This is a genomic window from Streptomyces sp. A18 (assembly GCF_059026065.1).
In genome coordinates, this window is record NZ_JBWLKL010000002.1 from 282661 (window position 1) to 338504 (window position 55844).

Consider the following 55844-nt stretch of genomic DNA (forward strand, 5'->3'; position numbering starts at 1 on the left):
ACCGTCGTCGTACTGCCGTCGTACTGCCGTCGTACTGCCGTCGTACTGCCGTCGTGCCGCCTATGTACTGCCTACGTACGTACCGCTGCTCAGACGCCGATGTCGCTGCCGTCCTTGCGCCACACGGACACGACCGACGGGCGGACGATCTTGCCGGGACCGTCGGGCCACGCGCTCGCGGGCTTCTCGACGGACGCGCCGTCGATCTCGCCCGGGTGCTGCACGGAGACGAGCACGCGGTTGTCCTGGATGATCGGGCCGCAGGTCTCCGCGCCGTTCGGCATGGTCAGGAACTGCTTGAGCTCACCGCGCCGCTCCCCCTTGGTCGCGACTCCGAACAGGCCGTCGTGCGAGCCGAGTTGGTTGCCGTCCGTCGAGAGCCACAGGTTGCCGTGCGGGTCGAAGGCGACGTTGTCCGGGCAGGAGATCGGGCTGACCTTCTCCTTCGGGAAGCCCGCGAAGTACGTGGCCGGGTCCTCGGGGTCGCCCGCGACGAGGAAGAGCGACCAGGCGAAGGTGGTCGACTCGGCCCGGTTGCGGCGCTCGGTCAGCTCAAGGACCTGCCCGTGCTTGTTCAGGTTGCGCGGGTTGGCTTCGTCGGCACCGGCCTTGCCCGCCTTGCCGCGGTCGGAGTTGTTCGTGAGCGCGACGTAGACCTTGCCGGTGTGCGGCGACGGCTCGACGTCCTCGGGACGGTCCATCTTCGTCGCGCCGACCTTGTCACCGGCCTGGCGCGTGAAGACGTACACCTCTTCGGCGCTCATGCCGTCGACGTGCGAGACGGCGTGGCCCTTGGGGCCCGCGGTGGCGAGCGGGATCCAGACGCCGCTGCCGTCGAACTCGCCGTCGGCGGGGAGCTTTCCGGTGCCGTCGATGTCGGCGGCCGGAGAGTCGCCGGTCAGCTTGGCGACGTACAGGGTGCCCTCGTCGAGGAGCGTGAGGTTGTGCTCGTGCGCGGCCCGCGACTTCCCCTTGGCGACGCGCTTGCTGCTGACGAACTTGTAGAAGTAGTCGAACTTCTCGTCGTCGCCCATGTAGACCACCGGGCGGCCGTCGTGCGTGAGGCGCGGCTGCGCGGCCTCGTGCTTGAAGCGGCCGAGCGCGGTGCGCTTGCGCGGGGTCGATTCGGGGTCGTACGGGTCGAGCTCGACGACCCAGCCGAAGCGGTTGGCCTCGTTGGGCTCCTTGACCAGATCGAAGCGGTCGTCGAACCGCTCCCACTTGCGCTCGGACGCGGCGCCGATGACGCCGTAGCGCTTGAGGCGCGCGGCGGCGGTGGGGTCGGTGACCTTCTCCGCGTTGGCGAAGTACTGGTTGAAGTTCTCCTCGCCGTGCAGGGTCGTGCCCCACGGGGTGGTGCCACCCGCGCAGTTGTTGAGCGTGCCGAGGACCTTGGTGCCGCGCGGGTCCGCCTTCGTACGGACGTACTCGCTGCCCGCGGCGGGTCCGGTGAGCCTGAACTCGCTGGTGGTGGTGAGGCGGCGGTTGAGCTGGTGACGGCTGACGGCGGTCAGCTTCCCGCTCCTGCGCTCCTCCTCGACGACCACGACGGAGAGGCCGTGCGCGGCCCAGGCGATCTCGACCTGCTCGCGGGTGGGGTTCTCGGCGTCGTATCCCTTGAACATCAGGATCTCGTCGGTGTACTCGTGGTTGGCCACGAGGACCTGACGCCCGCGCTCGCGGTGCAGCGGCAGGAGGCTCAGGAAGTCGTTGTTGTAGCCGAACTGGCCCGCCTGTGCCTTCGCTGTCTGCTTGTCCGCGTCGAAGGCGGGGGCGCCGCGGAGGATGGGCTCGCCCCAGCGGATGACGACGTTCTGGGCGTAGCCGTCGGGGATCGTGACGGAGTCGGTGGTGTTGGGCGCGACGGGCGTGAAGCGAAGACCGCGCGCCCCCTTTTTGCTCTTGTGCGACGAAGATTTCCCGGCCACGGGGGCGGCTTGAGCCTCCGGGGCTGCGGGGCCCGCGACGACGGCGCCGCCCGCCGCGGTCGCCACGGTCACGACCGCGGCGGCGCGCATCATCGAGCGGCGGCTGAGCGCGCCGGCTATGACGTCGCCGACGTATTCGTTGTCGCTGGTGTTGGGCACCTCGTGGAAGCAGGCATCACCACACCGGAACCGGCAGGTCATGGCGGAACGGCCGCCGCTCCCCTGGTGCGAGGTGATGATCGGCAGCAGCTTGCGCACGGTTCCTCCGTTGTGTGGGCGTGTGCCACGTGTCTCTGCGTGGCTTGATTCCGCCGGAACGCTAGGCGCGGAGGTCGGCAGGGCGACGGCCTGAGAGTGAACGGGAGGTGAACCGGGAGCGCACATAGGGCAGTTGGGCTGCGGACATGCTGCGTGTGCGCGGTAAGGGTGATGGTGGAGGGGCGGTGGGGCGACCCTCACGAAGATCGCGTATTGCGACGGCTAACCTTACGTGTCCGCCCTGGCCAGGGGTTATCGGGAATCAACTCACGCGAAGGGGTGCACCCATGGGCATTCTGAGTGTCCTGCGGAATGCGTTCGGACGGTCTTCACGCAAGGGGGATCAGGCTCCGGAGCCTGAGGCGGTGTCCTCGGAGGCTCCGGTCGCCGAGGCCCCGGAGACTGCGGGGGCCCCGGAGGCCGCGGAGGCTGCCGCCTCCGCGTCGGTGCCGTCGCCCTCGTCCGAGCGGGTGCCTCCGGCGGCCGAGCCGAAGGCGACGGTCCCGGGACCGTCGTCCGAGCCTTCGCCTTCGGCGGTGGACGATCTCGTCGCCGCGGCGTTCGACCGGGACCGCGTGACGGTACCGGCACCTTCGCCGGAGCGGGATCTGGCTCCTGAGCCCGAGACCGAAGCTGCCGCCCCGGAACCCGAGGCCGAGGCCGAGCCGGTTGTCGCCGACGCCGCTGACACGGAACCGTCAGTTGTGCCCACGCCTCCCGCCGAGCGGGACGATTGCCCACCACAGGAAGCCCCCGAAGCCCCCGCAGCCCCCGCAGCCCCTGAGCCGGTCGACGAGCCCGCTGCCGTGGCCGCGCCCGAAGCCGAGCAGGACGAGGAGTCCGCCGCTGTGGGCAATCGTCCCGCTGGGCGATCGGGGTCTCCCCTGGTCGAGCGGAGCCGAGAGCTCGGGGAAGGGTGGGCACAGCCCTCGACGCCGGGTGCCGATGAAGCGCCGGAAGTACACGTGACCCCGGCGGAGCCCGAAGCTCCCGCGGCCGGAGAGGCCGAGGGCGCCCCCGCCAAGGGAAAGCCCGCCCTCTCCGCGGCCAAGGTGAAGAACCGGGCCCCGGCGCTGGCCACCGCGTACAAGGCCGCCGGCCAGGCCCTGCAGAAGCGGGAGCTCACCGGGGTCCGCGCCCCCGTGTACCTCGTACTCGACCGCTCCGGGTCCATGCGCTCGTACTACAAGGACGGCTCCGCCCAGAGCCTGGGCGAGCAGGTCCTCGCACTCGCCGCGCACACGGACCCCGAAGCCTCCGTGCACGTCGTCTTCTTCTCGACGGACATCGACGGCACCGGCACCCTCACCCTCCCCGAGCACGAGGGCCGTATCGACGAGCTGCACGCGGCGGCGGGCCGCATGGGCCGCACCAGCTACCACCGCGCGATCGAAGAGGTCGTGTCCCACTACGAGAAGTCGGACCACAAGGGGAGCCCCGCCCTCGTCGTCTTCCAGACGGACGGCCCCCCGGACGCCAAGGGCCCCGCGACCCAGGCCCTCGCGGACGCGGCCAAGCACCCGCTCTTCTTCCAGTTCGTCGCCTTCGGCGAGCACGAGGCGAAGGGCTTCGACTACCTCCGCAAGCTGAAGGCGGAGAACGCCGCCTTCTTCCACGCGGGCCCCACCCCCCGCGAGCTCACGGACACGGAGCTGTACGAGGGCCTGCTGGCTGCCTGGCGCCCCTGACGCCCCTGACGCCCCTGACGCCATGGGGTGGGCCCTCCGGGGTCCACCCCATGGGTCCACCCCATGGAATCGATGTGAATCGCTCGCTCCGGGGCCGTTAGGATTTCGACCATGGCGGCCACTGGATCCGAGAAGCAGGGGACGAGCGAAGGCGCAAAGGCGTACTACGTATCGACCCCCATTTACTACGTCAACGACGCTCCTCACCTGGGCCACGCCTACACGACCGTTGCAGGGGACGTGCTCACGCGCTGGCACCGTCAGCGCGGCGAGAAGGTGTGGTACCTCACCGGCACGGACGAGCACGGTCAGAAGATCATGCGCACTGCCGAGGCGAACAACGTCACGCCCCAGGCGTGGTGCGACAAGCTCGTGGACGAGGCCTGGCGGCCTCTCTGGGAGCACCTGAACATCGGGAACGACGACTTCATCCGCACCACGGAGAAGCGCCACACGGACCGCGTCCAGGAGTTCGTCCAGGATCTCTACGAGAAGGGCGAGATCTACAAGGGCGGCTACGAAGGCCCGTACTGCGTGGGCTGCGAGGAGTACAAGCTCCCCGGCGACCTGATCGACGGCGAGGCCGGGAGCGAGTTCGAGGGCCAGAAGCTCTGCCCGATCCACAAGAAGCCGGTGGAGCTCCTCAAGGAGGAGAACTACTTCTTCAAGCTGAGCGAGTACGGCCCCAAGCTCCTCGAGCACTACGCGGCGAACCCGGACTTCATCCAGCCCGAGTCGGCGCGCAACGAAGTCGTGAACTTCGTCAAGCAGGGCCTGCAGGACCTCTCCATCTCGCGCTCGACGTTCGACTGGGGCGTCAAGGTCCCGTGGGACGACAAGCACGTCATCTACGTCTGGGTCGACGCGCTCCTCAACTACGCCACGGCCGTCGGCTACGGCGCGGACGAGGAAAAGTTCAAGTCAACCTTCCCCGCCGACGTCCACCTGGTCGGCAAGGACATCCTGCGCTTCCACGCGGTCATCTGGCCCGCGATGCTGATGGCGCAGGGTCTGCCGCTGCCGGGCCGCATCGCGGCGAACGGCTGGCTGATGGTCGGCGGCGAGAAGATGTCGAAGTCGAACCTGACGGGCATCAAGCCGCAGGACCTCACGTCGCACTTCGGTGTGGACGCGTACCGCTGGTACTTCCTGCGTGCCATCGCCTTCGGCCAGGACGGCTCGTTCTCGTGGGAGGACTTCAGCGCCCGCTACACGAGCGAACTCGCGAACGACTACGGAAACCTCGCGTCACGCGTGGCGGCCATGGTCGGGAAGTACTTCGGCGGCGCGCTTCCCGAGGCGACGGCCGTGGGCGCGGCCGAGCAGGCGGTGCAGGAGGGTCTGGCCAAGGCGGTCGCGGCGGCCGACCTGAAGATCGGCGAGGAGCTGGACTTCCAGGCCGGCATTCTTGCGGTCTTCGCGTTCGTCAAGCAGGTCAACGGCTACATCACGGAGCAGGAGCCGTGGAAGGTGGCCAAGGACGAGTCCCCGGAGGGCCAGGCCCGCCTGGCGACGATCCTCTACACGGCGGCCGAGTCGCTGCGCGCGGTGGCCGTCCTGCTGAACTCGATCATGCCGGAGACCTCGCAGAAGCTGTGGGACTCGCTCGGCGCCGAGGCCTCGCTGGGCGCGCTCGCCGAGCAGCGGGTCCAGGACGCGGCTGCGTGGGGGCAGCTGCCGGTGGGTGCGACGGTGACGAAGGGTGCGGTGCTCTTCCCGCGCCTGGAGGAGACAAAGCAGTCATAAGCCGTCGGACCGCCGTCCCGACCGGTGCTGCACTGTCCTGAACTGTCTTGAAGGGGCTCGCGATTGAACTCGCGGGCCCCTTCTTCTTGCCCAACTTGGCTGATTCATGCGGGTCAAATAGCGATACCGATCACATTCGACCAGAACTCACGCCGTCTTCACATCTTCGTACGTACGCTTCACTGTATGACCACGACTCCCGGCACCCCCGACCGGCCGCGCCCAGCGGCCGAGGTGAACGAGGAGATACGTTCGCTCTGGCTGCGCACAGGCGGGTATCTCCGCCCCGAACAGCACAAGGAGTACGAACGCCTGGTGGCGGAGTGGGCAGAGGCCACCGCCGCGACGGCGACGCCTACGCCGGCGCTTTGAGCCGACCGGCCGCTTGAGCCCGCCCGATACCGCCTGAGCCGATCGAGCACTGCGCGTCCGTAGTCGGTCACCGCGTGAAATCTTGGACTACCGCCCGGCAGCGACCGGTTCCACCTCGTACGACCCCACGAGCCGTGCCAGCTGACGCCCCACCGCCCGCAGCGGCTCCTCGCTGCGGTTGACCTGGGCGGTCACCTCGGCGCCCTCCAGCGCACTGATCACCGTGGTCGCAAGCTCCCGGGCGTCCGGCGCGGCGAAGCCGGAGCCGAGCAGCTTCTCCTCCACGAGCCGCTCCCAACGCGCGAGCGCGGCAGCGCACACCCGCTGGATCTCCGAGTCCGTGCCCAGCGTCTCCAGGGCCGCGGCGGTGACGGGGCAACCGTCGACCCAGCCCGACTCCCGCAGCCCCACGGCGAGTTCCACCGCGCAGGCCTCGATCGCGTCGCCGGGGTCGTCGGCCGTGGTCAGCGCTTCGCGCAGCAGCACGGCGAACTCCTCGCCGCTGTGCGTGATCGCGGCCACCGCGACGGCTTCCTTGCCGCCGGGGAAGAAGTGGTAGACGGAGCCGAGGGTGGCCTCCGCCTCCTTCGCGATCTGCTTGATGCCGGTACCGACGTACCCCTGGCGCTGCAGGAGCCGGGCGGCGGCGATGACGATGCGGTCGCGGGTGCCGACGGTCGCGGGGGAGGGGGTCTGAGCCATGGCGCCAGCGTACCTCCGGGATTAATTAGAGCGCTCGTTCCAGAGTCGTGCTACGTTCTCCCCGCGCACTAGATAGAGCGATCGTTCTAGTCCGATCGGCCTGGCCCAGCCCGGCCCAATCCAGTCCAGCCCGGCCCAATCCAGCCCGGCCCAATCCAGTCCAGGAGGACCCACATGAACGCCACCCCTGCCATCCCTGCCACCTCTGCCACCCCTCCCACTCCTGTCACCCTCATCGGCCTCGGCCCCATGGGCCACGCGATGGCCACGGCCCTGCTCGACAAGGGGCACCAGGTCACCCTCTGGAACCGCACCGCGTCCCGCGCGGACGACTTGGTGGAGCGCGGCGCGATTCTCGCCGCGACGCCCGAAGAGGCCGTCGCCGCCAACGAGTTGGTGATCCTGAGCCTCACGGACTACGCCGCGATGTACGCCGTCCTCGAACCGGCGGCAGCCGCCCTCTCCGGCCGAGTGATCGTCAACCTCAGCTCGGACACCCCGAAGAAGGCCCGTGAGGCGGCGGCCTGGGTCGCCGGGCACGGCGCCGCCCACCTCACCGGCGGCGTACTCGCCCCGCCCCACGGCATCGGAAAGTCCGAGTTCTCGACGTTCTACAGCGGCCCGCGCGAGGCCTACGACAAGCACCGCCCGACGCTGGAGGTCCTGACGGGCGAGACGGACTACCGGGGCGAGGACGCGGGCGTCGCGGCGCTGATGTACCAGCTCAACATGGTCATCTTCTGGACGAGCATCTCCAGCTACTGGTACGCGGTCGCCCTCGCGAAGGCCAACGGCCTGTCGGCGACGGACATCCTCCCGTACGCCTCGGAGAACATGACCGGGATGCCGGAGTTCCTGTCCTTCTACGCGCCACGCATCGACGCGGGCAACCACGAGGGGGACGTGGATCGCCTGGCGATGGGCCTGGCCAGCATGGAACACGTGGTGGACACCCACACGGACTCGGGCGTGGACGCCGCACTGCCGTCGGCGGTGGCGGACCTGTTCCGACGCGGGATGGAGGCGGGTCACGCGGCGGACAGCTTCTCCAGCATCGTGAAGCTGCTGGAGAACCGCTGAGCGGGCGGGATTGTCAGTGCCCGCTGTCAGAATCGCGCGCATGACTGACACCGGCAGTGCTGCGACCCCCGCAAAGCCCCTTCAATACTCGCCCCGTTGGCGCGACGACACCCGGGAGGTTCCGCCGAATACCGGCGGCGAGCGGGAGGCGTTGACCAGCACTCTGGACTGGCACCGGGCGACCTTCGAGCTCAAGTGCGCGGGGCTGACGCAGGAGCAGCTCTCGGAGCGTGCCGCGCCTCCGTCCGGGTTGTCGCTGCACGGCATCGTGCGGCACCTGGCGGGCGTGGAGCGCTGGTGGTTCCGGATCCAACTGACGGGTGAGGACGTGCCGTTGCTGTACTACTCCGACGAGGACCCGGAGCAGGACTTCGACGACCTGGCCGGCGACGCGAGGGAAGCCTTCACGGTGTGGCACGCGGAGTGCGAGCGGTCCCGGCAGATCGTGGCGGCGGCGGAATCCCTGGACGTGACAGGCACGCGCAAGGCGACAGGTGAGCCGATCTCGCTGCGCAGGATCCTGATCGACATGATCGCGGAGTACGCCCGCCACAACGGGCACGCGGATCTCCTGAGGGAGCGGATCGACGGGGCCACGGGGATGTAGGCCCGGCTCCCCTGCTTCGACCAGCTGCTCGGTGCGGCGAGGGCACGAAAAGCTCCACCACCTGAATCCCGTGCCGCCGCACGAGTTCCAGGAGCGATGGATCGACCAGTTCGAGCACCCACGGCTGCGAACGCTCAGCGCACTGAAACAACAGGCGGAGGCTGCCATGACCACGAAGCCGACGTACGTCTACGTCACGTACATCGAGAGCACCCCGGCGAAGGCCTGGCACGCCCTCACCGACGCCGATCTGACGGCGGCGTACTGGGGCCACGCCAACGTCTCCGACTGGCAGCAGGGCTCGTCCTGGGAACACCGCCGCACGGACGGCTCGGGCATCGCGGACGTGGTGGGCGAGGTGGTCGAGAGCACGCCGCCCACCCACCTGGTGACGACGTGGGCGGACCCGAACGAAGCCCCCGGCTCCGCCGAGCCCTCCCAGGTCACCTTCGACATCGAGCCGTACGGCGAAATCGTCCGCCTCACGGTGACCCACGAGAACCTGGCGAGCGAGAAGGAAAGGGAGGACGTCGGGGCGGGCCGGCCGGCCGTCCTCTCCAACCTGAAGTCCCTCCTGGAGACGGGCTCCCCGCTCCCCGAGGCACCGTGGCTGGTCCCGACCGACTCGAAGTGAGCCCGACCGCTCACGAGGTACGCACGGCGAAGGGCCCGGAACGGTTTCGTTCCGGGCCCTTCGACTCGACTGCCGTCGGCGCTACTTGTCCGTCTCACCCTTGCCGGAGGCGACCGGCTTGCGCAGCGAGATGTTCAGCTCGCGCAGACGCGACTCCTCCAGCTCGGAGGGCGCGCCCATCATCAGGTCCTGCGCGTTGCCGTTCAGCGGGAACGCGATCGTCTCGCGGATGTTCGGCTCGTCCGCGAGGAGCATGACGATGCGGTCGACGCCGGGGGCGATTCCGCCGTGCGGCGGGGCGCCGAGGCGGAAGGCGCGGAGCATGCCCGCGAACTCCCGCTCCACCGTCTCCGCTTCGTAGCCCGCGATCGCGAAGGCCTTCAGCATGACCTCGGGCTCGTGGTTACGGATGGCGCCGGATGACAGCTCGATGCCGTTGCAGACGATGTCGTACTGCCAGGCCAGGATGTCGAGGGGGTCCTTCTCCTCCAGGTCCTTCATGCCGCCCTGGGGCATCGAGAAGGGGTTGTGGGAGAAGTCGATCTTGCCGGTGTCCTCGTCCTTCTCGTACATCGGGAAGTCGACGATCCAGCAGAAGCGGAAGACGCCCTCTTCGAAGTGGCCCGCACGCTTGGCCGCCTCGACGCGCACCGCGCTCATGATCTTCGAGACCTCGTCGAACTCACCCGCGCCGAAGAAGACCGCGTGGCCGGGGGCCAGGGAGAGGCGCTTCGTGAGCTCCTCCACGTTCGCCTCCGTCAGGAACTTCGCGATCGGGCCCGTCAGCGAGCCGTCCTCGGCCACGCGCACCCAGGCAAGGCCCTTCGCGCCCTGCTCGACCGCGTAGTCACCGAGGCCGTCGAAGAACTTGCGGGACTGCGACGCCGTGTCCGGCACCGGCAGTGCGCGCACGTGCTTGCCCGCGAACGCCTTGAACTCGGAGTCCGCGAAGATGTCCGTGATGTCGGTCAGCTCGAGCTTCGCGCGCAGGTCCGGCTTGTCGTTGCCGTACTTCAGCATGGACTCGCGGAACGGGATGCGCGGGAAGGGGGAGGTCACCTCGCGGCCACCCCCGTACTCCGTGAAGATCTCCGTCATGAGCTTCTCGATGGGCTGGAAGACGTCTTCCTGCTCCACGAAGCTCATCTCGACGTCGAGCTGGTAGAACTCGCCCGGCGAGCGGTCCGCGCGCGCGTCCTCGTCGCGGAAGCACGGCGCGATCTGGAAGTAGCGGTCGAAGCCCGAGATCATGAGCAGCTGCTTGAACTGCTGCGGGGCCTGCGGCAGCGCGTAGAACTTGCCCGGGTTCAGGCGGGACGGGACGACGAAGTCGCGGGCGCCCTCGGGGGACGTCGCGGCGAGGATCGGCGTCGCCATCTCGTTGAAGCCGAGGGCCACCATCTTCGAGCGGATCGACGCGATCACGGACGAGCGCAGCATGATGTTGCGGTGCATGCGCTCGCGGCGCAGGTCCAGGAAGCGGTACTCCAGCCGACGCTCTTCGTTCACGCCGTCGTCCGCGTTGATCGTGAAGGGGATCTGCTGGGCGGCGCCGAGCACCTCGACCTCGGCGGCCTCGATCTCGACCTCGCCGGTGGGCAGCTCGGGGTTCACGTTCTCCGCGCCGCGCGAGACGACCTTGCCGTCGATCCGGACGACCGTCTCCTTGGAGAGCTTGTCGAGCGTCTCGGCGGCGGCCGTGCCGGGGCGGGCCACCAGCTGCGTGATGCCGTAGTGGTCGCGCAGATCGATGAAGAGGATGCCACCCAGGTCTCGGCGATTGTGCAGCCAGCCGCTCAGCCGGACGTCGGAGCCGACGTCAGAGGCGCGGAGCTCGCCGCAGGTGTGGGACCTGTACCGATGCATCTTCGTTCATCCAGTCTTCGCGAATAGGGGAGAGAGCAGACAGTCCCCAAGGCTACCGTCCGGGCGGAGATCGCTTTCCGGATTACTTCGCGGATCACTCCCGGAGCGCTCCCGGCCACCCCCGGCGGTGGCGACTTGTCCATCGATCTTCCTAAAGTGGGTCAATGCGCTCCGACGATCCCCTGCAGCAGGCGGGGGACGAACCCCTGCCTCCCGTACGGGACGTCCTGGCCGCCATCGCCACCGGCCTGTGGCGATGGGACAACACGTCCGGCACCGTCACGCTCGACGCCGAGGCGGCCCGGCTCCTCGGACTTCCCGCACGCCCCCAGACCCTCACCGAGGCGGCCGTCCGCTCCCGCTTCCACCCCGTCGACTGGAACGAGATCGACGGCATCGTCCAGCTCGCCGTCGCCGAGGGCACCCTCGCCGAGGCCAGGCTGCGGATCATGGATGAGCAGGGCCGCCGCGTGCTGCGCATCGTGCGCAGCCGCTCGAAGCCGATCGTGGACGAGGCCACGCACTCGTACGAGCTCATCGGCACCCTGCAGGAGGTCACCGAGCCCCCGCCGGGCGCCGCCGCCCGCAGCCCGGTCACCGGCGACTGGCGGCGCTCCCGCGAGGCCTTCCTGCTCGACGCCGGGCGTGCGCTCGCCGAGGCACGGTCGACGGAGGAGGTGCTCCGGGTCGCGGGCGGGCTCTCCATGCCGGGGTTCTCGCCGGACGGGCTCGGTGTCTTCGGGGTCGAGGGCGACCGGCTCAAGGTCATCGGGCACCACGGACACCAGCCGGGGGACGACCTGCCGTTCTCGGCGATGCCCCTGGACACGGACTACCCGGCCGCCGAGGTGGTCCGCACGGGCCGCGCGGTCTATCTCTCCTCACCCGAGGAGTACCACCGCCGCTACCCCGCCACCTGGCCCCTTGCCCGCCCCTTCGAGCGGCAGTCCTGGGCGTTCCTGCCGCTGACCGTCGCGGGCCGCACGATGGGCGCGTGGCTCGCCGCCTTCGCCTACCCGGTCTCGTTCACTCCGGACGAGCGCTCCGTCCTGACGACGGTGGCCCGGATGCTGGCCCAGGCCCTGTCGCGGGCCGGGGTCGCCGAGTCGGAGCGGGAGCTGACGGAGGGTCTTCAGCGCTCGATGCTGCCGCTGCTCGGGCCGCGCATCCCGGGGATGAGCGTGGCCGCACGGTATGTGCCGACCGGCGGCGGACTCCAGGTGGGCGGCGACTGGTACGACATGATCCCGCTGCCCAACGGCCGCATCGCCTTCGTCATCGGCGACGTACAGGGGCATGACGTGCGCGCGGCCGGGCTCATGGGCCAGCTGCGGATCGCCCTGCGCGCCTACGCTTCCGAGGGCCACCGCCCGGACGCCGTGCTCTCCCGGGCGACCCGCTTCCTGTCGGGCATCACGGACGGCATCACGATCGGCTCGGACGGCGATGCCGGGGGCGATCCCGCCGACCCCCGCTTCGCCACCTGCCTCTACGTGGAGGCCGACCCGGCCACCGGCGTCCTGGAGATCGCCCGCGCGGGCCACCCGGAGCCGGCGATACGGATGAGCGACGGAACGGTCCTGCTGCGCCCCACGGCGGGCGGCCTGCCGCTCGGCATCGACCCGGACGCGGACTACCCCACGACCCGCCTCGTCCTGGAGGCCGGCGAGACGATGCTGGTCTGCACGGACGGCCTCATCGAGACCGGCGGCCACGACCTGGACAGCGGCTGGAAGCGGATCCGCAAGATCCTGGAGGAGTACGGGGGAGACGGCGACGACGGCCTGGAGGAGCTCGCCGACACCCTCGTGCAGGCCGTCCACGGGCCGTCGTCGCACCAGAACACGGGCCCGCTCGTGGACCGCCGCGAGGACGACATAGCGGTCCTGCTGCTCCGCAGGGCAGGACACCCCGCCCACCGCACGCCCGCCCGCCGCACCGTCCTGACGGTCGCACAGGCCGAGCCGGAGCGGATCGCGGGGGCGCGGCGCCATGTGCGGGAGCTGCTGCACGACTGGGCCGACCCCGACCAGATCGACTCGGCGGTCCTGATGGTCTCCGAGATGATCACGAACGTACTCGTGCACACGGACGGCGACGCCCTGCTGGTCGCCGAGGTCATCGGGGAGCCCGGCTCGCGCCGCATGCGGGCCGAGGTCTCGGACGGCAGCGACGACCTGCCGCACAAGCGCCACCCCGGTGAACTGGCTTCGTCCGGGCGGGGGTTGGTCCTGATGGAGCTGCTCGCCGACGAGTGGGGGGTGGACCCCAGGGGCGAGGGCAAGAGCATCTGGTTCGAGCTCTACGAGGGCGCCGCGGGCTCAGGCGATTCCGCACCCGAGCCCGTATCAGGGCCCGAGTAGCGCCCCCTCAGCTCCGAGATCACCCCGAAGGCCGCCGCCGTCACCGGCACGGCGAGCAGCATGCCGAGAATCCCCGCCACGGACGCGCCTGCGGTAATCGCCAGCATCACGACCGCCGGATGCATCTGCACGGTCCGCGACTGGATCACCGGCTGAAGGACGTGCCCCTCAAGAACCTGCACGGCGAGTACGACACCCAGTGCCCACAGCGCGATGACGAAGCCGCGGTCGGCGAGCGCGACGAGGACGGCGACGGCGCCGGAGATGAACGCACCCAGATACGGGATGTAGGCGCCGATGAACACGAGCGCGCCGAGGCCCCACGCCCCCGGCACCCGCAGGATCAGGAGCCCGACGGTGATGCAGATGGCGTCGATCAGCGCGATGAACGTCGTGCCGCGCATGAAGCCCTCGACGGCCTCGAAGGCGCGTCGGCCCATCGCCTCGACGGTGTCCGCGGTGCCGCGCGGGGCGAGGGAGCGCATGGAGCCCATGGCCCGGTCGGAGTCGCGCAGGAAGAAGAAGACAAGAAGGAGCGCGAGGACGGCCATGGCGATCATCTCGCCGACGACGCTGAGCCCGCTGATCACTCCGGACGCGGCGGATCCGCCGAACTTGCCCAGCAGTTCCTTGGCGTTGGACGCCATGTCGTCCAGGGAGGTCCCCGCGGCGCCGAAGTGCTCGGTGAGGTCGGTGGCGGCCTGCTTCAGGGAGGCGACGATCTGGTCGCCGGTGTCGATCAGGGCCTTGGCCACGATGTAGACGGCGCCGCCGACGACCGCGACGACGACCGCGCAGGTGAGCCCGGCGGCCAGCGACCGCTGCACCTTCATCTTCAGGAGCCAGCGGTAGACGGGCCCAAGGAGCGCCGTGCCGAGCAGGGCGAGCAGCACCGGCGTGACGGCCGTCTTGAAGGTGACGAACAGCCAGATGGCCACGGCGGCCACGCCGGCGACGAGCAGGAGGACGGCGCACCAGGCGGCGGTACGGCGTACGGGCTCGGGCAGAAGGGTGCTCACCCTCCTACCCGAGCACGGGCCGTCCGACCCCGCACGTTATGTGCGTCTACATGCCGTGCACGGCCGGGACCGTGCCGAGCAGGCCCTTCTGGAAGTCCTCGAACGCCTGCTGCAGCTCGGCCTGACTGTTCATCACGAACGGTCCGTAGTGCGCCATCGGCTCACGGATCGGCTGCCCGCCGAGCAGTACGACCTCCAGGTCGGGGGTGTGCCCGTCCTGCTTCTCGTCCGCGCGGACGGTCAGCGAGCCGCCGGCGCCGAAGACCGCCGTCTGGCCCATGTGCACCGGGCGGCGCTCGGCACCGACCGTGCCGCGCCCGGCGAGGACGTACGCGAGGCCGTTGAAGTCCTCGCGCCAGGGCAGCGTGACCTCGGCACCGGGGCGCACGGTCGCGTGGATCATCGTGATCGGCGTGTGCGTGATGCCGGGGCCGTCGTGTCCGTCGAGCTCACCTGCGATGACGCGCAGGAGCGCGCCGCCGTCGGGGGTGGTCAGGAGCTGCACCTGGCCGCCACGGATGTCCTGGTAGCGGGGGTCCATCATCTTGTCCTTGGCGGGCAGGTTCACCCACAGCTGGAGGCCGTGGAAGAGGCCGCCGGACTGGACGAGGGACTCCGGGGGCGCCTCGATGTGCAGGAGGCCGCTGCCTGCGGTCATCCACTGGGTGTCGCCGTTCTGGATGGTGCCGCCGCCACCGTTCGAGTCCTGGTGCACGAAGGTCCCGTCGATCAGGTACGTGACGGTCTCGAAGCCGCGGTGCGGGTGCCAGGGCGTGCCCTTGGGCTCCCCTGCTCCGTACTCCACCTCTCCCATCTGGTCCATCATGATGAACGGGTCGAGGTACTTGTAGTTGATCCCCGCGAACGCCCGGCGCACCGGGAAGCCCTCGCCCTCGAAACCGCTTGGCGCGGTCGTGACGGCGAGCACGGGGCGGGCCACGGCGTCGCCGGACGCGGCCACGCGGGGCAGGGTCAGCGGGTTCTCCACGGTCACAGCGGGCATGTCGTGCCTCCTTCTTCGTACGTCCACTTTAGTTGAACGTAGAACTTCTTGCCACCGGGAACGCGAGACGCCCGGAGGGAATTCCCTCCGGGCGTCGTGACCCTGTGACCCGCGGTGGCGCTAGCCGTACATCCGGCGCATGGCGAAGTCGACCATCTGCTCGACGGCCTTGGCGTCGAAGACCATGCGGTGCTCGCCCTCCATGTCGAGGACGAAGCCGTACCCGGTGGGGAGCAGGTCGATGACCTCCGCCCCGGTGATCACGAAGCACTTGGACTCCTTGCCCGCGTAACGGCGCAGCTCCTTGAGCGACGTGAACATCGGGATCACGGGCTGCTGGGTGTTGTGCAGAGCGAGGAAGCCGGGGTTGTCGCCGCGCGGGCAGTAGACCTTCGACGTGGCGAAGGCCTGCTGGAAGTCCTCGGCGGACATGGAGCCCGTGGTGAAGGCGCGCACCGCGTCCGCGAGCGACGGGGGCGACGGCTCGGGGTAGAGCGGAGGCTGCTGGGCATACCCGCCCGCCGCGCCCGGCATCTGCTGCGGCGGCTGCTGCGCCCCGGGCGGGGCGTACTGCTGTTGGGCGCCAGGGCTCTGGTCGTAGCCGTACATGTCCGCAAGAGTACTGAGCCCGCGCGAGTGCCCGCACGAGTACTGAGTCACAGATGACCTATTAGGGGTTGCTTCTTATTACCGGCGGGTAGCATCATCGTAGCTACTTGCTGGTACTGATCCCGTTGATCCCTTTTCTGCTTACGGAGCCGTCGCCATGGGGCACTACAAGTCGAATCTCCGCGACATCGAGTTCAACCTCTTCGAGGTGCTCGGACGCGACAAGCTGTACGGCACCGGCCCGTTCGCGGAGATGGACGTCGACACCGCCAAGAGCATCCTCGACGAGCTGCGCCGCCTCGCCGAGAACGAGCTGGCGGAGTCCTTCGAGGACGCCGACCGCAACCCGCCGGTCTTCGACCCGGCGACCAACACCGCTCCCGTACCCGCGTCCTTCAAGAAGAGCTACCAGGCCTTCATGGACTCCGAGTACTGGCGCCTGGGCCTGCCCGAGGAGATCGGTGGCACCACGTCGCCGCGCTCCCTGATCTGGGCGTACGCGGAACTGCTGCTCGGCGCCAACCCGGCCGTGTGGATGTACTCCTCCGGTCCGGCGTTCGCGGGCATCCTGCACGACGAGGGCAACGAGGCGCAGAAGAAGATCGCCGCGATCGCCGTCGAGAAGCAGTGGGGCTCGACGATGGTCCTGACCGAGCCGGACGCCGGTTCGGACGTGGGCGCCGGCCGCACGAAGGCCGTCAAGCAGGAGGACGGCTCGTGGCACATCGAGGGCGTGAAGCGCTTCATCACGTCCGGTGAGCACGACATGTCGGAGAACATCCTCCACTACGTCCTCGCCCGTCCCGAGGGCCACGGCCCCGGCACGAAGGGCCTCTCGCTCTTCCTCGTCCCGAAGTACGAGTTCGACTGGGAGACCGGCGAGCTGGGCGAGCGCAACGGCGTGTACGCCACGAACGTCGAGCACAAGATGGGCCTCAAGGCGTCCAACACGTGCGAGATGACGTTCGGCGACCAGCACCCCGCCAAGGGCTGGCTGATCGGCGACAAGCACGACGGCATCCGCCAGATGTTCATGATCATCGAGTTCGCCCGCATGATGGTCGGCACGAAGGCCATCGCGACGCTCTCGACGGGTTACCTGAACGCCCTGGAGTACGCCAAGGAGCGCGTGCAGGGCCCGGACCTCGCCCAGTTCATGGACAAGACGGCGCCGAAGGTCACCATCACGCACCACCCGGACGTACGCCGCTCGCTGATGACGCAGAAGGCGTACGCGGAGGGCATGCGCGCCCTGGTCCTGCACACCGCGGCCGTCCAGGACGACATCCAGATCAAGGAGGCGGCGGGCGAGGACGCGTCGGCGCTGATCGCCCTGAACGACCTCCTCCTGCCGATCGTCAAGGGCTACGGCTCGGAGAAGTCCTACGAGCAGCTGGCGCAGTCGCTCCAGACGTTCGGCGGCTCGGGGTACCTCCAGGAGTACCCGATCGAGCAGTACATCCGTGACGCGAAGATCGACACCCTCTACGAGGGCACGACGGCGATCCAGGGCCAGGACTACTTCTTCCGGAAGATCGTCCGCAACCAGGGCGCCGCGCTGAACGGCCTTGCCGAGGAGATCAAGAAGTTCCTCGCGGTGGGCACGGGCGGCGAGAGCCTGGCCGGGGCCCGCGAGGAGCTGGCCAAGGCCGCGGTCGAGCTGGAGGCCATCGTCGGCGTCATGCTGACGGACCTCGCGGCCACGGAGTCGGACGTCAAGTCCATCTACAAGGTGGGCCTCAACACGACCCGCCTCCTGATGGTCTCGGGCGACGTCGTCGTCGGCTACCTGCTGCTTCGGGGTGCGGCGGTGGCAGCCGAGAAGCTGGAGACGGCCTCCGCCAAGGACAAGGCCTTCTACGAGGGCAAGATCGCCGCGGCCAAGTTCTTCGCCGCGAACGTCCTGCCGGGCGTCGCGGCCGAGCGGAAGCTCGCCGAGGGCGTCGACCTGGACCTCATGGAACTGGACGAGGCGGCGTTCTAGCCTCCACAGCACTCCAGGGTGGCCCGCTCCCGGTTCGGGGGGCGGGCCACTGTCGTTCCTGGACCCCCGGTCGCGGGCACGTCACGTACAGAACCTCCCAGAAAAGGCCGCCCTCGCCCCGGGGGACCGCTAGCTAGGCTGGAAGCATGAGCACACCTGCCCGCTTCGACCGCGGCCACTCCGACGATCTACTGACCTTCCTGGCGGCAAGCCCCTCGCCGTACCACGCAGTGGCGAGCGCCGCGGAACGGCTGGAGAAGGCCGGTTTCCGGCAGGTCGAGGAGACCGACGCCTGGGACGGGTCGACCGGCGGGAAGTATGTGCAGCGCGGCGGCGCGATCGTCGCCTGGTTCGTCCCCGAAGGGGCGGCCGCGCACACCCCGTACCGCGTCGTCGGTGCCCACACCGACTCCCCGAACCTCCGCGTCAAGCCGAAGCCCGACGCGGGCGCGCACGGCTGGCGGCAGGTGGCGGTCGAGATCTACGGCGGGCCGCTGCTCAACTCCTGGCTCGACCGCGACCTCGGCCTCGCGGGCAGGCTCTCGCTGCGGGACGGCTCGACGCGGCTCGTGAACATCGACCGGGCGCTGCTGCGCGTCCCCCAGCTTGCGATCCACATGGACCGCGGAGTCGTCGCCGACGGCCTCAAGCTCGACAAGCAGAAGCACATGCAGCCCATCTGGGGCCTCGGCGACGACGTGCGCGAGGGCGACCTGATCCAGTTCCTGGAGGAGGAGGCCGGGCTCGCCTCCGGCGACGTCACCGGCTGGGACCTGATGACGCACCCCATCGAGGCGCCCTCCTACCTCGGCCGCGACCGCGACCTCATCGCGGGCCCCCGCATGGACAACCTGCTCTCCGTGCACGCCTGTACGGCCGCGCTCGCCGCCGTCGCCACCGCGGACGACGCGGGATCCCTCCCGTACATCCCCGTACTCGCCGCCTTCGACCATGAGGAGAACGGCTCGCAGTCCGACACGGGCGCCGACGGCCCGCTGCTCGGCAGCGTCCTCGAGCGGTCCGTGTTCGCCCGCGGCGGCACGTACGAGGACAGGGCCCGCGCCTTCGCAGGCACCATCTGCCTCTCCTCCGACACGGGCCACGCCGTGCACCCCAACTACGCGGAGCGGCACGACCCCACGCACCACCCGCGCGCCAACGGCGGCCCGATCCTCAAGGTCAACGTCAACAACCGGTACGCCACGGACGGCGCGGGACGTGCCGTGTTCGCCGCCGCCTGCGAGAAGGCCGGCGTGCCCTTCCAGAGCTTCGTCTCGAACAACGCGATGCCCTGCGGCACGACGATCGGGCCGATCACCGCGGCCCGGCACGGCATCAAGACCGTCGACATCGGCGTCGCGATCCTCTCGATGCACAGCGTGCGCGAGCTGTGCGGGGCGGACGATCCGCACCTGCTGGCCAACGCGCTGGTGGCGTTCCTCGAAGGGTGAGCTCAGCTGAACTCCGTTGGCCGAGCGCTGGTTTCCGCCTCTCCGTGTGATCGCGGTGCGCCTGGGTACCCGGCTGCACACACGACTTAGGGAGGCGGTCCACATGGGCCTGGGCGGATGCATCATTCTGATCGCCGCGGGCGCCATCCTCACGTTCGCCACCGACTGGGAGATGGAAGGCATCAATCTCACCGTCACCGGCCTGATCATGATGGCCGTGGGTGTGATCGGTGTCGCCGCGTTCACCAACGCACGCCGCAAGACGGTCGTGCCGCCGGGTGCGACCGTGGTCGAGACGGACGACGAACACCACCACGGGCACCGCTACTGACGGGCGGTACCCGCCCCACGCGTGACCGGGCCCGGCAGCCGCCTTCCATGGCTGCCGGGCCGTCACGGGGTAGTCATGACCCCATGAGACTTCTTGTACGCGACCGGCTGCTCGGCATCGGCGACGACTACTGGATCGAGGACGACCAGGGTCAGAAGGTCTTCCTCGTCGACGGCAAGGCGATGCGCCTGCGCGAGACCTTCGAGCTGAAGGACATGCAGGGCCGGGTCCTCATCGACATCCGCGCCAAGATGCTGGCGCTGCGCGACACGATGGTGATCGAGCGGGACGGCGACGCACTGGCCACGGTCAAGCGCAAACGCCTCTCGCTGCTGCGCAACCACTACCGGGTGCATCTGGTCGACGGCACCGAACTCGACGTGAGCGGCAAGATCCTGGACCGCGAGTTCGCCATCGAGTACGACGGCGAACTCCTGGCCGACATCTCCCGCCGCTGGTTCCGGGTCCGCGACACCTACGGCCTCCACATCACCCGGGACGACGCCGACGCGTCCCTGCTCCTGGCGGTAGCGGTCTGCGTGATCCGCCTGGCGGAGAAGGAACGCGGCGACGACGACTGACCCGGCCGCGCTGCTGTGGCAGGCGTTCCGCAGGGCGATGGGGGTCCCCGCTCGAGCGCAGCCGAGAGTGGGGGAGGGTGGGGGGAGGGTGGGCACAGCGCCAACGCCGCGGGGCGCCGAGGAACATGGGCCCACCATGGGCCCACCAAGCAGGGCCCTCTCAGCGCCGCGGGGTGTCCATCCCCAGCAGCCGGTCCTTCAACGCGGGGAACTGCTCACGCGTGGCCGCGACCTTCGCAAGGTCAAGGTCGACGGTGAGGACCTCCTCACCGTCCCCTGCCTCGGCCAGGACCTCGCCCCAGGGGTCGACAACAACGCTGTGCCCCGCCTGGGGCACCCCGGCGTGCGTACCGCCGGTACCACAGGCAAGGACGTACACCTGGTCCTCGACCGCCCGCGCCCGAGCGAACAGCGTCCAGTGCTCACGCCGCCGCGCGGGCCACCCCGCGGGGACGACGAACATCTCCGCGCCCGCGTCGACAAGCCCCCGGAAGAGCTCGGGGAAGCGGAGGTCGTAGCAAGTGGCGAGCCCGATCGCCGCGGAAGGCGTCCGCACGGTCACCAGCTCACGCCCCGCCCCCATCAGCACGGCCTCACCCTTGTCGAAGCCGAACCGGTGGATCTTCCGGTACGAGGCGGCGAGTTCACCCTCGGGCGAGAAGACGAGCGAGGTGTTGTAGAGACCCCCGGCCGCCTCCCCCGAAGCGTCCCCCGCAGCAGCCTGCTCCGGGATCGACCCCGCGTGCAGCCAGACCCCCGCGTCACTCGCGGCCTTGGCCATCGCCTCGCGCGTAGGCCCGTCCAGCGACTCCGCCTCGCTCGCGAACGACTCGTACGCGAAAGCGCCCGTGGTCCACAGTTCGGGAAGAACGACGAGATCCGGCCGCTCCCGCTCGGCTACCTCACGTACCAGTGAAGAGACCCGCGAGCGGCGGGAATTGACCGATTCGCCCTCGTCTACGGCGATCTGGATGAGGGAGGCGCGCACACTACCACCGTCCTGGCATTCGAGCCGTCTATGCAGGCCTACGATCGTCACACGAAAGCACTGCAGGGGTGCCTGCGGGCAGCGTACTGTGATTTTCCGGGGGAGCCCCCCGGACCCCCACAGACGCGTCCGAAGACACCCACCGCCCGCGTACGACCGTCGAGGGGTCCCGTGAGTCTCCATCCCAGCCTGCAAACCTACGCCGACGCCTGGACCCAATCCGTATCAGCCATATCCGAGCTGGTGTCGCCGCTCACCGAGGGCGAGTGGAACTGGGCCACGCCCTGCCCCGGCTGGTCGGTGCGGGATGTCGTCTCCCACGTCATAGGCCTGGACTGCGAGATGCTGGGCGACCCGCGCCCCATCCACACCCTGCCCCGCGACCTGTACCACGTACAGACCGAGGGCCAGCGGTACATGGAGATCCAGGTCGACGTCCGGCGCCACCACACCGCGCCCGAGATGACCTCCGAGCTGGAGTACACGATCATCCGCCGCTCACGGCAGCTGCGGAACGAGTCGCGCGACCCCTCCCACAAGCTCCGCGGCCCGCTCGGCACCGAGCAGACCCTCGAACTGGCCACGCGGATGCGCGCGTTCGACGTCTGGGTGCATGAGCAGGACCTGCGTACGACGCTGAGGAAGCCCGGCAACCTCGACTCCCCGGGGGCGTACGTGGCGCGCGACCTCCTGCTGCACGGACTCCCCAAGGTGGTCGCCAAGAAGGCCGGGGCACCGGCCAATTCGGCGGTCGTCTTCGATGTGAGCGGGCCCGTCGAGTTCCTACGCACGGTCCGCGTCGACGCGGAGGGGCATGCCACGGTCGACAGCGCGCCCTCGCTCGGCCCGCTCGCGACGCTGAGCCTGGACTGGGAGACGTACTTCCGCCTCGCGTGCGGCCGCGTCTCGTACGCGTCCGTGGCCGACCGGATCAAGGTCGAGGGCGACCACGGCCTGGGCGAGGCGATCCTGCGGGAGTTCGCGGTCACGCCGTAGCCCACTCCCTGAGTGGTTCCCGCCCGTGAGTGGGTCAGACGGGGACGTGCACGGCCTCGACGCGGCTGGCGACAAGGCGCTCCTTCTCCCGCCGCACCGCGCGCGTCCGTAGCCGCAGGATCTGGCTGAGGCCGATCGCCTCCAGGACGAAGACGGCGGAGAAGGCGATCCGGTAGTTGTCGCCGGTCGCGTCCAGGAGGACGCCGATGGCGAGCAGCGTCGTCATGGAGGCGACGAAGCCGCCCATGTTCACGATGCCGGACGCGGTGCCCTGCCGCTCCGGCGGATTGGCGGGGCGTGCGAAGTCGAAGCCGATCATGGACGCGGGGCCGCAGGCGCCGAGCACGACGCACAGCGCGATGAGCAGGCCCAACGGGGCGTGGTCGCCGGGGTAGTGGATCGTGAGCGCCCACATCGCGGCCGTCGCCGCGACCGTCCCGATGGCCAGGGGCGTGCGCGCCGCGTGGTGCCGGGCGACGATCTGGCCGTAGACCAGGCCCACCACCATGTTGGACAGGACGACGAGGGTGAGCAGCGCCCCGGCCGTCCCGCGCGTGAGCCCCTGCGCCTCGACGAGGAACGGCAGGCCCCACAGGAGCAGGAACACCATCGCGGGGAACTGCGTGGTGAAGTGCACCCACAGCCCGAGCCGGGTGCCGGGCTCGCGCCAGCTCATCGCTATCTGCTTGCGCACGAAGGCCGCACCGGTGTGCGCCGCCGGCTCCGGCTCGTGGCCCTCGGGGTGGTCCTTGAGGAACAGCGTCATCAGTACGAGGACGAGGACGCCGCACAGCGCGCTGCCGGCGAAGGCGGCGGTCCAGCCGACGGAGTGCAGGAGCCGGGCGATGACGAGGGTGGAGACGAGGTTGCCCGCCATGCCGACGAGACCGGCGAGCTGGGCGACCATCGGGCCCCGCCGGGCCGGGAACCAGCGGGTTCCCAGACGCAGCACGCTGATGAAGGTCAGCGCGTCACCGCAGCCGAGCAGCGCGCGCGACGCGAGCGCCATCCCGTACGAGGGTGAGAAGGCGAAGCCCAGTTGGCCGAGCGTGAAGAGGACGACTCCGATCGTCAGGACGCGCTTGGTGCCGAGCCGGTCGACCATCAGGCCGACGGGTATCTGCATGCCCGCGTACACGAGCAGCTGGAGGATCGAGAAGGTGGAGAGCGCGGACGCGTTGACGTGAAAGCGGTCGGCGGCGTCGAGTCCGGCCACCCCGAGGGAGGTCCGGAAGATGACGGCGACGAAGTAGACGGCGACACCGATACCCCACACGAGCATGGCCTTCTTGCCGCCGGGGGGATCGCCGGGGAGGGAGAGGGGGGCGGAGGAGGCGGCGCTCATCGGGACTTCCAGTAATGGGTGGCTGGGAGGCAAACATGCCGCGAAGCGGCAGAAGAAATCCCACCGACGGTGGACGGCGACCGGTCAGAGAGCAACCTCATCGCACCTCACCCCGAGCAAGATCCCGGAACCACCCGACGTGCCGGGTCACCACGGCGACCGCCCCCTCCGCGTCCCCCGCGCGCAACGCGTCAAGGATCTCCTTGTGCTCGGCAAGCGTCTTGGCGATCCGGTCGGGATGCGAGTGCATCACCGCGACCCCCATCCGCAACTGCCGGTCACGAAGCTGGTCGTACAACCGCGCAAGGATCTCGTTCCCCCCGCTCCGCACGATCTCCGCGTGGAAGCAGCGGTCGGTGACGGCCGCTTCCGCGAGGTCCCCCGCGGCGGCCTGCTCGCGCTGCTGGGCCAGCAGCTCTTCGAGGCGGGCGATCAGCGCCGCGGGCGCAGGCACCGCCTTGCGCACCGAATGCGTCTCCACCAGGAGCCTCGTCTCGACGACGTCGGCGATCTCCTGCACGGACACCGGCAGGACCAGCGCGCCCTTCTTCGGGTAGAGCCGGAGAAGCCCCTCCACCTCCAGCTTCAGGAGGGCCTCGCGCACCGGCGTGCGGGACACCCCGACGGCCTCGGCGAGCTCACCTTCGGTGAGCAGTGTGCCGCCCTCGTACCGGCGGTCGAGCACCCCCTGCTTGACGTGCGCGTACACGCGCTCGGCGGCGGGTGGCTGCTTCAGGGCTTGGGTGGGGGGCGAGGCAGGAGACGAGGCCGGGGACGAAGCGGGGGACGAGGCAGGAGACGAAGCGGGGGACGAGGCGGGTGCGGCAGGCATGCGCACAGCATAGATACAACACGTACCCATGAGGTCGTCCATTCCACGATCCGGACTTCACCCGCCGGAGAGCACATCCATCTGCCCCCCTCATACGTCTCACCATCGAGCGGCACCCTCATGTGGCCGCATTCCAGGGGCATTTGGAGCATTGAACTTGAAAACCCCCATTAAGGGCATTCGCCGCGCATCGGCCGTAATCGTCACCACCGGTGCGGTACTCGCGGGCGGAGCCCTCACGACCCCGGCCCATGCGGCCGCGCTGCCGAAGCCGTCGATCGCCGCCAAGGGCGGCTTCGTGATGAACAACGGCACAGGCAAGACGCTCTTCACCAAGTCCGCCGACACCCGCCGTTCCACCGGCTCCACCACCAAGATCATGACGGCGAAGGTGGTGCTCTCGCAGCCGAACCTGAACCTCGACTCCAAGGTCAAGATCGAGAAGGCCTACAGCGACTACATCGTCAGGAACACCGCCTCGTCCGCCCGCCTGATCGTCGGCGACAAGGTCACCGTCCGCCAGCTCCTGTACGGCCTGATGCTGCCGTCCGGCTGCGACGCGGCGTACGCGCTCGCGGACAAGTTCGGCAAGGGGTCCACGCGCTCGGCCCGCGTGAAGTCGTTCATCGGCAAGATGAACACGCAGGCCAGGAGCCTCGGCCTGACGAACACCCACTTCGACTCGTTCGACGGCATCGGCAGCGGCAGCAACTACTCCACGCCCCGCGACCTGACGAAGCTCGCCAGCAGCGCGATGAAGAGCTCCACGTTCCGTACGGTCGTGAAGACGAAGTCGACGAAGCAGAAGGTCACCACGAAGAACGGTGGCTACCGCTACATGTCGTGGTCGAACACGAACAACCTGCTCAGCAGCTACAGCGGCGCCATCGGCGTGAAGACGGGCTCGGGCCCGCAGGCCAAGTACTGCCTGGTCTTCGCCGCGACCCGCAACGGCAAGACGGTCATCGGCACGGTCCTCACCTCGACCTCGTCGGCGAACCGCACGAAGGACGCGAAGAAGCTGATGGACTACGGCTTCAAGAAGTAGCCCGACCCGCAGCACGCGTGACGCAGTCGGGCCCCGCCACGGTGTGTGGCGGGGCCCGTCTGCGGGGCCCGTCTGCGGGCCCCGTCTGCGGGCCCCGTCTGCGTACGTGGGTCGCTACGCCCAGGTGATGAGCCGCTTGGGCTGCTCCAGGATCGCCGCCACATCGGCGAGCACCTTGGAGCCGAGCTCGCCGTCGACCAGGCGGTGGTCGAAGGAGAGCGCGAGCGTCGTCACCTGGCGCGGCTTGACCTTGCCCTTGTGGACCCAGGGCTGGAGCTTGATCGTGCCGACCGCGAGGATCGCGGACTCGCCCGGGTTCAGGATCGGCGTGCCGGTGTCGACGCCGAAGACGCCGACGTTCGTGATGGTGACCGTGCCGCCCTGCATCGCGGCCGGTGACGTCTTGCCGTCGCGGGCCGTGGACACCAACTCGCCGAGCGATGCCGCCAGTTCGGGCAGCGTCTTGGCGTGCGCGTCCTTGATGTTCGGGACGACCAGGCCGCGCGGAGTGGCCGCGGCGATGCCCAGATTCACGTAGTGCTTCTGGACGATCTCCTGGTTCGCCTCGTCCCAGGCCGCGTTGACGTCGGGGTTGCGCCGGATCGCCACGAGCAGCGCCTTGGAGATGAGCAGCAGCGGGTTCACCCGCAGGCCCGCGAAGGCCTTGTCCTCCTTCAGCTCATCGACCAGCTTCATCGTCCGCGTCACGTCCACCGTCACGAACTCCGTGACGTGCGGCGCCGTGAACGCCGAGCCCACCATCGCCTGGGCGATGGCCTTGCGGACGCCCTTGACGGGGATCCGGGTCTCGCGGGCGTCCGTGCCGCCCGCCGCGGCGGCGGGCGTCTCGGCGGCCACCGGCTGCGGCGCGGACACGGGGGCGGCCGGGGCGGAGGCGGTCGGGGCGGAGGCCTTGGCCACCGCCGCGTGCACGTCCTCGCGGGTGATGATTCCGTCACGACCGGACGGGGCGATCGCCGCGAGGTCCACCCCCAGGTCCTTGGCGAGCTTGCGCACCGGCGGCTTGGCCAGCGGACGCTCACCTGCCGGGGCGGGGGCAGCCTCCGGGGCGGGGGCGGCCTCCGGGGCGGCCTCGGCAGCCGTGCCGGAGCCGTTCAGCTCGGCCTGGACCGCTGCCGCGTAGTACGTGCCGGCGGCCGCGGCCTGATCCTGTGCGGACTTGCGTGCCCGGCGCTTCGTCGAGGACTCGGCGACCCCATAGCCGACGAGCACGGGCTGACGGCCCTGGGAAGCGGCCTCCTCCACGGGGGCGGCCTCGGCAGCCGGAGCCGCGGGCTTCTCCGCCGGCGCGGCGGTCTCCGCGGGCGTCTGCACGGACGCGGCGGGCGTCTGCACGGAGGCGCTACCGCCGGACACGTCCACCGTGATGATCACCTGGCCGACATCGACCGTGGTGCCCTCGGGGAAGCGCAGTTCGCTCACGACGCCGTTGAAGGGGATGGGCAGTTCGACGGCGGCCTTGGCCGTCTCGACCTCGCACACCACCTGTCCGTCGGTGACCGTGTCACCGGGAGCGACGAACCACTTGAGGATCTCTGCCTCGGTGAGCCCCTCGCCCACGTCGGGCATCTTGAACTCGGCCAGCGCGGTGTCTGTCATCGTCGTCACGACCCTCTCCCTCAGTACGCCAGCGAGCGGTCGACAGTGTCGAGCACCCGGTCGAGGCCCGGCAGGTACTCCTCTTCCAGCCGCGCCGGCGGATACGGCGCGTGGAAGCCGCCGACCCGCAGCACGGGCGCTTCGAGGTGGTAGAAGCACCGCTCGGTGATGCGCGCCGCGATCTCCGCGCCCGTGCCGAGGAAGACCGGGGCCTCGTGGACCACGACGAGCCGCCGCGTCTTCTCGACCGAGGCCTGCACCGCGTCGAAGTCCATCGGTGACATGGAGCGCAGGTCCACGACCTCAAGGGACTTGCCCTCTTCGGCGGCGGCAGCGGCGGCCTCCAGACAGACCTTCACCATGGGGCCGTACGCGGCGAGCGTCAGGTCCGTGCCCTCGCGGGCGACCCGGGCCTTGTGCAGCGGCGCCGGAATGGCGTCCGTGTCGACCTCGCTCTTGTCCCAGTAACGCCGCTTCGGCTCGAAGAAGATCACCGGGTCGTCGCTCTGGATGGCCTGCTGCATCATCCAGTAGGCGTCCGAGGAGTTCGAGGGCGAGACGACCTTGAGCCCCGCCACGTGCGCGAACAGCGCCTCGGGCGACTCACTGTGGTGCTCGACCGCGCCGATCCCGCCGCCGTACGGAATGCGGATGACGACCGGCATCTTGATCTTGCCGAGCGCGCGGGCGTGCATCTTCGCGAGCTGCGTGACGATCTGGTCGTACGCCGGGAAGACGAAGCCGTCGAACTGGATCTCCACCACCGGGCGGTAGCCCCGCAGCGCCAGACCGATGGCCGTGCCGACGATGCCGGACTCGGCCAGCGGGGTGTCGATGACACGGTCCTCGCCGAAGTCCTTCTGCAGGCCGTCCGTCACCCGGAAGACGCCGCCGAGCTTGCCGACGTCCTCGCCCATGATGAGGACCTTGGGGTCGGTGTCGAGCGCCGTACGCAGCGATTCGTTGATCGCCTTGGCAAGGGGAAGTTTCTGTACGCCCATGGTCACTTACCGCCTTCGTCCGCGAACGACGCCTGGTACGCGGCGAACTGGGCGCGCTCCTCGTCCACCAGCGCATGCCCGTCCGCATACGCGTTCTCGAAGATCGCCATCAGATCCGGATCCGGCATCGCCCGCACCACCTCTCGCACTCGCTTTCCCAACGCTTCGCTCTCCGCCTCGAGTTCCGCGAAAAATCCCTCATCCGCGTGACCCTCGGTCTCGAGATAGGTCCGCAGGCGCAGGATCGGGTCCTTGGCCTCCCAGGCCTCGCGCTCGTCGTCGTTGCGGTACTTGGTCGGGTCGTCCGATGTGGTGTGCGCGCCCATGCGGTAGGTGAACGCCTCGATGAGCGCCGGGCCCTCGCCCGTACGCGCCCGCTCAAGGGCCCACTTGGTGACGGCGAGCACGGCGAGCACGTCGTTGCCGTCGACCCGCACGCCGGGGAAGCCGAAGCCCTGCGCGCGCTGGTAGAGCGGCACGCGGGTCTGCTTCTCGGTGGGCTCGGAGATCGCCCACTGGTTGTTCTGGCAGAAGAACACGACGGGGGCGTTGTAGACCGCGGAGAAGGTGAACGCCTCGGCGACGTCGCCCTGGCTGGACGCGCCGTCCCCGAAGTACGCGATCACGGCCGAGTCCGCGCCGTCCTTGGCCACGCCCATCGCGTAACCGGTGGCGTGCAGGGTCTGCGAGCCGATGACGATCGTGTACAGGTGGAAGTTGTTGGTGTTCGGATCCCAGCCACCGTGGTTCACGCCGCGGAACATGCCGAGCAGATTGGTCGGGTCGACCCCGCGGCACCAGGCGACGCCGTGCTCGCGGTAGGTCGGGAAGACGTAGTCGTCCTCGCGGGTCGCACGGCCCGAGCCGATCTGGGCGGCCTCCTGGCCGAGCAGCGAGGCCCACAGGCCCAGCTCGCCCTGGCGCTGCAGGGAGGTGGCCTCGGCGTCGAAGCGCCGGGTGAGGACCATGTCGCGGTACAGGGCGCGCAGGTCGTCGGCGGTGATGTCCGCGACGTACGAGTCGTACTCGGCGTTCTTGACCCGCTTGCCCTCGGGGGTCAGCAGCTGGACAAGCTGGGGTTCCGTGCTTTTCGCGCTGTCCGTGCTCTTCTTCGGCGCGGCCTTCTTGGCGCTTGCGCGCTTGCCGCCGCTGTTGCTGCTGCGGCGCGGTGTGCGCGCGGCGGTGCTCTCCACGGTCACGTGTGCTCCTCCGTCGGTCCGGCCCCCGGGATTACCGGGTAAGCCAGTGCGGCTCGCCTGATCCGTGCCCGCGCACGGGGTGGGTGCGACTCGGCCGGGAACAGGCGTGACAGGTGCCCCGGCGAGCGCCCTGCACAATGCACGTTACCCAGTGCTTCCCAATTCTGTGAAACCCCATCTGACCTGCGAATTTGCTTGGATTTCCAAGTATCTGACTGCTTGGATTTCCGAGTAAATCCAGAAAGTCGGGAACAGTTCCTGGTCACAGCACTGATCACAGCCTGGCAGGGGGCCGGAACACCGGCACGTTATCCCGGCCACCCCGCGCACGGGAAGGGTTCAGCTCGGGCACTAGGAGAGATCGTGTGTGAGACTGACTCCGTGCGCGAAGACGGAAAAATTACGGTATTTCTCCTCGACGACCATGAAGTGGTCCGCCGTGGAGTCCATGAGCTGCTCTCCGTGGAGTCCGATATCGAGGTCGTCGGCGAAGCGGGAACCGCGGCAGACGCCCTGGTCAGGATCCCTGCGACGCGGCCGGACGTGGCCGTGCTCGACGTGCGGCTCCCGGACGGCAGTGGGGTCGAGGTATGCCGCGAGATCCGTTCGCAGAACGAGGACATCAAATGCCTGATGCTCACCTCGTTCGCCGACGACGAGGCTCTCTTCGACGCGATCATGGCGGGCGCTTCCGGCTATGTCCTGAAGGCGATTCGCGGCAATGAACTGCTCTCGGCCGTACGTGACGTGGCGGCCGGGAAATCGCTGCTCGACCCCGTTGCCACGGCCCGGGTCCTGGAGCGTCTACGCGACGGAAACACCCCCAAGGGCGACGACCGTCTGTCGAACCTCACGGACCAGGAGCGCAAGATCCTCGACCTCATCGGCGAGGGCCTGACCAACCGGGTGATCGGCGAACGGCTGCACCTCGCCGAGAAGACGATCAAGAATTACGTGTCCAGCCTGCTCTCCAAGCTCGGCATGGAGCGACGCTCGCAGGCCGCCGCGTACGTGGCGCGCATGCAGGCGGAGCAGCACCACTGAGTCCAGTTCCAGTCCGTCATGTTCGGTGGCGCGTCATGTTCGGTGGCGCGACACGTTCGGTGGCGCGACACGTTCGGTGGCGCGTCACGTTCCGTGACCGATCGTGTCCTGAAACGGGACTTACGTCCCTGTCCTCTAGGGGCGGGGTCCCCTTCCGCGGCCACCCGCCGGTGCCCGAGGGTGGACGCATGCCCACCGACGTTCAGGAACCGGACGAACAGCTCGCCTTCGAACTGCTCCGCCGCACCGACTACGGCCGGGTCGCGACCAGCATGCGCGCGCTGCCCTTCCTCGCCGCGGCCCGCCACGTCGTCGTGGACGGGCGCATCCTGCTGCGGATGCACAGGGCCTACGGCTACCACCAGGCCTGCATCGGCAGCGTCGTCGCCTACGGAGCGGACAATCTCAGCGCGGAGACCGCGCACACGGGGCAGTGGACCGTGCAGTTCGTCGGCCTCTGCGAGGCGGTCGAGCCGACCAACGACGAGTTGGAACTGTTCGGCTCCGGCCCGCACTACGTGGACGGCGAGCTGTACGACCCGGTCTACATGCGCATCGAGCCACAGCTGGCCACGGTGCACACCAAGCAGACCCTGCAGCGGGAGCGGGAGCTTCAGCACATTCAGTAGACACATCCGCACATCCGCTGGAAACGACGCACGCGCGCGTGGTGCCCTTTCGGGCTCCACGCGCGCGTGCCGTTCGTTCTCCTGCTGCCTCGCTGCTCCCTGGCCCAGCTGAGGCGCTGCGCCGCGGGCGTCAGCCGCCGAGGCCGCCGTTGTCGCCGCCCTCTGCGCCGCCCGTCGTCACCGGCGTAGACGGGTCGTCCTCCGACGGCGTGGGCTCGTCCGTCGGCTCCGTGGGGTCGTCCGTCGGCTCCGTCGGATCGTCCGTCGGCTCCGTCGGGTCCTCGGTCGGCTCGCTCTCGGTGGGCGTCGGGTCGTAGTCCGTGGTGGGAGGCGCCGTCGGGGTGTAGTCGCCCTGGCCGCCGGTGCCGTCGCCGGGCATCGTGGCGTCGTCCGAGGGCTCCTCTTCCTGGCTCTTGCTCGGCTTCTTCGACTCCGACTGCTTGGTCGGCGCCTTCGTCGGGCCTTCCTTTTCCTTCTGCTTGCCGTCGCCCGCCGTCAGCGCGTACGCGACACCCACGGCGATCGCGATGACCGCGAGCACGGCGAAGATCCACATCTTGCCCCGGCCGCCCCGGCCGTTCCCGTCGCGGTGCCCACCCTCGAAGCCGCCGTCGTCGCCGCCCGGCGGACGCAGCATGGCGCCCGGGATCTGCGCGGTGCCGGAGTCGCCCGGGTGCTGCATCGCGGTGGTGCCCGCGACGCCCATCGCCGGGGTGCTGCCGCCCTGGTGCATGTTCGCGACGTCGACGGGTCCGGTGTTCCAGGTCCCGGTGTGGCTGCCCTGCTCGTGCAGCATCTGCAGGCCGTACTGGACCAGACCGCGCATCTCCTCGGCGGTCTGGAAGCGGTCGTCCGGGTCCTTGGCGAGCGAGCGCATCACCAGGCCGTCCAGCTCCGGCGGCGCCGCGTCCGAGGTCTCGGACGGCGGCACGGGGATGTCCTGGACGTGCTGGTAGACGACGGAGAGCGGCGTCTCACCGGTGAACGGGGGCCGCAGGGCGAGAAGTTCGTAGAGCAGACAGCCGGTCGCGTACAGATCGGAACGGTGGTCGACGGCCTTGCCGAGCGCCTGCTCCGGGGAGAGGTACTGGGGGGTGCCCATGACCATGCCGGTCTGGGTCATCGTCGACTGGGCGCCGTGCAGCGCACGGGCGATGCCGAAGTCCATCACCTTCACCGCGCCGGTGTGGGTGATGATCACGTTCGCGGGCTTGATGTCGCGGTGCACGATGCCGTGCTGGTGCGAGTACGCGAGCGCCTCGAGCACCCCGGAGACGATGATCAGGGCCTGCTCGGGACCCGGCGCCTCCGCGTTGAGCAGCAGATCGCGGATCGTCCGGCCCTCGACGATCTCCATGACGATGTAGGGGACGACATTCGGCCCGACGACATCCTCGCCGGAGTCGTAGACCGCCACCACCGCGTGGTGGTTGAGTCCCGCCACCGACTGGGCCTCGCGTGTGAAGCGGGCCTTGGAGACCGGGTCCTCGGCGAGGTCGGAGCGCAGCAGCTTGACGGCGACCGTACGGCCGAGACGTACGTCCTCGGCCGCGAACACCTCCGCCATACCACCGCGACCGAGTCTGCGGGTCAGCCGATATCGGCCATCCCCGACAAGTCCGCCATTACCCCACAGTTCCGGCGCATCTGACATACCGCCGCCACTCGCCTCGGGGTCGGACGGGCCCTGAGCGCGCTGCGTCTGTGCCATCAGTCCTCGCCGTCGTTTCTGGTCGTGGTGCTCGGTGGTACCGGGGGAACCCCGCCGGGCCACGCTACAGCCTTCGGGTGGCGCGGCGGTTCGAGGTGGACCGGACATCAAACCCGCCAGAGGCCCCCGCACGCAAACTTGTAACGCTTCCGAGACGCTTCTTGCGCGTACGGTCACGGAACGGGCATCGAGCTTGACGTGTCGGTGCCCTCGGGCAGACTTGGCCAGGAATAGCGGGAATCGATCACCGATCGCGGAGCCGTCCGGCACACCGCGCCGATGGGGGACGCACGACATGAGCAGCCAGGACGGCGCACAGGGACGGTATGCGGGGCGCTCGCTCGCCGGTGGCCGGTACCAGCTGCGCGATCTTCTCGGTGAAGGCGGCATGGCCTCCGTTCACCTCGCGTACGACTCCGTACTGGACCGTCAAGTCGCGATCAAGACGCTCCACAGCGAGCTCGGGCGCGAGCAGTCCTTCCGCGAGCGCTTCCGCCGCGAGGCCCAGTCGGTGGCCAAGCTCACTCACACGAACATCGTCTCGGTCTTCGACACCGGCGAGGACGAGCTCGACGGCGCGACGATGCCGTACATCGTCATGGAGTACGTCGAGGGCAAGCCGCTCGGCTCCGTGCTCGACGCGTCCGTCGCCCAGTTCGGCGCGATGCCGAGCGACCAGGCGCTGAAGATCACCGCCGATGTGCTCGCCGCGCTCGAGATCAGCCACGAGATGGGCCTGGTCCACCGCGACATCAAGCCCGGCAACGTGATGATGACGAAGCGCAACGTCGTCAAGGTGATGGACTTCGGCATCGCCCGCGCCATGCAGTCCGGCGTCACCTCCATGACGCAGACCGGCATGGTCGTCGGCACCCCCCAGTACCTCTCGCCGGAGCAGGCACTCGGCCGCGGCGTGGACGCCCGGTCCGACCTGTACTCCGTCGGCATCATGCTGTTCCAGCTGACCACCGGACGGCTGCCCTTCGAGGCGGACTCGCCGCTCGCCATCGCGTACGCGCACGTCCAGGAGGAGCCGGTCGCTCCGTCCTCGATCAACCGCTCGCTGCCGCCCGCGGTCGACGCGATCGTCGCCCGCGCGCTGAAGAAGAACCCGAACGAGCGTTTCCCGACCGCCGAGGCCATGCGCGACGAGTGCCTGCGCGTCGCCCAGTCCTTCCAGGCCGCGGCGCCGAGCATCGTCCCCGGCGCCTCGACGGCGAGCGGCGCGGGCGTCGGCTCCGCGGTCTTCCCGCCGGTCGACTCCTCGCTCCCGCAGCAGGGCGGCGTCCAGACGCCGTACCAGCCGGGTCCCTACGGTCCGCCCACGCCGGCCCCCGTCACTCCGGGGTACGGCTACCCGCAGCAGGGTGGATACCAGACCCCGGCGCCCACGAACGCGTACGCCCCGCAGGCCTCGCAGACCCCGCCGCCCTACACGCTCTCGCCGCAGCCGGCGCAGACGGCGGTCCACGGGCAGGGCGGCGGCTCGAGCTCGGGCGGCGGCAAGCGGAACATGCCGGTGATCGTCGGCTCGATCGTCGTCGCGCTGCTCGCCATCGGCGGCGTGATCGCGGCGGTCTCGCTGAGCGGCGACGACGGCGGCGGCAAGGGCGGCAAGGAAGGGAAAGAGTCGAACGCGCCGGTGGCGGGCCACCGCGGTCCGGACCGGACCCAAACGATCGAGACCGAAGAGTGCACCGAGCCCGAGACGGCGTACAACGACGAGGACAAGATCAAGGTCCCCGACTTCACGTTCAAGGACTGGCGATCCGTGCAGAAGTGCCTGCAGGCGGCGGGCTGGCAGTACGACAAGCGAACGATGGACGAGAACACCTACGGGGAGGACATGGTCATGCAGCAGTCCCCCAAGGAAGGCTCCGACGTCGACCCGGACGACGTGGACATCGAGTTCACCATCTCCACGGGCAACCCCGCCTGATCCGCTCCTGATCAGCTCCTGATCAGCCTCAGCGCCTGACGCGAAGGGCCCGGTCACCTCGTGACCGGGCCCTTCGCGTTGTCGTATTCGGCTACCGGCTTTCGGCTACCGGCTTTCGGCTACCGGCTTTCGGCTACCGGCTTTCGGCTACCGGCTTTCGGCTAGAGGTAGGGCCCTCCGGACCGCCCCGCGATACCGCCGTCCTCGTCCTCCTCGCCGCCGCCCACACCGGGCGGCAACGCGCGCCGCATCGATTCGAGCTGCGCCCGCGCCGCCATCTGCTGCGCGAAGAGGGTCGTCTGGATCCCGTGGAAGAGTCCCTCGAGCCAGCCCACGAGCTGGGCCTGCGCAATACGCAGTTCGGCGTCGCTGGGCACTCCGTCGTCGGTGAAGGGCAGGGAGAGACGCTCCAGTTCCTCAACGAGCTCGGGGGCGAGACCGTCCTCGAGCTCCTTGACCGAACTGGCGTGGATCTCCTTGAGCCGCACCCGGCTCGCCTCGTCGAGAGGAGCCGCGCGCACCTCCTCGAGCAGTTGCTTGATCATGCTGCCGATGCGCATGACCTTCGCCGGCTGTTCGACCATCTCCGTCACCGGGACCTCGCGGGAGTCATCGTCTCCGCCGCCGCCGAGCGCCATTCCGTCCTGTCCGACAACCAGGACCTGGGGGCTCTCCGGCGACCGTTCGTTCCTCGGCATCTCCATGCCGCCATTCTCTCGCACCCGTACGTCACACATCGGTGGTGCCCCCATTTGGCGCTGATCCACCGTGTACGAGGGGGCCGGTCGTGTCAGCCTCGGCGCAGCCGTACGGCGAAGAACGCGAGGCCGAGGCCGATGAGGACCAGTCCGCTGCCGAGCGGCAGGACCCGCAGGGCGGGCACGGCGGGCTCTGCGGCCGTACGCCGGGTGGTGTCGGACGCGGTGGTCGCCTTGCCGGGCGGCTTCGCGGCGGGCGGGAGCACGGGGGCCGGGGGTGTGGTGGCCGGAGCGCGCTCGAGCGGTGTGTAGGGCGGTACGGAGGCCGTGGCAGACGTGGGCGCGGGCTCGTCGCGGCCGGGACGGGCCCGGCCGTCGCCGGGGACGCTTCCGGCGCGGGTCTCGTTGGGTGAGGGTTCAACCGCGTACGAGATGCAGACGGGCGAGACGGCCAGGAGCACCGTCAGGACCAACAAGGGGCGAAGCCATGGAGTCATCGCGCTGACCCCCTCCCGCTACCGGGTCGCCAAGATCAAGAGAGATCACTGAAGCTGCATCAAGCGTCACACAGTGACACAACTCCGGCATCTCGACCATCTTGGTGACCCGGCAGGGGTCCTGCGGTGGATGGGCCCTAGCGGACGAGCAGCACCTTGCCGATGTGCGAGCTCTCCTCCAGTACGCGATGGGCGGTCGCCGCGTCACTCATCGGCACCGTCCGGTCGACGATCGGGCGTACGTGGCCCTGGGCGATCAGCGGCCACACGTGCTCGCGCACCGCCGCGACGATCGACGCCTTTTCCCCGGCGGGACGGCCGCGCAGGGAGGTCGCGGTGACGGCGGCCCGCTTGTTCAGGAGCGTGGCGATGTTCAGCTCGCCCTTGACGCCGCCCTGCATGCCGATGATCGCGAGACGGCCGCTGGTCGCGAGGGACTGCACGTTCCGGTCCAGGTACTTGGCGCCCATGTTGTCGAGGATGACGTCCGCGCCCGCGCCGTCCGTCGCCTTCTTGATCTCCTCGACGAAGTCCTGCTCGCGGTAGTTGATGAGGATGTCCGCGCCGAGTTCCCCGCAGAAGTCGAGCTTCTCCTTCGTGCCCGCCGTCACCGCCACCTTGGCGCCGACCGCCTTCGCCAGCTGGATCGCCATGGTGCCGATGCCGCTGGAACCGCCGTGCACGAGGAACGTCTCGCCGGGGCGGAGGTGGGCGATCATGAAGACGTTGGACCAGACCGTCGAGGTCACCTCGGGCAGCGCGGCCGCCGTCACGAGGTCCACGCCCTCGGGCACGGGCAGCAGTTGGCCGGCGGGGACGACGACCTGCTCGGCGTAGCCGCCGCCCGCGAGCAGCGCGCACACCTCGTCGCCGATCTCCCAGCCGGAGACTCCGGGGCCGATGTCGGTGACACGGCCCGCGCATTCGAGCCCCGGATAGGGGGACGAGCCGGGGGGCGGGTTGTAGAAGCCCTGGCGCTGGAGCAGATCGGCGCGGTTCACGGCGCTGGCCACGATGTCGACCAGCACCTCACCCTCGCCGGGTACGGGATCGGGGACCTCGGCCCATACGAGCGCTTCGGGTCCACCGGCTTCGGGGATCGTGATCGCATGCATGCGGGCGAGGCTACTCTCTGCGGATTCCCGCCGGTCGGACTACCTGCGCAGAACCGCGGTCGGCGCGGTACGTACTCCTCGTTCGGCTATGTGCGCAGACCTCCGCGCGGCGGAGTCTGCCGGGTGTCGGGTGCCATCGGTGACGTCGTCGTGGCCCGCACGATGGTGATCAGCCGGTCCATCAACTGCAGCTTCCCGACGGCTGGATCGTCGTACCCGAGCACCCGATGCCCGCGTACGACGCTGACGACCAGGTCGTCCGTCTCGCGGACGCCGAGCCCCACCTCGGCCTTTATCACCGGCCGTTCGACGAGATCGAGCCCGCTGCCCTGCTGGATCAGGTCCTCCATGACCATGCCCGCGCTCGGGCTGAGCACGGAGAGGCCGAGCAGCCGTCCCGCCGCACTGGCGCTGGTGATCACCGCGTCGGCGCCGGACTGCCGAAGGAGCGGCGCGTTCTCCTCCTCGCGCACGGCGGCCACGATCTTCGCCCCGCGGTTCATCTGGCGGGCCGTCAGTGTGACCAGGACGGCGGTGTCGTCGCGCTGGGTCGCGATGATGATCTGCCGGGCACGCTGCACCTCGGCACGGAGCAGCACATCGCTGCGCGTCGCGTCGCCGATGACGCCCGCGTAACCCTCCGCGGTGGCGGCGTCGACGACCTTCGCGCTCGGGTCGACCACCACGATCTGCTCGGGCTTCAGACCGGTCGCACACACGGTCTGGATCGCGGAGCGGCCCTTGGTGCCGAAGCCGACGACGACGGTGTGTTCACGCAAGTTGGACCTCCAGCGGTTCAGACGCCATTCCTCGCGCGTACGTTCCGTGAGCACTTCGAGGGTCGTACCGACCAGGATGATCAGGAAAAGCACGCGCAGCGGCGTGATCAGGAGAATGTTGCAGAGCCGCGCGCTGTCGCTGTACGGGACGATGTCGCCGTAGCCGGTGGTCGAGAGCGTGACGGTGGAGTAGTAGGCGGCGTCGAGGAAGTCGAGCCCGTCGTCCGAGTTGTCGTGGTAGCCGCCGCGGTCGATCCAGACGATGAAGGTCGTCAGGGCGAGCACCGCGAGCGCCATCATCAGTCGCTTGCCGACCTGCAGCAGGGGCCGTTCGACGACCCGGCGCGGCAGTTTGATCCGGTGGGTGACGAGGTGCTCGTCGGGGTTGCGGGCGATGGCGTCATGGCCGGGAAGTTTCACGTGAAACACTCCCCGGCGGCGTCCGTGGCTGCTGTGGCTCCTGCCTCCGGCAGGGCCCACGGGAGGTCGAGGACCTCCAGCTCCTGGCCTCGTCGCCCGCCACCGGGCGGGACGACCGCGAGCCCGTCGGCCACCGCGATCCCGCGCAGCATCGCCGGGCCGTTGTAGTGCAGCGGCACCGCCTGATCGGCCCGAAGGGTGACGGGGACGAGGCGGGTGTCGTGCGGGTGCCCGTGCACGTCCTCACGCAGCACAGCGGTGTACGCCGACGGGGCGGGGCGCCCCGAGAGCGTACGCAGCAGGGGCTCAGCGAGGGTCAGCAGGCCGGATACGGCGGCGAGTGGATTGCCGGGCAGGCCCACGAGGTGCTGATCGGGGCGGATGCGGGCGAGCAGCATGGGGTGCCCCGGGCGCACCGCGACGCCGTCCACGAGGAGTTCTGCGCCGATGCGGCGCAGGATGGGATGGACGTGGTCGACCGGGCCGGAAGCAGTGCCGCCGGTGGTGACGATGAGGTCGGCGGTGGAGGTCGTGACGGCCTGGTGCAACGCCTCGGCATCGTCACCGAGCCTGCGTACGGCGATGACTTCAGCGCCGAGCGAGCGCAGCCACGGCGGGAGCATGGGCCCGAGCGCGTCACGGATGAGGCCCTCGTGGGGGAGCCCCTCGGTCAGCAACTCGTCGCCCAGGATCAGCACTTCGGCCCTGGGGCGGGGGACCACGGGCAGCGCGTCGTACCCCGCGGCTGCCGCGAGGCCGAGCACCGCCGGGGTCACCAGGGCGCCGGGCGGCAGCAGTTGATCGCCGGAGCGGCACTCCTGGCCGCGCGGCCGGATGTCCTGCCCTTGCGTGACGTCACGCTGCGGGTGCAGCCGTCCCTTGTCGTCGGTGAGGCCGTGCTCGCTGCGGATGACGGCGGTCGCCTCCTGCGGGATCCGGGCCCCGGTGGCGATCCGCACGGCTTCTCCGTCGGAGAGGGGGTCCGGCGGCCCGTGCCCGGCGAGAATCCCGTCGGCCCGGACTTCCCAGGGCCCGGGCCCCGCAACGACCCAGCCGTCCATCGCGGAGGTGTCGAAGGAGGGGAGGTCGGTGAGAGCCACGAGGGGCGCCGCAAGAACGAGGCCGAGCGCCTGCCCCAGGGGGACGGTGGAGGTCGCGGCTGCGGAGGGCACGGGCCGGGGGACTCGTGCGGCGGCGGTGCGGGCCGCGGGCCAGGCAGTGATGTCGCGGGGCTTGGTGGGAGTGGCTGAGGTGATGTTGCCGCCCGGCGCAGGCGCCGCAGCCGCAGCCGCGGCGGCCGATTTGCGAGGGGCTCGCGTTGCGGCGGGTGCGGACGCAGGTTGGGGTGCGGACGGTCGCTGGGGCGCGGCGGGTGCGGACGCAGGTTGGGGCGCGGAGGGCGCGGACGAAGGTTGGGGTCTGGCGGGTGCTGGGGGCGCGGACGGTCGCTGGGGCGCGGCGGGTGCCGGGGGCGCGGACGGTCGCTGGGGCGCGGCGTCGTGCTCCTGGCCGCCCGAGGCTGCCGCCGCGCTTCCCAGGCCGGCTCCGCCGAGCCCGCCGTCACCGTCGGCGTGCCTGCCGGTCCTGCGGCCATGGTCGTCGTTCACCAGCGCGAGAGCCTCGTCGAGCTCGGCGTCCGGCGCGGGCTGCCCACTCATCCGGCATCCGGTCGCATGTCGGTCCGCGCGTCCTGTCCCGGGTCGGGACGGTCACTCGGCGGCGTCGTCCCGTCAGGCGCGGCGCCCGGCTTCCCTGCGGGGGTCGCGCCAGGCCCCGCATCGGGCCCCGCGTCGGATTCGCCCTCCTCCGCCCACCGCGTGGCCAACGCCGCCGCCTTGCGGGCGGCCTCGGCCACCGCTTCGGGCCCGCCGCCCTCCGCGGCCCGCGCCGCCGCGTACCCCACCAGGAAGGTGGTCAGCGGAGCCGCGGGCCTGGCCACGCCGTGTGCGGCGTCGCGGGCGAGGTCGAGCAGCAAGCCGGTGTCGACGTCGAGCTCGATGCCCAGTTCGTCCTTGACTGCGGAAATCCATTCATCCAACACGTGCCCATGCTCCCTGATACGTGCCCGAGCGGCCGCGATGTCGTCCCAGGTGTCGCAGTCGAAGGACGCGACGGGGTCCGCGACCCGGGTGAGTTCGAGCCGCGCGGTGAGTGACCGCAGCGGAAGTCCCGTCAGACCGTCGTGCTCGGCGGAGAGCTTCGCGATCTCACGCTTGAGCGACGCCCTGCGGTAGGCCGCGACCAGCGGCTGGTCCCTGCCGTCGGCATCGCGCAGCACCGCGCCGTCCGCGCCGCTCTCCCGCAGCGCGGCGAGCAGGCCGTGCACCGTCCGCTCTGCCAGGAACGGCAGATCGGCGGAGAGCACCACCACGTGCTCCGCCGCGGTGCACCGCAGTCCCGCGTCGAGCGCGGCGAGCGGCCCGGCACCGGCGGGTTTCTCGCGCGCCCACACCACGGGACGCGCGGTCGGCCGGGCTCCGGCGACGACCACGGTCGTCCCCGCCGCGGAACACGCGCCGAGCACCCGGTCGAGCAGCGCCCGGCCGCCCACCCGCACCCCCGGCTTGTCCGCACCGCCGAGCCGTCTGGCACCGCCTCCCGCGAGCACCACGGCGTCGAACGGAGCGTCGTAGGGCGCGTCGTACGAATCCTCGTCCTCGTACGGGCCAGCGGCCGGGCCAACCGTCCGGCCATCGGCCTTGCCAGCCGTCGGGCCATCCCTCGGGCCATCGGTAGGGGCGGCGTTCGAGGCGGCGGATACGGCGCCACCCGGAACCCTCTGCGCGGTCATCCCCCGAGTATGGGCGTACGAAGGATCAATGCCACCCCTCTGCACGGGGACTCACCTCACCGTGCCAGGACTCACACCGCTGCCCCGAGCCTCCTCACACCTCCCGCAGCAACACCGCGGGCTGCTCCACGCAGTCCGCCACGAACCGCAGGAACCCGCCCGCCGTGCCGCCGTCGCACACCCGGTGATCAAAGGTGAGCGAGAGCTGCACGACGTGCCGCACCGCCAACTCCCCCTCGTGTACCCACGGCTTGGGCACGATCCGGCCCACTCCGAGCATGGCCGCCTCGGGGTGGTTGATGATCGGCGTGGAGCCGTCGACCCCGAACACCCCGTAGTTGTTCAGCGTGAACGTGCCGCCAGTCAGCTCCCCCGGCGTCAGCTTCCCGTCCCGCGCCGACTCCGTGAGCCGGATGAGCTCGGCGTTGACCGAGCCGGTGGTCCGCGTGTTCGCGTTCCGCACCACGGGGACGACCAGGCCGCGGTCGGTCTGCGCGGCGAAGCCGAGGTGGACGTCGGCGAGCCGGACCACCTCGCGCGCCTCCATGTCCACGGTGGAGTTGAGCATCGGGTAGCGGGCCAGCGCGGCCACGCTGATGCGGGCGAACAGCGCGAGCAGCGAGATCTTCTGCCCGCCGCGCCCGTCGCCCTCCTTCACGGCGCCGTTCATCGCCGCGCGTGCCGCGAGCAGTTCGGTGGCGTCCGCGTCGACCCAGCAGGTGGCCTCCGGTATCTCTCGCCTGCTGCGGGACATCTTGTCCGCGACGAGGCCCCGGATGCCGGTCAGCGGATAGCGGACCTCGGCCCCCGTCGGCGCACCGCGCGTCTCCGCGCCCACCGCGCCGAGTACGTCCACCTCGCTCGCCGCGCCCGCGGGCGCGTGCGTGCGCGTGGCCACGTGCTCGGCCGCCCCCGTCCGCTCCGCCGCGATGGCTGTCTCCACGTCGGCCCGCGTGATCAGCCCGTCGGGCCCCCTGCCCGTCAGCCTCCGGAGGTCGACGCCGTTCTCACGGGCCAGCTTCCGGACGAGGGGCGAGATCACCGGTATCGGGCCTTCCGCGCGCGGCGCTGTGACCGACCCCGCGGGCGCTGTGCCCGACCCCGACCCCACGGCCTCGGACGTCCGCGCAGGCTGCTGCGACCGCGACGGCTTCTCCTGAGGGGCGGTCTGCGGGGCGGGTCCCGGGACAGACCGCGGGACGGGCTGCGAGGCAGGACCCGACGACCGCACCCTCCTGCGCCGCGCGGGCGCCGCCGCCGTGCCGTACCCGACCAGTACGTTGCCGGAGGACTCCTCGGCGGCAGCCGCCTGAAGGGCCCGCTCCGCAGGCTCTTCCGGAGCCGAAACCGCAGCCGCAGCCGCAGCCGCGGCCGAGTTCGAATCCGAGGGCGGGGCCCCTGCCGGAGCGCCGACGGCGACCGTCAACAACGGAGCTCCCACCGGCAGTTCCGTGCCCTCCTCACCGAAGCGGGCCGTCACCACGCCTCCGTACGGGCAGGGCACCTCCACCAGGGCCTTGGCCGTCTCCACCTCGACGACGGGCTGGTCCACGTCGACGACGTCGCCGACCTGCACGAGCCAGCGGGTGATCCCCGCCTCCGTGAGCCCCTCGCCGAGATCGGGCAGCTTGAACTCGAGCACCTGTGCCATCAGCTGTCCGCCTCCCACTGCAACCGCGCGACCGCGTCCAGGATCCGGTCCACACCCGGCAGATGATGCCGCTCGAGCATCGGCGGCGGATAGGGAATGTCGAATCCGGCGACGCGCAGGACCGGCGCCTCCAGGTGGTGGAAGCACCGCTCGGTGACGCGAGCGGCGATCTCCCCGCCGGGGCCGCCGAACCCGCTCGACTCGTGCACGACGACCGCGCGACCGGTCCGCCGAACGGAAGCGGCCACCGTCTCGTCGTCGAAGGGCACGAGGGAGCGCAGGTCGACCACCTCGAGGTCCCACCCCTCGGCGACGGCCGCCTCGGCCGCCTCCAGGCAGACGGGCACGGACGGCCCGTACGTGAGGAGCGTGGCGCTGCGCCCGGTGCGCCGCACCACCGCCTTGCCTATGGGTTCAACGGTCTGCGGCGCGTCCGGGTTCCAGTCGGACTTGGACCAGTAGAGCCGCTTCGGCTCCAGGAAGACGACCGGGTCGTCGGAGACGATGGACGCCCTCAGCAGGCCGTACGCGTCGGCGACCGTGGCGGGCGTGACGACATGGAGCCCCGGAGTCGCCATGTAGTACGCCTCGGAGGAGTCGCTGTGGTGCTCGACGCCCCCGATGCCGCCCCCATAGGGCACGCGCACCGTGATGGGCAGCGGCATCGCGCCGCGCGTGCGGTTGCGCATCCGCGCCACGTGGGAGATCAGCTGCTCGAAGGCGGGGTAGGCGAACGCGTCGAACTGCATCTCGACGACGGGCCGCAGCCCGTACATCGCCATGCCGACGGCCGTTCCCAGGATGCCCGCCTCGGCGAGCGGTGTGTCCGTACAGCGGGCCTCGCCGAACTCCTTGGTGAGTCCGTCGGTGACCCGGAAGACCCCGCCGAGCGCTCCGACGTCCTCTCCGAGGACGTGCACCGCCGGGTCGTCGGCGAGGGAGTCACGCAGCGCGCGTCCGAGCGCCTGCGCCATGGTGGCCGGTTTGGCTGCCTTCTTAGTGGCCCGTTCGGCCGCGACCGTACTCATCGCGCGTTCTCCTCGCCGTCCGCGTTCTGCGCGCCGTCGGCGTACTGCGCGCCGTCAGTGCCGACTTCGTCCGATGCCTCGAGCTCCGCCCGCAACTGGGCGGCCTGCTCGCGAAGTTGCGTGGTCTGCTCGGCGTACACATGGCCGAAGAGGTCCATGGGGTTCAGCTCGGGGTCCTTGTTCATGCGCTCACGCAGGTCGGCCGCCATGGCCTCGGCGTCGTCGCGGGCCGAGCGCTTGCGGTCCTCGTCGAGGAGGCCGCGCTCGGTCAACTCCCGCTCCAGGAGCAGGATCGGGTCGTGCGCGCGCCAGGCCTCGACGTCGGCGTCCTCGCGATAGCGCGTGGCGTCGTCGGCGTTCGTGTGGGCCTCCATGCGGTAGGTCACCGCTTCGACGAGTGTGGGGCCGCCGCCCTCGCGGGCGCGGGACACCGCGTCGCTCAGCACCTCGTGCACCGCCGCCGCGTCGTTGCCGTCCACCAGGCGGCCCGGTATTCCGTACCCGACGGCCTTGTGAGCCAGGGAAGGGGCGGCCGTTTGCTTGTCGAGCGGCACGGAGATCGCGAAGCCGTTGTTCTGCACAAGGAAGACGACGGGGGCCTGCCAGACGGCCGCGAAGTTCAGCGCCTCGTGGAAGTCGCCCTCGCTGGTGCCGCCGTCGCCGACCATGGCGAGCGCGACCACGTCGTCGCCCTTCAGGCGGGCGGCGTGCGCGAGACCCACGGCGTGCGGGAGCTGGGTCGCCAGCGGAGTGCACAGGGGCGCTATGCGGTGCTCGCGCGGGTCGTATCCGGTGTGCCAGTCGCCGCGCAACAGGGTCAGTGCCTGGACGGGGTCGAGACCGCGGGCGACCGCGGCGAGCGTGTCCCGGTAGCTGGGGAAGAGCCAGTCCCGCTCCTCGAGGGCCAGCGCGGCGGCCACCTCGCACGCTTCCTGGCCGGTGCTCGACGGGTAGACGGCGAGCCTGCCCTGCTTCGTCAGGGCCGTCGCCTGCGTGTTGTACCGCCGTCCGCGCACCAGCTGGGCGTAGAGACGGCCCAAGAGCTCCTCGTCGGCCTTGCCGGCGGCTTCCGTGCCCAGGACGCGGTACGGCTCCGCGTCGGGCAGCAGCGGCGCGGGATCGGTCCTGAGCTGCCATGTGGGCGGCGGGGTGGGCCGGTAGACGCCCGGCTGTTCCATGACCGTCATGTCGGCACCTCCATGTGGAAGCGGTCTCCTCGTGGGAGCGGCAAAGAGGCGCGACAGTGTGAGGCGCCTCACCTACCGATTGTTCGGTCGTCGGCACATTTTGGCTACAGGCACCTCCAGGCTGTGGACAAACGGTTCTCCACAGCCTGGTATGGATGCAGTACGTCCATGGTAAGGAGGCGGGGGGACATGGCATCTGAACGAATGGCCGACGGTCGCGACGGTGATCGTCCGGAAAGCCGGTCAGGCGACCGCCAGGAGAGCGTGCCCCGCCCGCTGGACCCGATCGACCGCGACATCCTGCACATCCTGCACACGGACGGTCGCGCGTCGATACGTGCCGTGGCCGAGCGGGTCCATGTGTCACGGGCCAACGCGTACGCGCGCATCAACCGGCTGATCGACGACGGCGTGATCCGCGGATTCGGCGCCCGCATCAACCACGAACGGGCAGGCCAGGGCGCATCCGCGTACATCACGCTCAAGATCGTCCAGAACACCTGGCGCACGGTCCGCGAGCACCTGCGGACCCTGCCGGGCGCCTCGCACATCGCGCTGGTCAGCGGCGACTTCGACGTACTGCTCCTGGTGCACACGCCGGACAACCGCGCGCTGCGCGAACTGGTCCTCACCCGCCTGCAGTCCATCCCCGAAGTGCTCAGCACGCGTACGTTGCTGGTCTTCGAGGAGGACGACCTGGAGGCGGAGAGCTGACCTGGCCCGGTCCGGAGAGCCGGTCCGTCAGCCGGCGCTTCGCAGACCCGCGAAGGCCATCTGGACGACGGCGTCGGCGACCTGCTCGCCCGACGAGGCGCCACGGGCGTCCGGGCGGTACCACTCCACGATGGAGTTGATCATTCCGAAGAGCAGCCGGGTGGCGAGGCGCAGCTCGACGTCCGAGCGCAGATCGCCGTCGGCGACCGCTTCCTTGAGCAGATCGGCGACCTGCTGGTCGAACTCCCTGCGCCGCTCCATGGCCCACCGCTCGGTGTCGGTGTTGCCGCGCACGCGCAGCAGCAGCGTCACATAGGGCAGTTCGGCGATGAGCACCTCGACGGTGCGGCGCGTGACGTGTTCCAGGCGCTGCACGGCGGTGCCCACGCGCGCGTGCTCCTCGGCGAGGATCCCGAAGAGCCCGTCGAGCGCGCGGCTGACCGCGCGGCGCAGCAACTCCTCCTTGCCCGATACGTGGTGGTAGATCGAGGACTTGGAGATACCGGCCGCCTTGGAGAGGTGCTCCATGGACGTGCCGTCGTAACCGCGCTCGTTGAAGATCCGTACCGCCACCGTCAGGAGGGTCTCCGGGGTGTACGTGTCACGCCTGGTGGTGGTCATCAGTGGTCCTCTCGCGCTGCCGCGCGGCGCAGCGCCTGGGACGGCGCGTAGCGGCCGGTGGGGTACTCCATGTGCAGGCGCTCCAGGGTGTCGAGGACCCACCCGGCGCCGAGCTCATCGCCCCACGCGAGCGGCCCGCGCGGGTAGTTGACGCCCAGGCGCATCGCCGTGTCGACGTCCTGTCTGTCGGCGACACCGCGCGCGACGGCGTCCTGGGCGAAGTCGACGAGCATGGCGACGGTGCGGGCCACGATCATCCCCGGGACATCGGCGACGACGCTGACCTGCTTGCCCAGCGCCTGGAAGAGGCCCACGGCTTCCTGGATCTGCTCCTCGCCCACCGTCGCGCCGGGCGCCAGGGCGATCCGGGTCGCTGACCTGTAGTCGAGCGCTAGATCGAAGTGGATCACGGGCACCTCGGCGTCGTCCGCCAGGGAACCGTCGGCAAGGAACAGCCGTGCTCCACCGGGGAGTTCGATCCATCCGGGGTAGTCGGCGTCGAGGGGGTCCTCGTACGCGACGTCGATCCCGGCGCCGCCGATCAGCTCGGCCAGGGCCTGTGCCTGGAACAGCTCCCCGTGCACCGCGACGGACGCCGGGGCCGGCACGTCCTGTGCCGTGTGCGGCTCCGCGCGCGGGGCGTCGTCCCCGTACGCGTACCAGCCCTGGCCCGACTTGCGGCCCAGGCGGCGCGATTCGACCAGTCGGCGCTGGGCGAGCGAGGGCGTGAACTTGGGGTCCTGGAAGAAGGACTCCCACACGGAGCGGGTGACGGCCTCATTGACGTCCTGGCCGATGAGATCGGTGAGTTCGAAGGGGCCCATCTTGAAGCCGCCGGATTCGCGCAGCACGGCGTCGATGGTGGCTGGGTCGGCGGCCCGCTCCTCGTGGACGCGCAGCGCCTCGGCGTAGAAGGGGCGTGCGACGCGGTTGACGATGAAGCCGGGGGTGTCCGCGCTGCGCACCGGTGTCTTGCCCCAGGCCCGCGCCGTCTCGTACGCGCGCGTGGCGGCCGTTTCGTCGCTCGCGAAGCCGCTGACGACCTCGACGAGGGGGAGGAGCGGCGCGGGGTTGAAGAAGTGCAGGCCGACGAAGCGGCCGGGCCTCCTGAGCGTGCCCGCGATGGCGGTGACGGACAGGGAGGACGTGTTGGTGGCGAGCAGACAGTCCTCGGCCACGATCCCCTCGAGCTCTTCGAAGAGGCCTTGCTTGACGGGCAGTTGTTCCACGATCGCCTCGATGACCAGTCCGCACCCGGCCAGCTCGGCGAGGCTGCCGACCGGTGTGAGCCGGTCCCCCGCGGCGGACCGGTCATCGGCCGTGAGCCTGCCCTTCTCGACGAGCCGGTCCAGGCGTGCACCGATCGCGGCGGCCGCGGTCTTCGCCTGGCCCTCCACGGCGTCGTACAGCCGCACGGGGTGGCCGGCCAGCAGGGCGACCTGGGCGATGCCCTGCCCCATGGTGCCGGTGCCGACCACGGCAACGGGGCTGCTGAGCTCGAGTGCTGTCATGTTCGCGATCCTCCCGCACGAGGTGTCCGCCGGAGGGTGCGGGGTGCCCGGCGAGAAGTTGTCCACAGGTTCGGCGGACCCCCTTGTCCCGACCGATCGTTCGGTTACTCTAGCCCTGTCCGTCTGTTCCTGCCCACCGCCCTGCCCAGCTCGCCGGCCCGACGAAGAGCCGGCTCGACGAGGAGTTGGTCCGATATGGCCGCCGAACTCACCGCGCACCAGCTGATCGAAACGCACCGGCCCACACTCGACCAGGCGCTGGAGACGATCCGCACGCGCGCGTACTGGTCGCCGCACCCCGAGCACCCCAAGGCCTATGGAGAGAACGGCAGCCTGAGCCTGCCCGAGGGCAAGACCGCCTTCGACGCCCTCCTGGGCAGCCGCTTCGACCTCGACCAACCGGGCACGGACGACTGGACGGGCGCGGAGGTCTCGCCGTACGGCCCCGAGCTGGGCATCACGTACCCCCACGCGGACATCGACACGCTGCTGCCGGCGATGCGCGCCGGAATGCGCGCCTGGCGCGAGGCGGGCGCGGAAGTGCGCGCGATGGTCTGTCTGGAGATCCTGTCGCGCATCAGCGCCCGCACGCACGAGATGGCGCACGCGGTCATGCACACCAGCGGCCAAGCCTTCATGATGGCCTTCCAGGCGGGCGGCCCGCACGCCCAGGACCGCGGCCTCGAAGCGGTGGCGTATGCGTACGTGGAACAGGCCCGCACCCCTGACGCCGCCGAGTGGTCCAAGCCCCAGGGCAAGCGCGACCCGATCGCCCTGGACAAGCGCTTCACGCCCGTGGCGCGCGGCATCGCGCTCCTGATCGGCTGCAACACCTTCCCGACGTGGAACGGCTACCCGGGCCTCTTCGCCTCCCTGGCCACCGGCAACCCCGTGCTGGTCAAGCCCCACCCGCGCGCGGTACTGCCGCTCGCCCTGACGGTGCGCATCGCGCGCGAGGCGCTCGCCGACGCGGGCTTCGACCCGAACCTGGTGTGCCTGGCCGCCGAGCGGCCTGACGAAGGCATCGCCAAGTCGCTCGCGGTCCGCCCCGAGGTCAAGATCATCGACTACACGGGTTCGACGGCCTTCGGAGACTGGCTGGAGGCCAACGCCCGCCAGGCACAGGTCTACACGGAGAAGGCCGGCGTCAACACGGTCGTCGTCGACTCGACGGACAACTACAAGGGGATGCTGTCCAACCTGGCCTTCTCCCTGTCGCTCTACAGCGGCCAGATGTGCACGACCCCGCAGAACCTCCTGATCCCCCGGGACGGCATCGCGACGGACGCCGGAGCCAAGTCGTACGACGACGTGGTGTCCGACCTCGCCGCGTCGGTGAACGGCCTGCTCGGCGACGACGCACGGGCGAACGGCATCCTCGGCGCCCTGGTCAACCCCGGTGTGAAGTCCCGCCTGGAGGCAGCGGCCGGACTCGGCGAAGTGGCCCTCCCCTCACGGGAGATCAGCAACCCCGAGTTCCCGGACGCCGTGGTCCGCACCCCGGTCATCGTCAAGCTGGACGGTGCGAAGACGGACGCCGAGGCGGTCTATCTGGACGAGTGCTTCGGCCCCGTCTCCTTCGCCGTCGCGGTCGACTCCTCCGCGGACGCCGTGGAGTTGCTGCGCCGCACGGTGCGCGACAAGGGCGCGATGACGGTCGGCGCGTACACGACGTCGGACGAGGTGTCCGGCGCCGTGGAGGAGACCTGCCTGGAGGAGTGCGCCCAGCTCTCCTTGAACCTCACGGGCGGCGTCTATGTGAACCAGACCGCGGCGTTCTCGGACTTCCACGGCTCGGGCGGCAACCCCGCGGCGAACGCCGCCCTGTGCGACGGCGCCTTCGTGGCCAACCGCTTCCGCGTGGTGGAGATCCGCAGGGACGCCTGACGCCCGGCGGCGGGTTCAGGCCTCCGTGCCCGGGGGCCTGCCCGCCGACCAGTGGAAGAGCGTCATCCCCACGCTGGTGGCCAGGTTGTAGCTGGAGACCTGGGGCCGCATCGGCAGGGACACCAAGTGGTCGGCGCGCTCCCGCAGTTGCGCGGACAGACCACTGCGCTCGGAGCCGAAGGCCAGCACGGCGTCGTCCGGCAGCTTGAGGCCGCGGATGTCCTCGCCCTCCGCGTCGAGCGCGAACACCGGCCCCGGCGGCAGCTCGGAGACGTCCATCCGCTCGACGGCCGTGGCGAAGTGCAGGCCCGCACCACCGCGTACGACCGTGGGATGCCAGGGGTCGAGCGTGCCGGTCGTGATGACGCCCGTCGCACCGAACCCGGCCGCGAGCCGGATCACCGCCCCGGCGTTGCCCAGATTGCGGGGGTCGTCGAGGACGACGACCGGAGCGCGCCTCGGCAAGCGGGCCAGCGCATCGAGGTTGGCAGCACGGGAAGGGCGTACCGCGAGGGCGGCGACCCCGGTGGGATGCAGACGCGGCACAAGGGCCCGCAGGGCGGCGTCCGGGACCGGTACCAGGAGCGCGTCGAGGGCGTCCTTCACATCGGGCGCCAGCTCGTCGGCGAGGGCGAGAACAGCGGCCCTGTCGCTGGTCAGCGCCGAGGGGAGCAGCGCCCCGAAGCGCAGAGCGTGCTTGATGGCGTGGAAGCCGTCGAGCAGCACGGAGGCGTCGGCGATCTCCCGCCAGGCACGCACGGCATCGTCCGGATCACGCCGGTGCGTCCCGCTCATCCCGCGTACGTCCCGCTCATGCCTTGTACGTCCCGTTCATGCCTTGTACGTCCCGTTCATGAAGGGAAGCCTACGCGCGCGTGCTCGGTGGATTCCCGGGCCGGTTCCACGTCCGCCCCGCGCTGCCCCGGCACCGTGCCGTCGCGCGAGAACCGCGCTCCACGCGCGCGTGCCGTCCAGCCGCCGAGGCGCCGCAGGAACGACGTCGGCAGGAACACCGCGTCGGCCGCGATCATCGCGAGCGAGAAGAACGGCAGACCGAGGACGACCGCGATCACCGCGTGCTCGAAGATCATGGCGGCCAGGAGGACGTTCTTGACCCGCCTGTTGAAGAGGGTGAAGGGGAAGGCGACCTGCACGGCGACCGTCCCGTACGTCACCAGCATCACCATGACGCCGTGCGAGGCCAGCAGGTCGGAGAGCGCGGGCCAGGGGGAGAAGTAGTCGAGACGCAGGGGGTAGTAGATGGCCGTGCCGTCCTGCCAGCGGCTGCCCTGGATCTTGTACCAGCCGGCCGTCGCGTAGATCAGACACGCCTCGACCATGATCACCAGCAGGGCCGCGTTGTGCGCGAGCTTGACGACGACATCGAGCAGCTTGCGCGCCTCACCGTCCGGTGCGCGCCGACCGACGGCCCACCACAGGCCGTGCGCCAGCCAGAGCCCCCAGAAGAACAGCAGCCAGCCGCCGCTCAGCTCCCCCATGAACGTCACCACGGACAGGCCCAGACCCAGCACCCACCAGAGCACGGGCCCGACCCGGTCGACGGGCTCCTCTGCCTTCTCCAGGTCGAACGGCGCTACACGCGCGCGTGCCGCGCGCCGGGCGTCGAGCGACCAGACCTGGCCGCAGCGCGTGAACACCAGGTAGGTGGCCATGAGGTGGATGACGTTGTCGCCGCCGTCGCCCATGAAGATGGAGCGGTTCTGCAGCGAAAGCACGCCGATCATGAAGAGCACGGACATCGTGCGGGTGCGCCAGCCGAGCATCAGCAGGGCGCTGCTCAGGACGGCGAGCGCGTAGACGGCCTCGAACCAGATGCGCCCGTCGGACCACATCAGGGCCGTGAAGGCGTCGTTCTCCGCGATGAGCTGCTGGGCCATGTCCCAGTTCCACGGACCGTCGGGCCCGTACAGCTCGAGGCGGTGGGGGAGTTCGCGGAGCAGGAAGAGCAGCCAGGTGGCCGCGAACCCGATGCGGATCACGGCGGTCTGGTAGGGGCCGATGGCGCATGCCGTGACGCGTTCGACGCCGCGCCCGAGGACGGATCCGAAGCGGTTCATCGGGCGCCCCCCTCAGAGCCCTGGGCCTTGCCCAGGGGCATGTCGTCGGGTGTCACCGACCACCACGGCAGCTGGCGGAGCACCGGTTTGGCGGACACCTTCTCGTCGCTCCACTGGGGGGCGGGCACGTTCGTGGTCCTGGAGCGGACCTGGACGCGCTCGATGGTGGCGCCGCGGCCCCCGGGCTCCTCGCGCTCGACGCGCATCATCGCGATGCGGCGGATGTAGCGCTCCGAGAGCTCGCCGCGCAGGCCGCGGGGACGATTCTGCGCGTCGTGCGCGGCGACGTAGAAGTCCCAGGCCCTGCGCAGCTCGTTCTGCTGCGTGTGGCTGGGCAGCAGATTGCCGTCGATCGCGGCGCCGTCGCGCGCGGAGAGGTCGTACCAGCCGGTGGTCCGGGTGGATCCGCTGTCCGTACGGATCTCGGCGCGCGCCTGCACGGCGATGTTCTGCTGCATCGGGTTGGGTGCGAAGAGCTTCCAGTTCTGCTCGAACTCGGGGTAGATCCAGTCGTCGACCGTCTGCCCGTGCTGCTTCGTCACGGTGTTCGCGGGGGCGACGTGCAGGAAGAGCATCCCGATGTGGACACAGGCCGTGACGGTGATGAGCGCCAGCGCGAGCGCGGCCGCGACCTGGTAGCGCGGGGAGAGAGCGGCGATGCCGGCGCGAGGCGGGGCGACAGCCGCAGCCGCGATGCCGGTGGCCGACGGGGCAGCGGCGACGCGGTCGGAAGGCGGGACGGCGACGACGCGGTCGGAGGGCGGGGCGGCCGCGCTGCGGTCGGACGGTGAGGGGGCGGCGTCGAAGGATGGGATCGGCGGCTCGTTCGCGTTGTCGTCGTTCGCGTCCATTCCGCCCCGATTCCCGATCCCGCACGGTGATGCGCCCGTCGGCCCGCACGTCACACGGCTCTCTACCGCCCGCCTCGCACCGGAACGGTACTCATGCCTGCGCGCCAGGCACAGCGTCCGTGAAGTTATCCACAGGGTTGACACCTTATGGCGCTGAGCCGCACCATTGAATTCCACGAACCGAACGATCGGTCGGTAGCTAGCTAAAGGTCGAGGGGGACCGCGATGGCGACAGCAGCCGAGCATCAGACGGCCCGGTCCGAGACGGACCAGGCAGCGGCCGACGCCGCACGCACAGCGGCGCACGAGTCGGCGTTCGACGCCGCGGTCGCGGCCGACGAGCGCATCGAGCCGCGCGACTGGATGCCCGACGCCTATCGCGCCACGCTGGTCAGGCAGATAGCGCAACACGCGCACTCCGAGATCATCGGCATGCAGCCGGAGGCCAACTGGATCACGCGCGCCCCGTCCCTGCGGCGCAAGGCGATCCTGATGGCCAAGGTCCAGGACGAGGCCGGTCACGGCCTGTATCTGTACAGCGCGGCCGAGACCCTCGGCACCAGCCGTGACGAAATGCTCGACAAGCTGCACGCGGGCCGCCAAAGGTACTCGTCGATCTTCAACTACCCCACGCTGACCTGGGCCGACGTCGGCGCGATCGGCTGGCTGGTGGACGGCGCCGCGATCACGAACCAGGTCCCGCTCTGCCGCTGTTCGTACGGCCCCTATGCCCGCGCGATGGTCCGCGTCTGCAAGGAGGAGTCGTTCCACCAGCGCCAGGGGTACGAATCGCTGCTCGCCCTCAGCCGCGGCACCGAGGCACAGCATGCGATGGCGCAGGACGCCGTGGACCGCTGGTGGTGGCCCTCCCTGATGATGTTCGGCCCACCGGACGACGAGTCGTCGCACTCGGAGCAGTCGATGACCTGGAAGATCAAGCGCCACTCGAACGACGAGCTGCGCCAGCGCTTCGTGGACATCTGCGTCCCTCAGGCCGAGTCCCTCGGCCTGACGCTCCCCGACCCGGACCTCGTGTGGAACGAGGAGCGGGGGCATCACGACTTCGGCCCGATCGACTGGACGGAGTTCTGGGCGGTCCTCAAGGGCAACGGCCCCTGCAACGAGCAGCGGATCACCCAGCGCAAGAGCGCGCACGAAGAAGGCGCATGGGTGCGCGAGGCAGCAGCGGCGTTCGCCGCCAAGCACGGGGAGGCGAAGGCATGAGCAGCACGACCGAATGGCCGTTGTGGGAGGTGTTCGTACGCTCCCGCCGCGGGCTCTCCCACACCCACGCGGGCAGCCTGCACGCACCGGACGCGGAGATGGCCCTGCGCAATGCCCGCGATCTGTACACCCGCAGAAGCGAAGGCGTCTCGATCTGGGTCGTGCCGTCCACGCAGATCACCGCCTCCTCGCCCGACGAGAAGGACTCCTTCTTCGAACCGGCCGGCGACAAGCCCTACCGCCACCCCACCTTCTACGACATCCCGGAGGGGGTGAAGCACCTGTGACCGCGCCCCTGACCCCGACGGCCACCGCCTCCGCCCTCGCCCTGGGCGATGACGCGCTGGTGCTCTCGCACCGGCTGGGGGAGTGGGCCGGCCACGCACCCGTTCTCGAGGAAGAGGTCGCCCTCGCGAACATCGCCCTGGACCTGCTCGGCCAGGCCCGCGTCCTGCTCTCCCTGGCCGGGGACGAGGACGAACTGGCCTATCTGCGCGAGGAGCGCGCCTTCCGCAACCTCCAGCTGGTCGAGCAGCCGAACGGCGACTTCGCCCACACCATCGCCCGCCAGCTCTACTTCTCCACCTACCAGTCCTTGTTGTACGGGCAGTTGGCGAGCACAGAGAAGCCCTTCGCCCCACTCGCGGCGAAGGCGGTCAAAGAAGTCGCCTATCACCAGGACCACGCGGAGCAGTGGACGCTGCGGCTCGGTGACGGGACGGCGGAGAGCCATGAGCGGATGGAGCGCGGGCTCGACGCGCTCTGGCGGTTCACCGGCGAGATGTTCCAGCCGGTGGAGGGACTCGACGGAGCGAGCAGCACAGACGGCTCCGACGGAGTCGACTGGCAGGAGCTGCACGAGCATTGGACGGCGTCCATCACCACCGTCATCGAGAAGGCGACACTGACCGTCCCCACTGGCCCCCAGGAAGGGGCCTGGGCAGCAGGCGCCGGCCGCCAGGGCCTGCACACCGAATCCTTCGGACGGATGCTCGCCGAGATGCAGCATCTGCACCGCAGCCACCCGGGGGCGTCATGGTGACCACCGCCCTCGAAGAAGAACTCATGGCACTCGCGGGGTCCGTGCCCGACCCGGAACTGCCGGTCATCACGCTGGCCGAGCTCGGAGTGCTGCGCAGCGTCCACGTCCGCGGCATCGGCAAGGTCGACGTCGAACTGACCCCCACGTACACCGGCTGTCCGGCCATAGAGGCCATGACCGCCGACATCGAGCAGGTGCTGCGCGAGCGCGGAATGGCGGAGGTCTCCGTGCGCACCGTGCTCTCCCCCGCCTGGTCGACGGACGACATCAGCGCCGAGGGCCGCCGCAAACTGGCGGAGTTCGGCATCGCGCCCCCGCGCCCGCACAGCACGGACAGGCCCGGCAGCGGCGGCGGCCCGATACCGCTCACCCTCTCGGTCCGCTGCCCGCACTGCGGCTCGACCGACACCGAACTGCTCAGCCGCTTCTCGTCGACGGCCTGCAAGGCCCTGCGCCGGTGCGTCGCCTGCCGTGAACCGTTCGACCACTTCAAGGAGTTGTGATGGCGCGCTTCCACCAGCTCCGGGTAGCGGCGGTCGAGCAGCTCACCGACGACTCCGTGACGCTGACCTTCGAGGTACCCCCCGCCCTGCGCGAGGAGTATCGGTACGCGGCGGGCCAGCACCTCGCCATCCGCCGCTTCGTCGACGGCACCGAGATCCGGCGTACGTACTCGATCTGCGCACCCGCGCCCCACCCCGAACGCCCCTCGGAGCCCCGGACCCTGCGGGTCGGGGTGCGCTTCGTCGAAGGCGGCGCCTTCTCGACGTACGCCCTGAAGGAAGTCGCCGTCGGCGACGAGCTGGAGGTGATGACCCCGGCCGGACGCTTCACGCTGGACCCGGCGCCCGGACGCTATGCGGCGGTCGTCGGCGGCAGCGGGATCACACCGGTGCTCTCCATCGTCACGACGCTCCTGGAGCGCGAACCGCAGGCCACGTTCTGTCTCATCCGCAGCGACCGCACCGCCGCATCGACGATGTTCCTGGAGGAGGTCGCCGACCTCAAGGACCGCTGGCCGGACCGGTTCCAGCTGGTCACGGTGCTCTCCCGGGAGGAACAGCAGTCGGGGCTCGACTCCGGGCGGCTCGACGAGGAGCGGCTGGGCACGCTGCTGCCCGCCCTCCTGCCCGTCGGAGAGGTCTCGGGCTGGTTCCTGTGCGGTCCGTTCGGTCT

The 55844-nt window shown here is 70.1% G+C and carries 49 protein-coding genes and 1 pseudogene (1 of these 50 running past the window's edge); 23 read left to right on the forward strand and 27 right to left on the reverse strand.

What is annotated here, in order from left to right; genetic code table 11:
• Nucleotides 1-89: 89 nt before the first annotated feature.
• Nucleotides 90-2186: a PhoX family protein gene (locus tag AC5P1C_RS04070; RefSeq protein ID WP_493864259.1), complete on the reverse strand. Its 2097-nt coding sequence runs from the start codon at nucleotides 2184-2186 to the stop codon at nucleotides 90-92.
• Nucleotides 2187-2473: 287 nt separating this feature from the next.
• On the opposite strand from AC5P1C_RS04070, the gene AC5P1C_RS04075 reads away from it, so the two are divergent.
• The 3 genes from AC5P1C_RS04075 (at nucleotide 2474) to AC5P1C_RS04085 (ending at nucleotide 5992) form a co-directional block, all read left to right on the forward strand.
• Nucleotides 2474-3874, forward strand: coding sequence for a VWA domain-containing protein (locus tag AC5P1C_RS04075; RefSeq protein ID WP_493864260.1), 1401 nt, complete (start codon nucleotides 2474-2476; stop codon nucleotides 3872-3874).
• A gap of 111 nt (nucleotides 3875-3985) precedes the next feature.
• Complete coding sequence (metG, locus tag AC5P1C_RS04080; RefSeq protein WP_493864261.1) at nucleotides 3986-5620, forward strand: methionine--tRNA ligase; 1635 nt, start codon at nucleotides 3986-3988, stop codon at nucleotides 5618-5620.
• Nucleotides 5621-5806: 186 nt separating this feature from the next.
• Nucleotides 5807-5992 carry a hypothetical protein gene (locus AC5P1C_RS04085; protein WP_493864262.1) on the forward strand — a complete coding sequence of 62 codons (186 nt, stop codon included), beginning with the start codon at nucleotides 5807-5809 and terminating at the stop codon, nucleotides 5990-5992.
• An 87-nt stretch (nucleotides 5993-6079) separates the two neighbouring features.
• Here AC5P1C_RS04085 and AC5P1C_RS04090 read toward each other — a convergent pair whose 3' ends face one another.
• Nucleotides 6080-6694, reverse strand: a complete 615-nt coding sequence (locus AC5P1C_RS04090; RefSeq protein ID WP_493864263.1) for a TetR/AcrR family transcriptional regulator — start codon at nucleotides 6692-6694, stop codon at nucleotides 6080-6082.
• A 174-nt stretch (nucleotides 6695-6868) separates the two neighbouring features.
• Here AC5P1C_RS04090 and AC5P1C_RS04095 point away from each other — a divergent pair, with 174 nt between their 5' ends.
• The 3 genes and pseudogenes from AC5P1C_RS04095 to AC5P1C_RS04105 all read left to right on the forward strand — a co-directional run.
• Nucleotides 6869-7774 carry an NAD(P)-dependent oxidoreductase gene (locus AC5P1C_RS04095; RefSeq protein WP_493864264.1) on the forward strand — a complete coding sequence of 302 codons (906 nt, stop codon included), beginning with the start codon at nucleotides 6869-6871 and terminating at the stop codon, nucleotides 7772-7774.
• 40 nt (nucleotides 7775-7814) lie between these two features.
• Complete coding sequence (locus AC5P1C_RS04100; protein WP_493864265.1) at nucleotides 7815-8381, forward strand: DinB family protein; 567 nt, start codon at nucleotides 7815-7817, stop codon at nucleotides 8379-8381.
• A 28-nt stretch (nucleotides 8382-8409) separates the two neighbouring features.
• Nucleotides 8410-9015, forward strand: a pseudogene (locus AC5P1C_RS04105) (SRPBCC family protein); the annotation flags it as partial.
• Nucleotides 9016-9096: 81 nt separating this feature from the next.
• On the opposite strand, the gene aspS reads toward AC5P1C_RS04105, so the two are convergent.
• Nucleotides 9097-10881, reverse strand: coding sequence for an aspartate--tRNA ligase (gene aspS / locus AC5P1C_RS04110; RefSeq protein ID WP_493864266.1), 1785 nt, complete (start codon nucleotides 10879-10881; stop codon nucleotides 9097-9099).
• A 164-nt stretch (nucleotides 10882-11045) separates the two neighbouring features.
• On the opposite strand from aspS, the gene AC5P1C_RS04115 reads away from it, so the two are divergent.
• Nucleotides 11046-13244, forward strand: coding sequence for a SpoIIE family protein phosphatase (locus AC5P1C_RS04115; protein ID WP_493864267.1), 2199 nt, complete (start codon nucleotides 11046-11048; stop codon nucleotides 13242-13244).
• On the opposite strand, the gene AC5P1C_RS04120 is transcribed toward AC5P1C_RS04115, so the two are convergent.
• The 3 genes from AC5P1C_RS04120 to AC5P1C_RS04130 all read right to left on the reverse strand — a co-directional run bounded on the left by AC5P1C_RS04120 (nucleotide 13184) and on the right by AC5P1C_RS04130 (nucleotide 15875).
• The gene (locus AC5P1C_RS04120) at nucleotides 13184-14263 is read right to left on the reverse strand and encodes an AI-2E family transporter (protein ID WP_493864268.1); all 1080 of its coding nucleotides are present in this window, start codon (nucleotides 14261-14263) and stop codon (nucleotides 13184-13186) included. The genes AC5P1C_RS04115 and AC5P1C_RS04120 overlap by 61 nt on opposite strands.
• A 46-nt stretch (nucleotides 14264-14309) precedes the next feature.
• A complete protein-coding gene (locus tag AC5P1C_RS04125) occupies nucleotides 14310-15266 on the reverse strand; it encodes a pirin family protein (RefSeq protein ID WP_493864269.1) in 957 nt (318 codons plus the stop codon).
• Between the two features lie 120 nt (nucleotides 15267-15386).
• Nucleotides 15387-15875, reverse strand: a complete 489-nt coding sequence (locus AC5P1C_RS04130) for an SseB family protein (protein WP_493864270.1) — start codon at nucleotides 15873-15875, stop codon at nucleotides 15387-15389.
• A 157-nt stretch (nucleotides 15876-16032) separates the two neighbouring features.
• On the opposite strand from AC5P1C_RS04130, the gene AC5P1C_RS04135 reads away from it, so the two are divergent.
• From AC5P1C_RS04135 to AC5P1C_RS04150, 4 genes are all read left to right on the forward strand, one after another.
• Nucleotides 16033-17859: an acyl-CoA dehydrogenase gene (locus AC5P1C_RS04135; RefSeq protein WP_493864271.1), complete on the forward strand. Its 1827-nt coding sequence runs from the start codon at nucleotides 16033-16035 to the stop codon at nucleotides 17857-17859.
• 146 nt (nucleotides 17860-18005) lie between these two features.
• Nucleotides 18006-19310: a M18 family aminopeptidase gene (locus AC5P1C_RS04140; protein WP_493864272.1), complete on the forward strand. Its 1305-nt coding sequence runs from the start codon at nucleotides 18006-18008 to the stop codon at nucleotides 19308-19310.
• 103 nt (nucleotides 19311-19413) lie between these two features.
• Nucleotides 19414-19641 carry a DUF6458 family protein gene (locus tag AC5P1C_RS04145; RefSeq protein ID WP_493864273.1) on the forward strand — a complete coding sequence of 76 codons (228 nt, stop codon included), beginning with the start codon at nucleotides 19414-19416 and terminating at the stop codon, nucleotides 19639-19641.
• An 83-nt stretch (nucleotides 19642-19724) separates the two neighbouring features.
• Nucleotides 19725-20222, forward strand: coding sequence for an LURP-one-related/scramblase family protein (locus AC5P1C_RS04150; protein ID WP_493864274.1), 498 nt, complete (start codon nucleotides 19725-19727; stop codon nucleotides 20220-20222).
• A 160-nt stretch (nucleotides 20223-20382) separates the two neighbouring features.
• Here the strand turns inward: AC5P1C_RS04150 and AC5P1C_RS04155 are convergent, their stop codons facing one another.
• Nucleotides 20383-21210 carry a carbon-nitrogen family hydrolase gene (locus AC5P1C_RS04155; RefSeq protein ID WP_493864275.1) on the reverse strand — a complete coding sequence of 276 codons (828 nt, stop codon included), beginning with the start codon at nucleotides 21208-21210 and terminating at the stop codon, nucleotides 20383-20385.
• 171 nt (nucleotides 21211-21381) lie between these two features.
• Between AC5P1C_RS04155 and AC5P1C_RS04160 the strand changes: the two genes are divergently transcribed.
• The gene (locus AC5P1C_RS04160; protein WP_493864276.1) at nucleotides 21382-22206 is read left to right on the forward strand and encodes a maleylpyruvate isomerase family mycothiol-dependent enzyme; all 825 of its coding nucleotides are present in this window, start codon (nucleotides 21382-21384) and stop codon (nucleotides 22204-22206) included.
• 34 nt (nucleotides 22207-22240) lie between these two features.
• Here the strand turns inward: AC5P1C_RS04160 and AC5P1C_RS04165 are convergent, their stop codons facing one another.
• Together AC5P1C_RS04165 and AC5P1C_RS04170 are read right to left on the reverse strand one after the other, a co-directional pair.
• Nucleotides 22241-23551: an MFS transporter gene (locus AC5P1C_RS04165; RefSeq protein WP_493864277.1), complete on the reverse strand. Its 1311-nt coding sequence runs from the start codon at nucleotides 23549-23551 to the stop codon at nucleotides 22241-22243.
• Nucleotides 23552-23648: 97 nt separating this feature from the next.
• Nucleotides 23649-24383 (reverse strand): GntR family transcriptional regulator, encoded by a 735-nt coding sequence (locus AC5P1C_RS04170; protein ID WP_493864278.1) that lies wholly within the window; start codon nucleotides 24381-24383, stop codon nucleotides 23649-23651.
• 157 nt (nucleotides 24384-24540) lie between these two features.
• Between AC5P1C_RS04170 and AC5P1C_RS04175 the strand changes: the two genes are divergently transcribed.
• Complete coding sequence (locus AC5P1C_RS04175; protein WP_493864279.1) at nucleotides 24541-25431, forward strand: D-alanyl-D-alanine carboxypeptidase family protein; 891 nt, start codon at nucleotides 24541-24543, stop codon at nucleotides 25429-25431.
• Between the two features lie 114 nt (nucleotides 25432-25545).
• Here AC5P1C_RS04175 and AC5P1C_RS04180 read toward each other — a convergent pair whose 3' ends face one another.
• The 3 genes from AC5P1C_RS04180 to pdhA (AC5P1C_RS04190) are packed head-to-tail and all read right to left on the reverse strand — an operon-like array spanning nucleotide 25546 to nucleotide 29251.
• Nucleotides 25546-27060, reverse strand: a complete 1515-nt coding sequence (locus tag AC5P1C_RS04180) for a dihydrolipoamide acetyltransferase family protein (RefSeq protein ID WP_493864280.1) — start codon at nucleotides 27058-27060, stop codon at nucleotides 25546-25548.
• An 11-nt stretch (nucleotides 27061-27071) separates the two neighbouring features.
• Nucleotides 27072-28052, reverse strand: a complete 981-nt coding sequence (locus AC5P1C_RS04185) for an alpha-ketoacid dehydrogenase subunit beta (protein WP_493864281.1) — start codon at nucleotides 28050-28052, stop codon at nucleotides 27072-27074.
• A gap of 2 nt (nucleotides 28053-28054) precedes the next feature.
• Nucleotides 28055-29251: a pyruvate dehydrogenase (acetyl-transferring) E1 component subunit alpha gene (pdhA, locus tag AC5P1C_RS04190; RefSeq protein WP_493864282.1), complete on the reverse strand. Its 1197-nt coding sequence runs from the start codon at nucleotides 29249-29251 to the stop codon at nucleotides 28055-28057.
• A gap of 429 nt (nucleotides 29252-29680) precedes the next feature.
• Here pdhA (AC5P1C_RS04190) and AC5P1C_RS04195 point away from each other — a divergent pair, with 429 nt between their 5' ends.
• Together AC5P1C_RS04195 and AC5P1C_RS04200 are read left to right on the forward strand one after the other, a co-directional pair.
• The gene (locus tag AC5P1C_RS04195) at nucleotides 29681-30295 is read left to right on the forward strand and encodes a response regulator (RefSeq protein WP_493864283.1); all 615 of its coding nucleotides are present in this window, start codon (nucleotides 29681-29683) and stop codon (nucleotides 30293-30295) included.
• Nucleotides 30296-30483: 188 nt separating this feature from the next.
• The gene (locus tag AC5P1C_RS04200; protein WP_493864284.1) at nucleotides 30484-30924 is read left to right on the forward strand and encodes a pyridoxamine 5'-phosphate oxidase family protein; all 441 of its coding nucleotides are present in this window, start codon (nucleotides 30484-30486) and stop codon (nucleotides 30922-30924) included.
• A gap of 130 nt (nucleotides 30925-31054) precedes the next feature.
• Here AC5P1C_RS04200 and AC5P1C_RS04205 read toward each other — a convergent pair whose 3' ends face one another.
• Complete coding sequence (locus AC5P1C_RS04205) at nucleotides 31055-32635, reverse strand: protein kinase domain-containing protein (RefSeq protein WP_493864285.1); 1581 nt, start codon at nucleotides 32633-32635, stop codon at nucleotides 31055-31057.
• Nucleotides 32636-32930: 295 nt separating this feature from the next.
• Here AC5P1C_RS04205 and AC5P1C_RS04210 point away from each other — a divergent pair, with 295 nt between their 5' ends.
• The gene (locus tag AC5P1C_RS04210) at nucleotides 32931-34574 is read left to right on the forward strand and encodes a protein kinase domain-containing protein (protein ID WP_493864286.1); all 1644 of its coding nucleotides are present in this window, start codon (nucleotides 32931-32933) and stop codon (nucleotides 34572-34574) included.
• 161 nt (nucleotides 34575-34735) lie between these two features.
• On the opposite strand, the gene AC5P1C_RS04215 is transcribed toward AC5P1C_RS04210, so the two are convergent.
• The 9 genes from AC5P1C_RS04215 to pdhA (AC5P1C_RS04255) form a co-directional block, all read right to left on the reverse strand.
• Nucleotides 34736-35278, reverse strand: coding sequence for a bacterial proteasome activator family protein (locus tag AC5P1C_RS04215; protein ID WP_493864287.1), 543 nt, complete (start codon nucleotides 35276-35278; stop codon nucleotides 34736-34738).
• An 86-nt stretch (nucleotides 35279-35364) separates the two neighbouring features.
• On the reverse strand, nucleotides 35365-35769 hold the full coding sequence (locus AC5P1C_RS04220) for a hypothetical protein (RefSeq protein ID WP_493864288.1): 405 nt from the start codon (nucleotides 35767-35769) through the stop codon (nucleotides 35365-35367).
• Nucleotides 35770-35906: 137 nt separating this feature from the next.
• Nucleotides 35907-36884, reverse strand: coding sequence for an NAD(P)H-quinone oxidoreductase (locus tag AC5P1C_RS04225; RefSeq protein ID WP_493864289.1), 978 nt, complete (start codon nucleotides 36882-36884; stop codon nucleotides 35907-35909).
• Nucleotides 36885-36970: 86 nt separating this feature from the next.
• On the reverse strand, nucleotides 36971-38092 hold the full coding sequence (locus AC5P1C_RS04230; RefSeq protein ID WP_493864290.1) for a potassium channel family protein: 1122 nt from the start codon (nucleotides 38090-38092) through the stop codon (nucleotides 36971-36973).
• Nucleotides 38080-39741, reverse strand: coding sequence for a molybdopterin molybdotransferase MoeA (locus tag AC5P1C_RS04235; protein ID WP_493864291.1), 1662 nt, complete (start codon nucleotides 39739-39741; stop codon nucleotides 38080-38082). The genes AC5P1C_RS04230 and AC5P1C_RS04235 overlap by 13 nt, the downstream gene beginning before the upstream one ends.
• A complete protein-coding gene (locus AC5P1C_RS04240) occupies nucleotides 39738-40874 on the reverse strand; it encodes an NTP transferase domain-containing protein (RefSeq protein ID WP_493864292.1) in 1137 nt (378 codons plus the stop codon). The genes AC5P1C_RS04235 and AC5P1C_RS04240 overlap by 4 nt, the downstream gene beginning before the upstream one ends.
• Before the next feature lie 94 nt (nucleotides 40875-40968).
• Nucleotides 40969-42525 carry a dihydrolipoamide acetyltransferase family protein gene (locus tag AC5P1C_RS04245; protein ID WP_493864293.1) on the reverse strand — a complete coding sequence of 519 codons (1557 nt, stop codon included), beginning with the start codon at nucleotides 42523-42525 and terminating at the stop codon, nucleotides 40969-40971.
• Nucleotides 42525-43553 carry an alpha-ketoacid dehydrogenase subunit beta gene (locus AC5P1C_RS04250; RefSeq protein ID WP_493864294.1) on the reverse strand — a complete coding sequence of 343 codons (1029 nt, stop codon included), beginning with the start codon at nucleotides 43551-43553 and terminating at the stop codon, nucleotides 42525-42527. The genes AC5P1C_RS04245 and AC5P1C_RS04250 overlap by 1 nt, the downstream gene beginning before the upstream one ends.
• Entirely contained in the window at nucleotides 43550-44740 is a 1191-nt protein-coding gene (gene pdhA / locus AC5P1C_RS04255; protein ID WP_493864295.1) for a pyruvate dehydrogenase (acetyl-transferring) E1 component subunit alpha, read from the reverse strand. The genes AC5P1C_RS04250 and pdhA (AC5P1C_RS04255) overlap by 4 nt, the downstream gene beginning before the upstream one ends.
• 204 nt (nucleotides 44741-44944) lie before the next feature.
• On the opposite strand from pdhA (AC5P1C_RS04255), the gene AC5P1C_RS04260 reads away from it, so the two are divergent.
• Nucleotides 44945-45454 (forward strand): Lrp/AsnC family transcriptional regulator, encoded by a 510-nt coding sequence (locus AC5P1C_RS04260; RefSeq protein WP_493864520.1) that lies wholly within the window; start codon nucleotides 44945-44947, stop codon nucleotides 45452-45454.
• Nucleotides 45455-45481: 27 nt separating this feature from the next.
• On the opposite strand, the gene AC5P1C_RS04265 is transcribed toward AC5P1C_RS04260, so the two are convergent.
• Nucleotides 45482-46075, reverse strand: coding sequence for a TetR/AcrR family transcriptional regulator (locus tag AC5P1C_RS04265; protein WP_493864296.1), 594 nt, complete (start codon nucleotides 46073-46075; stop codon nucleotides 45482-45484).
• Nucleotides 46075-47586, reverse strand: coding sequence for a 3-hydroxyacyl-CoA dehydrogenase (locus AC5P1C_RS04270; RefSeq protein ID WP_493864297.1), 1512 nt, complete (start codon nucleotides 47584-47586; stop codon nucleotides 46075-46077). Before AC5P1C_RS04270 ends, AC5P1C_RS04265 begins: the two co-directional genes overlap by 1 nt.
• Nucleotides 47587-47781: 195 nt before the next feature.
• Between AC5P1C_RS04270 and paaN the strand changes: the two genes are divergently transcribed.
• Nucleotides 47782-49473, forward strand: a complete 1692-nt coding sequence (paaN, locus tag AC5P1C_RS04275; RefSeq protein ID WP_493864298.1) for a phenylacetic acid degradation protein PaaN — start codon at nucleotides 47782-47784, stop codon at nucleotides 49471-49473.
• Between the two features lie 15 nt (nucleotides 49474-49488).
• Here paaN and AC5P1C_RS04280 read toward each other — a convergent pair whose 3' ends face one another.
• Genes AC5P1C_RS04280 through AC5P1C_RS04290 form a run of 3 tightly spaced genes read right to left on the reverse strand, consistent with a single transcriptional unit; the run spans nucleotide 49489 to nucleotide 52402 of the window.
• Complete coding sequence (locus AC5P1C_RS04280; protein ID WP_493864299.1) at nucleotides 49489-50268, reverse strand: TrmH family RNA methyltransferase; 780 nt, start codon at nucleotides 50266-50268, stop codon at nucleotides 49489-49491.
• A 56-nt stretch (nucleotides 50269-50324) separates the two neighbouring features.
• Nucleotides 50325-51551: an HTTM domain-containing protein gene (locus tag AC5P1C_RS04285; protein ID WP_493864300.1), complete on the reverse strand. Its 1227-nt coding sequence runs from the start codon at nucleotides 51549-51551 to the stop codon at nucleotides 50325-50327.
• Complete coding sequence (locus AC5P1C_RS04290) at nucleotides 51548-52402, reverse strand: DUF5819 family protein (protein WP_493864301.1); 855 nt, start codon at nucleotides 52400-52402, stop codon at nucleotides 51548-51550. The genes AC5P1C_RS04285 and AC5P1C_RS04290 overlap by 4 nt, the downstream gene beginning before the upstream one ends.
• A 225-nt stretch (nucleotides 52403-52627) precedes the next feature.
• Here AC5P1C_RS04290 and paaA point away from each other — a divergent pair, with 225 nt between their 5' ends.
• The 5 genes in view from paaA to AC5P1C_RS04315 are tightly spaced (each overlapping or abutting the next) and all read left to right on the forward strand, a layout consistent with a single transcriptional unit that may run on beyond the window.
• Complete coding sequence (paaA, locus tag AC5P1C_RS04295) at nucleotides 52628-53626, forward strand: 1,2-phenylacetyl-CoA epoxidase subunit PaaA (RefSeq protein ID WP_493864302.1); 999 nt, start codon at nucleotides 52628-52630, stop codon at nucleotides 53624-53626.
• Nucleotides 53623-53913 carry a 1,2-phenylacetyl-CoA epoxidase subunit PaaB gene (gene paaB / locus AC5P1C_RS04300; RefSeq protein WP_493864303.1) on the forward strand — a complete coding sequence of 97 codons (291 nt, stop codon included), beginning with the start codon at nucleotides 53623-53625 and terminating at the stop codon, nucleotides 53911-53913. The genes paaA and paaB overlap by 4 nt, the downstream gene beginning before the upstream one ends.
• The gene (gene paaC, locus AC5P1C_RS04305; RefSeq protein WP_493864304.1) at nucleotides 53910-54668 is read left to right on the forward strand and encodes a 1,2-phenylacetyl-CoA epoxidase subunit PaaC; all 759 of its coding nucleotides are present in this window, start codon (nucleotides 53910-53912) and stop codon (nucleotides 54666-54668) included. The genes paaB and paaC overlap by 4 nt, the downstream gene beginning before the upstream one ends.
• Nucleotides 54662-55171, forward strand: a complete 510-nt coding sequence (paaD, locus tag AC5P1C_RS04310; protein ID WP_493864305.1) for a 1,2-phenylacetyl-CoA epoxidase subunit PaaD — start codon at nucleotides 54662-54664, stop codon at nucleotides 55169-55171. The genes paaC and paaD overlap by 7 nt, the downstream gene beginning before the upstream one ends.
• Nucleotides 55171-55844, forward strand: partial view of a 2Fe-2S iron-sulfur cluster-binding protein gene (locus AC5P1C_RS04315; RefSeq protein ID WP_493864306.1) — the 5' portion only. The gene runs 403 nt beyond the window's last position; only the first 674 of its 1077 coding nucleotides appear in the window; it begins with the start codon at nucleotides 55171-55173; its stop codon lies beyond the right edge, outside the window. The genes paaD and AC5P1C_RS04315 overlap by 1 nt, the downstream gene beginning before the upstream one ends.

Bases quoted from the DNA above. Each gene is read 5' to 3' on its own strand.
- AC5P1C_RS04075 (WP_493864260.1), top strand. From the start codon at position 2,474: ATGGGCATTCTGAGTGTCCTGCGGAATGCGTTCGGACGGTCTTCACGC.
- metG (WP_493864261.1), top strand. From the start codon at position 3,986: ATGGCGGCCACTGGATCCGAGAAGCAGGGGACGAGCGAAGGCGCAAAG.
- AC5P1C_RS04085 (WP_493864262.1), top strand. From the start codon at position 5,807: ATGACCACGACTCCCGGCACCCCCGACCGGCCGCGCCCAGCGGCCGAG.
- AC5P1C_RS04090 (WP_493864263.1), bottom strand. From the start codon at position 6,694: ATGGCTCAGACCCCCTCCCCCGCGACCGTCGGCACCCGCGACCGCATC.
- AC5P1C_RS04095 (WP_493864264.1), top strand. From the start codon at position 6,869: ATGAACGCCACCCCTGCCATCCCTGCCACCTCTGCCACCCCTCCCACT.
- AC5P1C_RS04100 (WP_493864265.1), top strand. From the start codon at position 7,815: ATGACTGACACCGGCAGTGCTGCGACCCCCGCAAAGCCCCTTCAATAC.
- aspS (WP_493864266.1), bottom strand. From the start codon at position 10,881: ATGCATCGGTACAGGTCCCACACCTGCGGCGAGCTCCGCGCCTCTGAC.
- AC5P1C_RS04115 (WP_493864267.1), top strand. From the start codon at position 11,046: ATGCGCTCCGACGATCCCCTGCAGCAGGCGGGGGACGAACCCCTGCCT.
- AC5P1C_RS04125 (WP_493864269.1), bottom strand. From the start codon at position 15,266: ATGCCCGCTGTGACCGTGGAGAACCCGCTGACCCTGCCCCGCGTGGCC.
- AC5P1C_RS04130 (WP_493864270.1), bottom strand. From the start codon at position 15,875: ATGTACGGCTACGACCAGAGCCCTGGCGCCCAACAGCAGTACGCCCCG.
- AC5P1C_RS04135 (WP_493864271.1), top strand. From the start codon at position 16,033: ATGGGGCACTACAAGTCGAATCTCCGCGACATCGAGTTCAACCTCTTC.
- AC5P1C_RS04140 (WP_493864272.1), top strand. From the start codon at position 18,006: ATGAGCACACCTGCCCGCTTCGACCGCGGCCACTCCGACGATCTACTG.
- AC5P1C_RS04145 (WP_493864273.1), top strand. From the start codon at position 19,414: ATGGGCCTGGGCGGATGCATCATTCTGATCGCCGCGGGCGCCATCCTC.
- AC5P1C_RS04150 (WP_493864274.1), top strand. From the start codon at position 19,725: ATGAGACTTCTTGTACGCGACCGGCTGCTCGGCATCGGCGACGACTAC.
- AC5P1C_RS04165 (WP_493864277.1), bottom strand. From the start codon at position 23,551: ATGAGCGCCGCCTCCTCCGCCCCCCTCTCCCTCCCCGGCGATCCCCCC.
- AC5P1C_RS04170 (WP_493864278.1), bottom strand. From the start codon at position 24,383: ATGCCTGCCGCACCCGCCTCGTCCCCCGCTTCGTCTCCTGCCTCGTCC.
- AC5P1C_RS04185 (WP_493864281.1), bottom strand. From the start codon at position 28,052: ATGGGCGTACAGAAACTTCCCCTTGCCAAGGCGATCAACGAATCGCTG.
- AC5P1C_RS04200 (WP_493864284.1), top strand. From the start codon at position 30,484: ATGCCCACCGACGTTCAGGAACCGGACGAACAGCTCGCCTTCGAACTG.
- AC5P1C_RS04205 (WP_493864285.1), bottom strand. From the start codon at position 32,635: ATGGCACAGACGCAGCGCGCTCAGGGCCCGTCCGACCCCGAGGCGAGT.
- AC5P1C_RS04210 (WP_493864286.1), top strand. From the start codon at position 32,931: ATGAGCAGCCAGGACGGCGCACAGGGACGGTATGCGGGGCGCTCGCTC.
- AC5P1C_RS04215 (WP_493864287.1), bottom strand. From the start codon at position 35,278: ATGGAGATGCCGAGGAACGAACGGTCGCCGGAGAGCCCCCAGGTCCTG.
- AC5P1C_RS04220 (WP_493864288.1), bottom strand. From the start codon at position 35,769: ATGACTCCATGGCTTCGCCCCTTGTTGGTCCTGACGGTGCTCCTGGCC.
- AC5P1C_RS04225 (WP_493864289.1), bottom strand. From the start codon at position 36,884: ATGCATGCGATCACGATCCCCGAAGCCGGTGGACCCGAAGCGCTCGTA.
- AC5P1C_RS04235 (WP_493864291.1), bottom strand. From the start codon at position 39,741: ATGAGTGGGCAGCCCGCGCCGGACGCCGAGCTCGACGAGGCTCTCGCG.
- AC5P1C_RS04240 (WP_493864292.1), bottom strand. From the start codon at position 40,874: ATGACCGCGCAGAGGGTTCCGGGTGGCGCCGTATCCGCCGCCTCGAAC.
- AC5P1C_RS04245 (WP_493864293.1), bottom strand. From the start codon at position 42,525: ATGGCACAGGTGCTCGAGTTCAAGCTGCCCGATCTCGGCGAGGGGCTC.
- AC5P1C_RS04250 (WP_493864294.1), bottom strand. From the start codon at position 43,553: ATGAGTACGGTCGCGGCCGAACGGGCCACTAAGAAGGCAGCCAAACCG.
- pdhA (WP_493864295.1), bottom strand. From the start codon at position 44,740: ATGACGGTCATGGAACAGCCGGGCGTCTACCGGCCCACCCCGCCGCCC.
- AC5P1C_RS04260 (WP_493864520.1), top strand. From the start codon at position 44,945: ATGGCCGACGGTCGCGACGGTGATCGTCCGGAAAGCCGGTCAGGCGAC.
- AC5P1C_RS04265 (WP_493864296.1), bottom strand. From the start codon at position 46,075: ATGACCACCACCAGGCGTGACACGTACACCCCGGAGACCCTCCTGACG.
- AC5P1C_RS04270 (WP_493864297.1), bottom strand. From the start codon at position 47,586: ATGACAGCACTCGAGCTCAGCAGCCCCGTTGCCGTGGTCGGCACCGGC.
- paaN (WP_493864298.1), top strand. From the start codon at position 47,782: ATGGCCGCCGAACTCACCGCGCACCAGCTGATCGAAACGCACCGGCCC.
- AC5P1C_RS04280 (WP_493864299.1), bottom strand. From the start codon at position 50,268: ATGAGCGGGACGCACCGGCGTGATCCGGACGATGCCGTGCGTGCCTGG.
- AC5P1C_RS04285 (WP_493864300.1), bottom strand. From the start codon at position 51,551: ATGAACCGCTTCGGATCCGTCCTCGGGCGCGGCGTCGAACGCGTCACG.
- AC5P1C_RS04290 (WP_493864301.1), bottom strand. From the start codon at position 52,402: ATGGACGCGAACGACGACAACGCGAACGAGCCGCCGATCCCATCCTTC.
- paaA (WP_493864302.1), top strand. From the start codon at position 52,628: ATGGCGACAGCAGCCGAGCATCAGACGGCCCGGTCCGAGACGGACCAG.
- paaB (WP_493864303.1), top strand. From the start codon at position 53,623: ATGAGCAGCACGACCGAATGGCCGTTGTGGGAGGTGTTCGTACGCTCC.
- paaD (WP_493864305.1), top strand. From the start codon at position 54,662: ATGGTGACCACCGCCCTCGAAGAAGAACTCATGGCACTCGCGGGGTCC.